Source organism: Eudoraea sp. (genome assembly GCF_039969275.1).
Lineage (GTDB): Bacteria > Bacteroidota > Bacteroidia > Flavobacteriales > Flavobacteriaceae > Eudoraea.
The window spans coordinates 518383-576053 of sequence record NZ_JBDVOC010000003.1 but is presented as its reverse complement, the minus strand read 5'-3'; the positions used below and the strand labels follow the sequence as shown (position 1 = coordinate 576053).

General features: G+C 38.2%; 38 protein-coding genes (1 of these 38 running past the window's edge). 14 read left to right on the top strand and 24 right to left on the bottom strand.

Going from position 1 to position 57671, the window contains the following annotated elements:
- Positions 1-495: 495 nt before the first annotated feature.
- Together ABJH90_RS03460 and ABJH90_RS03455 are read left to right on the top strand one after the other, a co-directional pair.
- Entirely contained in the window at positions 496-1848 is a 1353-nt protein-coding gene (locus ABJH90_RS03460) for a hypothetical protein (protein ID WP_348142507.1), read from the top strand.
- Positions 1826-2185, top strand: a complete 360-nt coding sequence (locus ABJH90_RS03455; RefSeq protein WP_348142504.1) for a cyclic nucleotide-binding domain-containing protein — start codon at positions 1826-1828, stop codon at positions 2183-2185. Before ABJH90_RS03460 ends, ABJH90_RS03455 begins: the two co-directional genes overlap by 23 nt.
- Positions 2186-2462: 277 nt before the next feature.
- Here ABJH90_RS03455 and ABJH90_RS03450 read toward each other — a convergent pair whose 3' ends face one another.
- The 4 genes from ABJH90_RS03450 to ABJH90_RS03435 all read right to left on the bottom strand — a co-directional run bounded on the left by ABJH90_RS03450 (position 2463) and on the right by ABJH90_RS03435 (position 8948).
- Positions 2463-3230, bottom strand: a complete 768-nt coding sequence (locus tag ABJH90_RS03450) for a DUF6090 family protein (RefSeq protein WP_348142501.1) — start codon at positions 3228-3230, stop codon at positions 2463-2465.
- Between the two features lie 182 nt (positions 3231-3412).
- Positions 3413-5443 (bottom strand): adenylate/guanylate cyclase domain-containing protein, encoded by a 2031-nt coding sequence (locus ABJH90_RS03445; protein WP_348142498.1) that lies wholly within the window; start codon positions 5441-5443, stop codon positions 3413-3415.
- Positions 5444-5832: 389 nt separating this feature from the next.
- Positions 5833-7893, bottom strand: a complete 2061-nt coding sequence (locus tag ABJH90_RS03440; protein ID WP_348142496.1) for an adenylate/guanylate cyclase domain-containing protein — start codon at positions 7891-7893, stop codon at positions 5833-5835.
- 164 nt (positions 7894-8057) lie between these two features.
- Complete coding sequence (locus ABJH90_RS03435; protein WP_348142493.1) at positions 8058-8948, bottom strand: alpha/beta hydrolase; 891 nt, start codon at positions 8946-8948, stop codon at positions 8058-8060.
- Positions 8949-9282: 334 nt separating this feature from the next.
- Here ABJH90_RS03435 and ABJH90_RS03430 point away from each other — a divergent pair, with 334 nt between their 5' ends.
- The 4 genes from ABJH90_RS03430 (at position 9283) to ABJH90_RS03415 (ending at position 15823) form a co-directional block, all read left to right on the top strand.
- On the top strand, positions 9283-10413 hold the full coding sequence (locus ABJH90_RS03430; RefSeq protein WP_348142490.1) for a helix-turn-helix domain-containing protein: 1131 nt from the start codon (positions 9283-9285) through the stop codon (positions 10411-10413).
- Positions 10414-10526: 113 nt separating this feature from the next.
- Entirely contained in the window at positions 10527-11258 is a 732-nt protein-coding gene (locus ABJH90_RS03425; RefSeq protein WP_348142487.1) for a CPBP family intramembrane glutamic endopeptidase, read from the top strand.
- Between the two features lie 528 nt (positions 11259-11786).
- Entirely contained in the window at positions 11787-14024 is a 2238-nt protein-coding gene (locus ABJH90_RS03420; protein WP_348142484.1) for an amino acid permease, read from the top strand.
- A 311-nt stretch (positions 14025-14335) separates the two neighbouring features.
- On the top strand, positions 14336-15823 hold the full coding sequence (locus ABJH90_RS03415) for an alpha/beta fold hydrolase (RefSeq protein WP_348142481.1): 1488 nt from the start codon (positions 14336-14338) through the stop codon (positions 15821-15823).
- Positions 15824-16439: 616 nt separating this feature from the next.
- On the opposite strand, the gene ABJH90_RS03410 is transcribed toward ABJH90_RS03415, so the two are convergent.
- Complete coding sequence (locus ABJH90_RS03410; RefSeq protein WP_348142478.1) at positions 16440-17144, bottom strand: DUF6090 family protein; 705 nt, start codon at positions 17142-17144, stop codon at positions 16440-16442.
- Between the two features lie 397 nt (positions 17145-17541).
- Positions 17542-18294 (bottom strand): type 1 glutamine amidotransferase domain-containing protein, encoded by a 753-nt coding sequence (locus ABJH90_RS03405; protein ID WP_348142475.1) that lies wholly within the window; start codon positions 18292-18294, stop codon positions 17542-17544.
- A gap of 388 nt (positions 18295-18682) precedes the next feature.
- Here ABJH90_RS03405 and ABJH90_RS03400 point away from each other — a divergent pair, with 388 nt between their 5' ends.
- Complete coding sequence (locus ABJH90_RS03400; protein WP_348142472.1) at positions 18683-20413, top strand: hypothetical protein; 1731 nt, start codon at positions 18683-18685, stop codon at positions 20411-20413.
- A 13-nt stretch (positions 20414-20426) separates the two neighbouring features.
- The gene (locus ABJH90_RS03395; RefSeq protein WP_348142469.1) at positions 20427-21800 is read left to right on the top strand and encodes a D-arabinono-1,4-lactone oxidase; all 1374 of its coding nucleotides are present in this window, start codon (positions 20427-20429) and stop codon (positions 21798-21800) included.
- On the opposite strand, the gene ABJH90_RS03390 is transcribed toward ABJH90_RS03395, so the two are convergent.
- The 11 genes from ABJH90_RS03390 to ABJH90_RS03340 form a co-directional block, all read right to left on the bottom strand.
- Entirely contained in the window at positions 21797-21994 is a 198-nt protein-coding gene (locus tag ABJH90_RS03390; protein WP_348142466.1) for a hypothetical protein, read from the bottom strand. The two genes, ABJH90_RS03395 and ABJH90_RS03390, sit on opposite strands and share 4 nt — an antisense overlap.
- A gap of 260 nt (positions 21995-22254) precedes the next feature.
- Positions 22255-23604: a saccharopine dehydrogenase C-terminal domain-containing protein gene (locus tag ABJH90_RS03385; protein WP_348142463.1), complete on the bottom strand. Its 1350-nt coding sequence runs from the start codon at positions 23602-23604 to the stop codon at positions 22255-22257.
- A 352-nt stretch (positions 23605-23956) separates the two neighbouring features.
- Positions 23957-26293 carry a DPP IV N-terminal domain-containing protein gene (locus ABJH90_RS03380; RefSeq protein WP_348142460.1) on the bottom strand — a complete coding sequence of 779 codons (2337 nt, stop codon included), beginning with the start codon at positions 26291-26293 and terminating at the stop codon, positions 23957-23959.
- 263 nt (positions 26294-26556) lie between these two features.
- The gene (locus tag ABJH90_RS03375) at positions 26557-27246 is read right to left on the bottom strand and encodes a DUF2490 domain-containing protein (RefSeq protein ID WP_348142457.1); all 690 of its coding nucleotides are present in this window, start codon (positions 27244-27246) and stop codon (positions 26557-26559) included.
- 400 nt (positions 27247-27646) lie between these two features.
- Positions 27647-29221: a tetratricopeptide repeat protein gene (locus ABJH90_RS03370; protein ID WP_348142454.1), complete on the bottom strand. Its 1575-nt coding sequence runs from the start codon at positions 29219-29221 to the stop codon at positions 27647-27649.
- Between the two features lie 337 nt (positions 29222-29558).
- The gene (locus ABJH90_RS03365) at positions 29559-31814 is read right to left on the bottom strand and encodes a tetratricopeptide repeat protein (RefSeq protein ID WP_348142451.1); all 2256 of its coding nucleotides are present in this window, start codon (positions 31812-31814) and stop codon (positions 29559-29561) included.
- Positions 31815-32187: 373 nt separating this feature from the next.
- On the bottom strand, positions 32188-32907 hold the full coding sequence (locus tag ABJH90_RS03360; RefSeq protein WP_348142448.1) for a DUF6090 family protein: 720 nt from the start codon (positions 32905-32907) through the stop codon (positions 32188-32190).
- Between the two features lie 460 nt (positions 32908-33367).
- A complete protein-coding gene (locus ABJH90_RS03355; protein ID WP_348142445.1) occupies positions 33368-33568 on the bottom strand; it encodes a hypothetical protein in 201 nt (66 codons plus the stop codon).
- Positions 33558-33968, bottom strand: a complete 411-nt coding sequence (locus ABJH90_RS03350; protein WP_348142443.1) for a carboxymuconolactone decarboxylase family protein — start codon at positions 33966-33968, stop codon at positions 33558-33560. The genes ABJH90_RS03355 and ABJH90_RS03350 overlap by 11 nt, the downstream gene beginning before the upstream one ends.
- Before the next feature lie 559 nt (positions 33969-34527).
- On the bottom strand, positions 34528-35340 hold the full coding sequence (locus tag ABJH90_RS03345) for a DUF6090 family protein (RefSeq protein WP_348142440.1): 813 nt from the start codon (positions 35338-35340) through the stop codon (positions 34528-34530).
- 15 nt (positions 35341-35355) lie between these two features.
- Positions 35356-37083, bottom strand: coding sequence for an amidohydrolase (locus tag ABJH90_RS03340; RefSeq protein WP_348142437.1), 1728 nt, complete (start codon positions 37081-37083; stop codon positions 35356-35358).
- A gap of 431 nt (positions 37084-37514) precedes the next feature.
- On the opposite strand from ABJH90_RS03340, the gene ABJH90_RS03335 reads away from it, so the two are divergent.
- On the top strand, positions 37515-38150 hold the full coding sequence (locus tag ABJH90_RS03335; RefSeq protein WP_348142434.1) for a hypothetical protein: 636 nt from the start codon (positions 37515-37517) through the stop codon (positions 38148-38150).
- Positions 38151-38181: 31 nt separating this feature from the next.
- Here ABJH90_RS03335 and ABJH90_RS03330 read toward each other — a convergent pair whose 3' ends face one another.
- Positions 38182-39447: an MFS transporter gene (locus ABJH90_RS03330; protein ID WP_348142431.1), complete on the bottom strand. Its 1266-nt coding sequence runs from the start codon at positions 39445-39447 to the stop codon at positions 38182-38184.
- 184 nt (positions 39448-39631) lie between these two features.
- Between ABJH90_RS03330 and ABJH90_RS03325 the strand changes: the two genes are divergently transcribed.
- Positions 39632-42034 carry a hypothetical protein gene (locus ABJH90_RS03325; RefSeq protein WP_348142429.1) on the top strand — a complete coding sequence of 801 codons (2403 nt, stop codon included), beginning with the start codon at positions 39632-39634 and terminating at the stop codon, positions 42032-42034.
- 383 nt (positions 42035-42417) lie between these two features.
- Entirely contained in the window at positions 42418-43725 is a 1308-nt protein-coding gene (locus tag ABJH90_RS03320; protein ID WP_348142426.1) for a serine hydrolase domain-containing protein, read from the top strand.
- Between the two features lie 370 nt (positions 43726-44095).
- On the opposite strand, the gene ABJH90_RS03315 is transcribed toward ABJH90_RS03320, so the two are convergent.
- A complete protein-coding gene (locus ABJH90_RS03315) occupies positions 44096-44584 on the bottom strand; it encodes a nuclear transport factor 2 family protein (protein ID WP_348142423.1) in 489 nt (162 codons plus the stop codon).
- Between the two features lie 296 nt (positions 44585-44880).
- Between ABJH90_RS03315 and ABJH90_RS03310 the strand changes: the two genes are divergently transcribed.
- The 3 genes from ABJH90_RS03310 to ABJH90_RS03300 all read left to right on the top strand — a co-directional run bounded on the left by ABJH90_RS03310 (position 44881) and on the right by ABJH90_RS03300 (position 49661).
- A complete protein-coding gene (locus ABJH90_RS03310) occupies positions 44881-47115 on the top strand; it encodes a CehA/McbA family metallohydrolase (RefSeq protein ID WP_348142420.1) in 2235 nt (744 codons plus the stop codon).
- Between the two features lie 234 nt (positions 47116-47349).
- On the top strand, positions 47350-48225 hold the full coding sequence (locus ABJH90_RS03305; RefSeq protein ID WP_348142417.1) for an AraC family transcriptional regulator: 876 nt from the start codon (positions 47350-47352) through the stop codon (positions 48223-48225).
- 104 nt (positions 48226-48329) lie between these two features.
- Positions 48330-49661 carry a phosphatase PAP2 family protein gene (locus ABJH90_RS03300; RefSeq protein ID WP_348142414.1) on the top strand — a complete coding sequence of 444 codons (1332 nt, stop codon included), beginning with the start codon at positions 48330-48332 and terminating at the stop codon, positions 49659-49661.
- A 100-nt stretch (positions 49662-49761) separates the two neighbouring features.
- Here ABJH90_RS03300 and ABJH90_RS03295 read toward each other — a convergent pair whose 3' ends face one another.
- From ABJH90_RS03295 to ABJH90_RS03275, 5 genes are all read right to left on the bottom strand, one after another.
- Positions 49762-51189 (bottom strand): M20 family peptidase, encoded by a 1428-nt coding sequence (locus ABJH90_RS03295; protein WP_348142412.1) that lies wholly within the window; start codon positions 51187-51189, stop codon positions 49762-49764.
- A 454-nt stretch (positions 51190-51643) separates the two neighbouring features.
- Positions 51644-54022, bottom strand: a complete 2379-nt coding sequence (locus ABJH90_RS03290) for an arylsulfatase (protein ID WP_348142409.1) — start codon at positions 54020-54022, stop codon at positions 51644-51646.
- Between the two features lie 304 nt (positions 54023-54326).
- A complete protein-coding gene (locus ABJH90_RS03285; RefSeq protein WP_348338037.1) occupies positions 54327-55961 on the bottom strand; it encodes an aryl-sulfate sulfotransferase in 1635 nt (544 codons plus the stop codon).
- Between the two features lie 231 nt (positions 55962-56192).
- Entirely contained in the window at positions 56193-56834 is a 642-nt protein-coding gene (locus ABJH90_RS03280; RefSeq protein ID WP_348142403.1) for a DUF308 domain-containing protein, read from the bottom strand.
- Positions 56835-57099: 265 nt separating this feature from the next.
- Positions 57100-57671, bottom strand: the end of a protein-coding gene (locus ABJH90_RS03275) for an aminotransferase class V-fold PLP-dependent enzyme (RefSeq protein WP_348142400.1). The gene runs 661 nt beyond the window's last position; only the last 572 of its 1233 coding nucleotides appear in the window; its start codon lies off the right edge, out of view; it ends in the stop codon at positions 57100-57102.

Below are 57671 nucleotides of genomic sequence, written 5' to 3'. Positions count from 1 at the left end.
CTTTTACTTCCTACTTCATACCTCTAACCTTTCACTTCGTACTTCAAACTTCAAACCTTTCACTTCGTACTTCAAACTTCAAACCTCTCACTTCGTACTTCAAACTTCAAACCTCTCACTTCCTACTTCATACCTCTCACCTCGTACTTAAAACCTCACTTCACTTTACTCCGTGACGCTCATGCTAGCTGGGGGAAAATTCAATATCACCGTTACTTGCAGTTTATGTTGGTGGCCAGTATTATTTCGTTTGATACCATTCTTCAAGTATTTTCATGCCTGCATCATCGTGATTGTCTAAAGAAGCAGGCTGTAGCAATGGACACCTTTGGATGATAAATATCATTTAATGTAGAAATTTAAGAGCCTACTTTTAACTTATGGGGTTGAATGGATTTGGGCTACTGGCGCATACCATATTTAATATGCTTCATCTTCGACTCGTTCAAGTCATTTCTAATAGCAACTAATATGCCTTTATTAACTACACAGGGGATGGAATTGACAGACGGCTCTCGCATTGCAGTTATAGGGGGCGGTCCTGCCGGAAGCTTTTTTAGTTATTATGTCCTGGAATACGCCAGAAGATTCGACCTTGAACTTGAACTCGATATTTTTGAAGCCAAGGATTTTACGAAGATAGGTTCTTCAGGGTGCAATCACTGCGGGGGAATTATATCAGAATCATTGGTTCAGGAATTGGCTACAGACGGTCTGGTGATCCCTTCAGATATTATACAACGTGGGATCAATACCTATACCATGCATACCGAGCAGGGGACGAGGAGGATCCACGCCCCGACTGATGAACAGCGCATCGCATCAGTGTTTAGGGGATGTGGGCCGAGAGGTTGCTTAGACAAGAGTCTGAAAGGGTTTGACAATTATTTGTTGGGTCTTTGCCAGGAGAACGGTGCCAGGCTTATTCCTGAAAAAGTAACCCGCCTGGAAAGAACGGAGGAAGGAGTGATGGTGGGGTGTTCTAAATCGGCTTTACGGAAGTATGATCTGGTAGTTGGAGCTGTCGGACTCAATCCTAAAGCATTAGAACTTTTTAAAGGTATTTGTCCTTCCTATTCGTTACCAGAAGTTACTCGCGCTTACATCAGCGAATTTTTAATGAAGCCCGGCGATATTGAGAAAAGTCTGGGAAGTTCCATGCATGTATTCCTGTTGGATCTTCCGCAAATTACCTTCGGAGCACTTATTCCCAAATACAATTATATAACCCTCGTTTTGTTAGGCAAGGACATAGACAAAGATATCGTGCAGAATTTTATCAGTTCCAATGAGGTAAGGTCATGTTTCCCCGAAGATTTTCCGGTAAAAAGGGCGGTGCCATGCCAGTGCTATCCCTATATCAACATAGCACAAGGCAATCATGCTTATGCTGATCGGGTGGTGCTGATCGGTGACTCGGCCTCTTCCAAATTATACAAGAATGGAATCGGTGCCGCTTTCATTACGGCAAAAGCCGCAGCGAGTACTGTTGTTTTTGAGGGGATCAGCGAAAGGCACTTTGAAAAATATTATAAACCTATATGCAGAGACCTTGACAAGGATAACTGGGTTGGAAAATGGATCTTCTGGGTCACCAGAATCATTCAAAAATCTACTGTTTTAAAAAGAGGGTTGCTGGACCTGGTTGGAAAAGAACAAGCACAAGAGCATTTGGCTCTCAGGATGAGCTCTGCTCTTTGGGATACTTTCACAGGCAGCGCTGGTTACAGAAATATCCTCAAGCGCTTCCTTCATCCCAGTCTTCTTTTTGGACTCGTCAAAAGTACGTTAGCATCGAATATATCAATAATTAATCGCCACAGTCATGAAAAGCAAGAAGCTCGGTAAACTTTATAAGGACAGAGAAATCATTGTTAAACAGGGAGACAAGGGAAAATGCCTTTATGTGATCCAGGAAGGCAGGGTAGATGTGATACATGAAACACCTGAAGGAGACAAAAAGGTAGCGGAACTGGGCGAGTCGGACTTCTTCGGAGAAATGGGCCTTTTTGAGCACGATGTGCGCTCGTGCACCGTCCGGGCTGCCGGGGAGGTCAGGATACTCACAATTGACAAGCGAAATTTCTTCAAGTCCATAAACCGGGACTCTTCTCTGGCCTACAGGTTGCTGGAAAAAATGTCGAACCGATTACGGGAAGCAAATGAAAAGATTAATAATCCCTGATCTTTGGCTCCAGGGGTTTTAGCCTAAGCCATACGCAAAATTGATAATAAAGGAATGTACCTGGGGGTGATGGAACTATGAAAGACTAGATTACAGCTAACAGCTTCAAGGGAACGAACGTGACCCTCGTGCCAGCTCATGATTTACAGTAAACAGTAGGCAATGGGAAGGGACAATTATCAATAAAAAATTATCAAATTCCACTTTTTATCTTCGATTCTTCAAATCTTAAATTTCCCGTTCATCAGAATCAATAATTATTATTCGTATAATTTCTCTAAAGCAAGTCCTTAAAATACCTTTCCATGTACCCTTCAACCACCTTAGCCTGCTTTATTAAATTGTCGCATAATTCAATATTGACTATTGCAGACATGGTTATAGCACTACTAATTCTGGGTACATCTTTGTTAGATAAAATGCATCTGCGGAATTTGGGAGAAGAATGCCCATAAAAATCAATACCTTTTTCATAGATCATCTGAGACCCTTCGGAATCATTGCAATACGCGGTAAGTATGCGCATTTCTTCGCGTACTTTTTTAGGTAGTTGATTAAATCTATCAATATTATAGTCGTAATTTCCATAGAAGTTGTTGAGCAATTGAGTTAATGAATCCTTTATCACATAAGTTTCAATACCCTTTACTTTTAGGTCATCCCAGGTATTATCTTTGCGTTTCATAGGGATAATCAGAGAGAGCTCCCAACCCGCTTTATAGGTAATGTCCGACGAATCCATAGCGATGTTTTCTTTCTGTTCAAATGCCCTGAGGACTTCCATACCATATTTGTACTGTTTATTCAGCATTTCTTTGCTGATTTTTATTCTATTAAGATCTTCTTGCAGGTCTTGATAAATTGATCGAATGTATCTTTTTTCTTTGTTTATGGTTTTGCGTTGCTCGTTCCAATTATTTATTTGCAAGGCGATCAATATCCCAATCACAACCAGTAAAATCTCACCAATAGCATATCTGCTGTATTTGAAAAACTGGTTATCATCAGCAAGTTGTTTGCGGATTTTTCTAAAGAAGTTGATCATTTGAAGTATTGCTTGGCGGTTTCCTTATCAAGGTACGCAAATATTTGTAAGGTGTTAACGTCACTATGGTGGACGTACTTCAGAGTTACACATTCGGGTGAATCATTGAAGCCATTTAGTACCGGAGTTTGGATAGAGAAGGGTGGTTGGGGTAAAGGTTCTCATTAGTGCATGAAATTCCTTTACCTAAGATTAATTCTCTCCATAATTTCAATATACCTAGGTTCCTCCTGATAGGCTTTTGTAAGGGGTCCTATAACAGCATAATAGGGTAGATTCGGATCTCTTCTGATGTACATTTTTTCCATCCAATACAGTGATTTCTCTCTATTGTCCGTTAAGAGATATAGCGGCAAGACTATACCAGTCCACAAGTGCGTAGCGTCACTGATTTTTGCCAAGGCATCGGCAGTATCGTTCAAAGCTGTGTTAAAACCACCACTTTCATAGGCTTTCTCAAGTATTTTAAGAATGTCATCCTGACCACCTAACTGGATAATCCTTTTCAAATGCGCAATTGCCTTATCATGTTGTTTTGTTTGTGTGAAGGAGATCAAAAGAAGGATATTGGCAAAGGCTGGGTTATCCAAAGTCTCATATAAGCTCATATATTCTTCATATTTTCCATGATGTACCAACATAACACCCCGGAACCCGTGAATCAAAGGACTAAGAGGATCTGTCTCCGTGGCTCTGTTCATTTGTTCCCATGCTTCATCCCATCTGTTTTGAATCATAAGAATATGCGCATAAAATGCCCTGGCTTCAGAAAAATTAGGGTTTAATTCAAGACATTTATCCAATGCATTATTACAGGCTTCCCATTCAAAATCCGTATTTCCCAATTTGGCGGCCTGCCAGCGCCAAACCTCAGCATCTGTGCTGTCGAGTTCAAAGGCCTTAGCAAGGTATTCTTCCATTTTTGGATCAGCTATTTCTGGGGATATGAGAGTCAATTGTTTTCTAGCGATCCAAATTCCCGATAATCCCCCATAAGCAGGAGCAAATAAAGGGTCTATCTCTATTGACTTCAAAAAATACTGTTCCGCGTCCTGGATTCCTTTAGGTGTTAGTAAAGCGAGGCTGATTCTCCCTTTAATATATAATTCATATGCTTCCGGATTTACAGAATATGTTTTCTTAAGCAGGTCTTTTGCCTGAGGGGTAAGTTTAATATTAATTTCATTCGCAACAGTTTTGGCCACCTCACTGTATAGGTTAACAATATTTTCATTTGCTATCTCATAAGTTTTTGACCAAATTTGACGCTCTTCAGGATATGCATTTACTAAATTAAATTGAATATTGATCTGATCATCAGCTCTTAGCAGTGAAGCTTCAACTATTGCGTCAACATTCAATTCTGATGCTATTTCTTTAATAGTTTTTTCTGTTTTGGCATAGGATAAGGTGGAGGTCCTTGAAATCACCTGTATTGACCCTAATTGGCCTATCTCACCAATTAGTCCAAAGTGCATCCCTGAGGCAAGGTACGCCTGAGTTGAATCTCCGGTGTGATTTGAAAAAGGAAGTACTGCCAATGATTGGATATCGTTAATGTTGTTCTTAAAAAACCTATTCCAAAGTAGCAAACTTCCTATAATCAGAACACTTATTAATATGCTATAAAAGGAAACAGATTTAAATATCGATCTGGGTTTTGTTACTGAATTGAAAAGATTTTTAACTTTAGTTTTAGATGGTAGTGGCAATCCTTCTCCTATTATGGCGTGTGTTCTAATCCCTTCACTTACATTTTTAAGTTGTGCTTCACCAAGGTATATTGATATTATATCACTATTACCCCTAATCGAGGTATGAACGGAATCAGATATATATATGCCTCCCGGATCAGCTATAGATTCCAACCTTGAAGCAATATTTACACCATCTCCAAAAACATCACCTCCCTCGGTAGTAACATCCCCAAGGTGAATACCAATACGAATTTTACTTTTTAAATCTTTATTAGCGTTTTGCTGAATAGCAATAGCACATTTAACGGCATCATAAGCACTGGTAAAACTGGCTAGTACCCCATCTCCCATTTCTTTCAACCATTTTCCACCATGCTGTTCTATGAGTGGTTTTTGGAGGGCTCTATTGTCACTAACAAGGTTCAGGGCTTTTTTTGAATCGCTGCCCATCATTTTTGTGAAGCCAATTATGTCCGTGAACATTATGGCCTGGAGTTGACGTTTTTGTTCAGTCATGGATTAATAAGATAGCAATTTTAAACGATAATGGCAACATAACAGCAACCAAAACCTGGGAAGCAGAAAGCAGATAATAATTGTACAAGAGCGATCCTTAACTACCCTCATAGTTAAACACAATATAGATTTTATGACCAATTAGACCCCACATTGTATAGAACAATAGATGTTGTTCATTTAGGAGGTTAAATGGATAACGACCTTGATAAAATGTATTTAATGCACTTTATCTTTTTGTTGTACCACTTATTTAGGGGCTAAGAAGACACTGCACTCATATAGTACGACTATCCAGGAAACAAGTCCAGTAATCTTGACAATGTGAATTTTTGAATGACTGCTAAGAGCAATAGCGGCTTTTCGTATCTCTTTGTAAAATATGGCATTTAGCTTGCTGGCAACCATTCGTTCAATCCCATTTTCTTAAGCAGTTCAAGATATCTTGGTTCGGACCTAAGAATCTCGTAATCCGCACTTTTTATGATCTCTGGCAGATCCGAGGACCTAGACTCATATGATTTTTCAAGCCAATCCAATGCTAACTGCTTTTCTCCAAGCAGGGTGTATAATATTGCCACCCATGGGGGCCAAATATTTGGCCATTTAACATCAAACTCTACCATCCAACTAATAAGACCTTTCATTCCCTGTCTTTTGTATATATCCTCCGCCAAATGCACTCGCCCTTCCATATAGTTATGTGCTGCCCAATGCTTCTTTAAGCTATTAAAAGCCTCTTCCTCTTTTCCTTGTTTTAGGTAAATCTTGAACATATCAATGTGAGACTCTCTAATGTCAAATGGATCTAACTCTTGTAGCGTCTTTAATTCTTCAAGCGCCATATCTAATTCACCCTCATCATAATAGTACCATGCAAGTTGTGACTGCATTAGAAAGGAAAAAGGGTCAAGCCTAAGTCCAGTGTTTATCTGTTCAAGTAGTTTATCAGAGGGCCCAAAAATGAATAAATATTCTGCATACCAGTGACGGGCCATTATGTAATTTGGGTCTAACTCAATGGATCGTTTAAGTTTTGACTCAGCTTCATTCCATTGCCATTCTCTCTTGGCAATTGTTCCGAGAGTGGCATACGCCTGGGCAAGATTAGGGCTAATTTCAAGAGCTTTAAGTGCATATTCTTTCGCTTTGGAGAAGCCGATATCCATGGGTAAATGGTCATAAGGCACCCTCATAAGATAGCCATCGGCCAGTCCTGAATAAGCCAAAGCGTATTCCGGGTCTATAGCCAAGGACTGCTCAAAATAATCAATGCTCTTTCTTAGCGCATCTCCTGTGCGTTTGTACCAGAAATAACGACCCATCATGTACAAATTATAGGCCTCTGGATTACTTGTACTACGCACCTGTATTTCATTTATTTCACTTGGGGACAATACTGTATTGAGTTCAGAAGCAATTTTTTGAGCTATATCACTTTGTAATTCAAAAATGTTGATCAGCTCCCTGTCATAATTATCCGACCACACATGTGCATCTTGTGTAGCATTAATCAACTGGGCATTGATCCTCACTTTCCCACCAGATCTTTGAACACCACCCTCCAGTAAATAAGTTACTCCAAGTTCCTCTGCAATCTGTGGAATGGTCTTTTTAGTATTTCGGTATTGCATTACCGATGTACGAGATATAACCTTGAGTTCCCTGATTTTAGAGAGATCATTGAGAATGGCTTCCATGATACCATCGCTAAAGTACTGTTGCTCAGGATCATTACTCATATTTACAAACGGCAATACCGCAATAGATTTGTTAATCTCGGCCTCCGCAGTCGTTGGAGGATAGGTTTGTGGTTCATTTAGGCTGTACTGATAGCCAATATATACCAACAGCAGCAAGGTAATTATCACTGCACCAATTATCATTACTTTCCTGCCCGCCAACTTGGGTGGGTGTTTTAATCGAATTGGATCCTTTTCTGGTGATTCATCTTTCTCTACATTTACCTTATAAATCTTAACAGGTTCATCCACGTTCTTGAATGTCTTTTCTTCAACAAAACTTGTAGTAATGCCTGCTTTGTTCTTAACATTTTTGTGCACGGATGAAGAAATATGGATGTCACCTTTTTTGGAATCTTCCTGCAATCTGGAGGCAATGTTCACAGCATCACCCAATACATCAGCTTCAACAAAAACCATTTCGCCTTCATGGATCCCTATCTTCAGAGGGATACCTTGTTCATTGCATGCTTTCTGGATTTTGATAGCACACCGCACAGCATCCGATGCTAAATGATAACTGATTAGCATCCCATCACCCATTTCTTTAATGAGGGTGCCATTGAACTGATTTATCAACTTGGTATGTATCTTCTGATTTTTCTTGAGGATCTCTAGCGCCTTGTCTTCGTCAGAACCCATCAGTGCCGTGTACCCGACAATGTCGGTGAACATAATAGCTGCATATCTGTGATCCTGATCTGACATATATAGAATAATTGTACATATAAAAATAATGATATTATCTCACTTTAAATATAATGCTTGATTATCTTATTTAGGATAGAATGACACCAGGGATTCTAACAAACGCCTGTTTTATTGGCGTTTAATTTTTTTTTAGCTATTTTTCATCAAAGGTTCAACTCCTATCAATGTTTTAAATGCAGGTCCATCCATTGTACCATCTTTTCCCTTACCCCGGGTGAATTTATTACCCCAGGTCCATGGGCACCACCTTCAACAGTAATTAGATTCGACTTAACCTTCATCTCTAAAAGTTTATTATACATATTTTCCGACAAAACATAGGGCACTACTGGATCTTTATCACCATGAATTAATAAAAATGGTGGATCATCAGTAGATACATGGTTGATCGGCGATGCCTGGTATGCTCGTTTGTATTCAATGGTTGAAGGTTTATCTCTTACCCGAGCGCCTAAAAATGATTCTCCAATATCTTCACCCAAAAAGTTTGTAGGCGCTGCCCTGGCTATAACACATTGAACCTTTGCGCTTATTCTATTAACGGGGGTGTCATCTTCAAGAATTTCATTTCCATCGAGTACACCTAGCATACAAACAAGGTGTCCGCCGGAAGAACCTCCGATAGCACCAATTTTAGCCGGGTTGATTCCATATCTGTCTGCGTGATACCGAATAAAACGAACTGCTCTTTGTACGTCTTCAACCGCAGCTGGATAAACAAAGCGGGGTACTGCTCTATGATTTACGGAAAATAAGGTATAACCAGCCTCAACAAACACTTCCCCTTCAAGTTTCACATGTCTCATGTGGTTGAGCATACGGGCATCTAAGCTTAAACCCCTTGTCCAACTGCTTCCGGAGATATGAATGATACCATAACCGTTAGGGTTTTCCGGATAGTATACATCCATAAGTAACGCCAGGCCAGAGTACATACCAAATACTACATTCCTGTCAACTTTGGCAGCATTTAATTCGGGTTGGGCTGATAATCTTAAAAGAGATAGAAAGCTAATAAGCAAAAGCGAATTCAAGATTAAAAGTTTCTGCATGATCTTTTGAGATTATAGCTAACAATGGGATATAGTTATTGATGAACTCCCACTTATGTAATCTAAGATAGTTTATTTTGGTTATACCCAAAGTGCGTACTTCTTAGGAGCTATATAGTACATTACGTTATATATGTACACATTAGATAGAGTAACAGGTGTGGCCCTTGCAAGTGTCAGGTTTGTTAGATTCATAAATATAAAAAAGCAGATTCATTTTCGTACGACAAGAGCGTGACGCTTTAGCTAGGGGGGGAGTAAATTACAATAAATACGTATGGATGACCTATTGATATCCTCTTCCTTTATAGAGATTTGCTTATATTTAATTGTTATGAAATACAACCTGGGCGCATTGCTTTCTATCCTGGTAGCTTTCCAATTTTTGTTCTTGGCGCTCTACCTGTTTATGCACAAAAAAGGAATTAAAAGAAACAATAGACTGTTGGCTTTATTGTTTTTTTTGTTCGCTATTAATCTGATAGATTTTGCAGCCCGAGTTAGCGGGTTCATATTTCCCAACCCAATGGTTCATCTGTTAGATGATGCCTTTTTTTTCTTGTATGGCCCTATTCTGTATTTCTATTGCCGGGCTGTGGTATTCCACGACTTTGCTTTTAAAAAGCGCGATGCGTGGAATTTAATGCCTTATGCCATATATACATGCTTTGTGCTATTTCTAATTGTTTCCCTGGACAAGGAGTCCGGGCCTGAAATTGCGTTAAAAATTACCACCGCAGATTTTCCTGCCTGGGTATATGGCATTGGTCTGTTTATATATTTACATATATTATACTATTTGTGGTTATCCTGGCGCACAATCAAAATGTATCATGCAGTAATAAAAGATAAGTATTCCAGTATAGACGGGATTAAACTAGACTGGCTCAATTTTATGCTACGGGCATTTACTATCATCACTGTTGTTGCAATGATTCATAACCTGACACCAATTTTAAGCAATAGGATATTCCTGTATGTTTCGGTCACAGTATTGCTTCTTGTAACTTTCTACTTCATTAATCTGATATTGGTAAAAGCACTAAATCAACCTGCTATATTTTCCGGGATTGCTAAAAAAGAAACTGAAAAGTATGCGATGTCTAATCTTAGTCCGGTTGATATTAGTAATTACAAAAATCAGCTTACCAATTTGATGCTGACAGATCAACTCTACCTGAATCCGGATCTGAATAGTAAAGATTTAGCCGAGGAATTAGGCGTAAGTGGAAAAGCGCTCTCTCAGGTAATAAATCAGGGATTTGATCAAAACTTCTATGATTTCATAAATACCTTTCGCTGTGAAGAGGTAAAAACAATTCTACAAGGCCCTGATAAGAAAATAACCATAATTGAAGCCATGTTTCAGGCCGGATTTAATTCTAAATCTTCCTTCAATAAGGAATTCAAAAAACTGACCGGTCAAACTCCATCCGAATTTAAAAAAAGTCTATCCCAAACCTAGTTAGACATAAATTTTGCGATAATAGTCGTATTTATTTCGTCCGTTTTCCTGAAGACGGTCGATTTCCATTTTTCTGTACAATAGTTTTGAGTCTTACTTAAAAATTAAATAAGATGGAAACTAAAATGAAAAGTGTACAATCCGACCAGCAGGATTGGTTATACTGCTTTGGCGAAATGTTGTTGGTATTTCTTCCGGCCCTCTTGTTCATTAAATTTACCAGTTCATGGGTTGGTGAAGATCTAATTCGCAGCTATGGTGTTGTCTGGGTTGCTAATCTCCTTATGTTAGCAATGATTTGGACGAGTTTGAAACTACGCGGACAGTCCTGGAAAGAATTAGGATTGACCTTCAATCCGGTTAGCCTAAAGCAAGGCCTCCGCGTCTTTGGACAATCTTTGGTGGTATTTCTGTTTGGTGTCAGTTTCTTTGTTTTGGGCTCCATTATTATGGCCAATATTACCGGGATTCCCGAAGGTGCGGATTTCAGCAGATATGATTTTTTAAAAGACAATCTGGGGGGGCTCCTTCTGTCACTTTTGGGAGTATACTTCATTTCTTCTTTTGCTGAGGAGGTAATTTACCGCGCATTTTTAATCAATCGCATTGTTGAAATAACACAATCCTTCAAATATAGTAAGCTAATAGCGGTACTTCTTAGTTCGGTTTTCTTCGGGTTAGTTCATTATGAATGGGGTGCTATGGGGATGGTCCAAACCGGATTTATGGGTTTGGCTATGGGAATTAGCTATTTTGTGCTAAAGAAAAGGCTATGGACGCTGATTATTGCCCATATCTACATGGATACGCTGCTTTTTGTTCAGATTTATCTTGCCAGTAACTAATTACATCTGTTCGAACTTTTAGAACAGGTTTATGCTATAATTGAAATTATTACTATATATGGTAACGGTCAATCAGAGGAGCGTACTGAAGTCAATGGGTATCGACCACTTGATAAGGTAAGCAGGTTAGGGTAGTGGAATAACGAGGTACGAAGTAAGATATACGAAATATGAAGTAAGAGGCGGGAAGGAGGCGATAAGAAGGTGGGAATTGGGAAGTTGGAAATTGTAATTTTGATTAGGGCGTGTTCTCTTATTGGTTAAATGGCGATCTTCCTACTTCGCACCTCTAACCTTTTTCCTCTACTTTAAACTTCATACCTCTAACCTCAAACTTCACACCTCACACTTCTTACTTAAAACTTCACTTCATTCAGCTCCGTGACGCTCGCGCCAATTGGGGTTTTGTTTAGAGATGATAAGGAAATTATTCAAAAAAGTCAGATATTAACGATTATGTTATCCAGTAAACACCATAATTAAATACCAAAAAGTTCCTATATTAGTTTAGGTAAACTCACTAAGGCTATGCAAGAACAACTCGGAAGTAACCGAGTAGAAACCGAACTAAGCAGGGATTTAGGAATCACTTCTGCCCTGGCTATTGGCATAGGAACCATGATAGCCGCCGGGATTTTCACATTATCTGGATTAGCTATTCGCAATGTGGGCTCTTCCGCGATTATTTCATTTTTTCTTGCCGCTATTGTTGCACTTTTTACAGCCCTGACCTATTGCGAATTTGTATCTATATATCCGCGAACAGGTGAAGGATATTTGTACGCCCGCAAAACCTATTCCTCACCGCTGGCCTATTTTGTAGGATGGGCACTCTTTTTGGGGTATGCCTCGAGTTGTGCTTTTTATATTGCCAGTCTATCCAGTTATTTTAACGAGTTTATCTGGCACAGCCCATTAGAGTCCTTGTCAGGCCTTGTCCTTTTAATCGGTTTAACCCTGCTTAATGTGAAGGGAACCAAAGAGAGCGGTAAGTTCCAGATTATTATCACGGGGGTAAAAGTACTTTTATTGATATGGTTCATTTTTGGCGGATTGTCTTATGTAGAAATTGACGAGGTATTGAATCGAATGAGTACGGATTTTGTTAAAATTGGTTCTACTGCGGCAATGGTGTTTATTACTTTTTTCGGATTTTCGGCTATAGCTGCATCTGCAGGAGAGGTAAGAAACCCGGTAAAAAATATACCCCGTGCAATTTTTATTTCTATGGCCGTGGTGACCGTTCTTTATACGATGGTCGTATTGGTAGTTCTATTCGCAGGACTGCATGAATATACAGAAGCATCAATGGGGGAGGCGGCACAGAAATTTTTGGGGTATGTTGGGGGCTACGTCATTATTGCCGGAGCCATATTTTCTATGATCTCAGCATCCAATGCCTCCATTATGGCAGGGTCCAGGGTAATCCTTTCAATGAGTCGTCTGCAACATATGCCTAAAGAAATAGGGATTATTAACTCACGAACCCGTACCCCGATTATGGCAGTTTTAGCTGTCGGAGGGGCCATTATGGTTTTTGCACTTTTTCTTCCCCTCGAGGATTTGTCCTATTTTGCAAATACGGTGTTATTATTGGCCTTGATATTTGTGAATGCTGCACTGATTATTCATCGAAAAAAATACCCTGATATTGAGCGTCCTTTTAAGGTACCTTTAGTACCCTTACTACCCATTCTGGGTATCCTGGCCAATATCTATCTTATCATCCAAATATTCCAGCATCCCATTCCTTTTATTTTGGCGATTAGTGCTTTGGTAATGGGTATGTTTGCTTTTATTGCCTGGAAAGGAACCCAGACTGAGGAAGCTGCCATTCCGGGTCGTACCTCGCATATTGCCCACAGCCTTGGCCGTGGCACACAGGTTAAAGAACGGTTTAGGGTGCTTGTACCTATTGCGAATCCTGATACGGCAGCAAGCCTCATTAAGCTTGCAGTTGCGGTAGCCAAAGCTAAAAATGGTGAGATCTTATTGCTGCGTGTAATCCGTATACCCGAACAATTACCACCCACAGCCTTCTCGGAGCAGGATGTGGAAAAAGATGAAGTATGGCTAAAATCTATACGGAAAATTGCCGAAAATCAAGGTATACCCACACATGCTCTAATCCGGGTGGGTCATAATGTTGCACGAGCCATACTCGAGACGTCTCGTGAGCGCTATTGCGATCTCATTATTTTTGGATGGAAGGGGTATTCCACCAGCAAGGAGCGACTTTTGGGTCATATCACAGAGAACATCATTACCCATGCCCGTTCAGATATCATGCTTGTTAAGATGGTAGGCAATACTCTGCCTCACAACATTTTACTCCCTTCGGCCGGTGGTGAGCACGCCCGATGTGCCGAGCAGTATGCTGCTGCAATTGCCCGGAATTTGGATGGTTCTATTACGGTTTGCCAGGTATCTCCTGAAGAAACTGATAATCCGGTAATGGAAGTAATCCATGAGCGCCTTGAATCTGCTAAAGAGCGGATTTTGAAAGTCAATGGCGATCCTGAAATGCCTCCATTAACGAATGTTAAAAGCACCGTTATCGAAAGCGATTCTGTAGTAGATGGTATTGTTAAAGGGGCCAAAAATTATGACGCAGTTATGGTGGGTGCCGCCGGCAGGAGTATCTATCCTAAAATATTATTTGGTGGCATCCCGGTAGAAATCGCAAAAGGGGTAAATAAAACCGTTATTGTTGTCAAGCATTTTGATCCGTTGAAAGCCTTAGTTGGAAGGGTAGTGAGGGAGTAAGCATCCACATCATACTATAACAGATGTGGCATTGTCTAATGTGTACTACTAAATTAATCAGAGATGAATAGCTTTTTACTCATTAGGGTTCGGAAATTCTTATTAATAGCCCATTTTACCGCAACAATTAGAGAATAGTATCCCCAATTTTGATATAAATTGTCACTTATGACTTTTATCATACTTATCAAACCTTTTTCATTCTAATTTAAACGTTTCTAATCGCTTTAATTACCTATTACCAAATACAATTGTTAGAAACAATTTTGAATTCACCTCAGATTTCCAAAATTTCTGATAAAATTTTAAACATGAACAAAATAGTAGTTATAAGTTTATTAGTTCTTGCAAATTTAATTGTAGGGTGTAATAAGAAAAGTGATACCGGTAGATTTATTCCGGCAACTTGCCCGATAGATGTACCAGAAGGTCTTGAAGAGAGTGGCAAATTTACCTATGGTTATATGGAAGTGCCAGAACTCCATGAAAACCCCACTGGTAAAACAATTGAACTTGCCATAGCAATTCACAAGTGTCAAGGCGATTCTGCAACCCACGAGCCGCTTGTCTTGGTTACAGGCGGACCTGGAATGTCTGATATTGACAATTTTGTTCCGGATTTATTTGGTGATTTGGGCGCCCTTTTTCTCGACAACCGTGATATTGTAATTATTGAATTAAGAGGGCTAAAATATTCGAAACCAAATTTAATGCTCCCTGAAATCGACAGCCTGCAACTATACCTCGCTGATAAACACCTGTCTGCAGAGAAAACCATTGAATTATACATGGCTACATTGCAATCTGCATATGACCGTTTGGGGAAAGAGGGCGTCAACCTCTCTGCATACAATGACTATGAGATTGCCAACGACATTGTATTTGTGATGGAGCAACTCAGTTATGGAAAGTTCTCCATATTTGGTTCGTCATTTGGAACACTGGTCACCGAGCACCTTCTTATGAATCATTCAGAGCATCTGGTAAGTGTCACCATGAATGCAGTTGTGGATATCAACAAAGCCATGCCGGGGATGCACACCAACAGCATCCAGGCACTGGAAGACATATTTGAAAAATGTGAGAACGATCCTGAATTGAGCCAGGCCTATCCCGATTTGAAAAACAGATTTCTATCAACACTGAAAAGACTTAATGAAAGCCCGGATATTTTATACATAGAATATGGGGAAAATGGAGAAATGTATAAAATTCCACTCAGCGGAAATAAGCTTTCCGTATGGCTATTCGGCATGATGTACTGGGACGCTCAAATTCCTGCAACCTTAGATAAAATTCTTTCTGGCGAATACAGCAAGATCATTCAGAATCCTGGAATGATTTTCCCATTAAATGAATTCAGCTATGGTTTATCATTAAGCATACTTCTATCTGAGTATTCAAACTTTGAAGAGGGAGATATTCCTTTGAATAATGAATATGCTGATTATGTAAAAGGTTGTGGAATGATGCTTTTTACACCCTATTTTTTGAGTCATGCCAAGGAAGTATGGAAGGTCAATGATTTACAAAAAAATAATATTACCCTAATTTCAGACGTGCCAACCTTAATACTTAGTGGCGAAATGGACCATGTCTGTCCTCCAAATTACGCCAGGGATTTATCTAAGAATCTGGAAAATTCATATTTATATGTTTTTCCAGGAATCGCCCATTCACCCATCGATTTTGGTCCATGTGGCATCATGATGATGAAGGAATTCATTGATAATCCATCAAAAGCTCCCAATAGTTCATGTGTGGACCAGTTTCAAAGCGGATTCAAGTTGCCGGAATAAATATTGGTGAATAGAAAAACTGTTTCTAACAATAAATAATAGTCATAGGGTGTATTGCAGAACATTTTAAACATGGTGCATTTACTCAATCATGTAACGGTTGGATACTTTGGAGCGAAGAACTTGCCCTACGCCTTTTATTCGAACCGTTACATGCAATTTATTTTGAGAACCTGAATTTTATCGATCCAATGTTTGGTAAAAGCAATATTCCTTAGTAATTGTCTAATTCTATAATTTTGAATTATGGTTCTTTATGCTCTTTCAAATGTTAGTAACAAAGTTGAATTTTGGGTGAAAATGTTCGAGTATAATACCCGATTACAGGTTCTATAAAACGGCCATTATATTGGACTATAATGGAAATTAGTGAATGTCCCAAGAAACATTCGTTTTATAGGACTTTTCGAAACGATGATTTAATAATAATCTTTTCAAATGGCGTTTTTCCCGGTACCATTGTCCGCACCATACAATTACCGATGTAGTAGTGGTTGGTTTATATGAGCAAGCAGCAAAGATTTTGATCGAACAACTAGGTTTTTATCCACCTACCTGAGGTACGGCACCGATATGCCAACGAACGTAAAAAAGTTAATGCATGCCTATGGCGGGACTATTCTAACTCTTTTTCCAACAAAACAATTAAGTTGTCTAAATTCTTTTTTGCTTGCTCATATAGACGATCCTTTTCTTCTCCTATATGAATAAAAGCCTCAATAGTGTTATGAAACTGATAACTATATAGTTCTTCAGGTTTAATTACCTTAAATGGATTCATTCTTATATAATCAAATAATTTTGGTATAGTCATATACATTACCTGCTCATTATTTTTTTCCAATCGATTAATATAATTGTAGTGATTTCCCAACTGTTGCAATTGTCTAAGGATATTCTTGTTAGTGATCAATTCAAGTTTACCACTTTCGGCAAGAGCATCATATGTAGTTTTATTCTTATTGAAATCCGAAAATTGAGTAAGTTCCATGGCTATCAGGCCTAAGGTATCTGCCAATTTCATTTGAGAATCATTTAAGATTATTTCACTCCCATAATGAAATCTTGACAAATGATTTTGATTATCTCGGTGTTTATCTTGAATTTCAGCTAAATCGGTGCGTAATTCCTGTAGAACATCGTTATACACCTGTCGCTCTATTGTTTTTAATTCTAAGGATTCCTTCCAATTATTAATAGATATGGCAATCAAAATCCCGATAACCACAAGGATGATTTCGCCAACGGCATAAATAAGGTATTTGCCGAATTTGTTTTCAGTTAAGAGGGATTGTCTAATTTTCCTGAAGAAGTTGATCATATGAAGTAGTAGCTGGTTGTACTTCCTAAGGTAATGAATTAATATAAGAGACTTAAAACCAGTCTAATAATATTTAAATAGAAGACCACCTCATTATATACCATAACCGATGTTACTTTACTTGGTGGTTACCATTTAAGTTAAGCCCTTCAATATGGATACCTTAATGGGGAAGGCTGGTAGGGAAAAGGCACGAGCTTGACATTCGCGCCAGCGGGGGTTGTTCTTTTAGGAGGCTAAATAGATAACGGTTTGTATGAAGTAAGTTGTGTTTCTTAAACATTAAATTTAGCAAATACAAACTCAACTAGTAAATCCAGAACTGCCTTGCTTTTGGGCGTAAGAGGGTTTTCGTAAGCAGGCTTGCATTAGCAATTAATTTTATACTGTGATAGCATTAGTTTTCTATTTGTTTAATCATTTCTTTTGCAACTATTGCCGAAGAGGGTAGAAACATGGTCGACACGATTCTCTGGTCAATTACTACATCGTGTTTATCATTCAAATCAGTTTTGGATTGAAATATTCCGCCATTTGCCCTCAATTGATTTTCCAACATTACTGGTAATAAAGTTCCTTCTTTAGCCCAGGTTTTAGTAATCTCGGTTGAATTTGGAAAACCAGTCACTTTCTTCCCTTTTACCATGTACTCACCACTACTAAGTTTGACATTTGCAAAAGCACCAGGTCCGTGTCCACAACCTCCAACTATTCCTCCATTTTCGTAAATATTAGCTATAACTGATAATAAATTTTTGTTATTGGCCACATCGAATAATGAGCCATATCCACCACCAATAAAAACGGCTTTATAGCTTTTATAATCTACCATGTCTGGTGTAAGTGAATTTTCAACATTATCGCTAAAATTCTCATATTTTATGGTATAACTGCTAATTCCAAGAGGATCCATTGAGAAAGGAACCTTTCCGCCAGTTGGCGAAACAAAATCAACTTTATATCCGTGAGAAACAAAAATATGGTATGGAGGTGCTACTTCCCAGAGATTGTTGCCGGCAAAGTGTTTTTCCGGGTCGCCCATGTCCTCTGTGTTTGATACGATAATTAATATCCTACCCTTTTCAGTATTATTATTTACACAAGAGTTAAGATTTAGAAATAAGAGAGATAATAACAGTAAATTTTTCATTTGCTTTTTGCTTGAAGTTTCTGTTATGGATAGATAATTAATAAATAAAAATGTTACAGTTTAAATGTTGGTTTAAGAGATGGTTTATAAATTAATGCAACAATGGGATATAGTACTTCATGAACTCCCTCTTATGTAAACTAAGATAATATATCTTAATGACACCTAAAGATTTTTGTGAATCCAAATTATGTGGCATATTTTGTTTTAAAAGCGCACATTATAAAGGGTTACAGATGTCGCGTTTGTCGGCGGGGGTAAGTTACCCTTAAACGGGGGAGATCCCTTTGGCACATTAGGGCCTTGTTCAAAGATGATAAGGGAATTATTCAAAAAAAGCCTGATACTAAGGACTATGCTTTCCAACATATAAGCCAAATCAATTTAAATGGGAAAGAGTTTTATAGGAGAAACAGGAATTTATATATTTAGAAATTACAAATACAAAACCAATATGAAATATTTCACTTTAATGGCTCTCATCTCATTCCTGTTTGTAAGCTGTTCACCAAAAAAGGAAGAGTCACCCTCACAAACAGAATACACCAGTAATAAATATGAGGCTTTGGCAAGTCTGTTTAGTAAATGGAGGTCATTTGAAAACCCACCTGAATTGAATGGCGTACCAGATTATACACTGTCTGCTTTTGAGAAAAGACAACCCCAGTTTAATACGTTAAGAGCTGAACTGCTGGCTATAGATACTACTTCATGGTCTGTCCAACAACAAGTTGATTGGATGATAGTATGGGCCGAAATGAATGGCTATGATTTCAATTATCGAGTTCTTAAGCCCTGGGAACGAGATCCGGCTTTTTATAAGTCTGTTTGGACCTATAAAAGTGATGTTCCGGCCCATGAAGGCCCCACCCACCATGGAACTACAGAATTATGGACCTACAGTTATCCTTTATCCGAAAGTGAGCGAACACGCCTTATAAAAGATCTTAAGGTAATCCCCGGTTTAAATGAACAGGCTAGAAAGAATTTGACCGGTAATGCCAAAGATTTGTGGATTACGGGTATTAGAGAACTCCAGGAACAAAGTAAGGTCCTAAAAAAGTTTAAGGAAAAAGAAGAAATAAAAGCTGATAAAGAAATAGTATCGGTCATAGACCAGGCCATTGCTTCTACAGATAATTTCGTATTGTGGTTAAAGGAACAATCGGGTTTTAAAACCGGACCTTCAGGTATTGGAAAGGAAAATTACACATGGTACCTTCAAAATGTACACCTTGTTCCTTTGACGTGGGAGGATGAGGTCATGATTTTGAAAAGAGAGCTGGCAAGGGCCTGGACTTCCTTAAAATTGGAAGAACATAAGAATAGAGATTTACCGGCATTAGAAGATGCTAACTCACCGGAAGCTTACCAGAAGTTGGCAGATGATGCAGCGAATAGCCTAATCAGCTTTTTAAGTGAGCAGGAAATAGTAACTGTAAAGCCATATTTTGAGCCTGCCTTACGCGAACATCTTGGTGAATATGTTCCCAGGGAGAAACGAAACTTTTTCCTAATAGGAGAACATTATGACCCCAGGCCTTTGTATTCACATTTTTATCATTGGTTTGAATTAGCCAGGATGGAGTTTGAACCTCATAAAAGTGAAATACGTCGCGGTCCATTGTTATATAATATTTTTGATTCCAGAAATGAGGGTACAGCTACCGCCGTTGAAGAAATCTTTATGCAAGCCGGCCTTTATGATGATAGTCCCAGGGCCAGGGAAATCGTGTATATTATGATCGCGCAGAGGGCTGCAAGAGGTTTGGGGTCATTGTACGCGCACGCCAATGAAATGACGATGGAAGAGGCCGGGGGAATACACTCGGAGTATACGCCCAGGGGATGGATGAAAACGGAAAAGGAGTTACTTATTTTTGAACAGCATCTGTACCTTCGGCAACCAGGATACGGCAGCAGTTATATTACAGGAAAGTATCTTTTGGAAAACGCCATGGCGGCCTATGCCAAACACTTGGAAGAGGAGGAAAAACCATTTATACTTAAAGACTTTTTTGATAAGTTAAATAGTATTGGAAATATACCTATCTCCTTAGGACATTGGGAAATGACAGGCTCTAATGAGAATTTAGAATTAATTATTGAACTGAAATAATTACGGCATAATCATGAAAAGAAAAGACTTCATAAGAACAACTGCCACTTTTGCCACCGCAACAGCCTTAGTACCTTTATCCTCTTGCAAATCGGACAAGGAAAAAGTGATAAAAGAAACAAAACCTTTAGTATTGCGCAAGAACTGGGCTGGGAATTATGTTTATAAGGCTAAAAACCTCTATGAGCCCAATTCGGTACAAGAACTACAAGGGCTCATTAAAAGGCTTCAGGCACAGAAGGCCTTAGGTTCTTGTCATTGCTTTAACAATATTGCTGATAGTCCCTTAAACCAGATTTCTACGAAGAACCTGAAGGGAGTGATAGGAATTGATAAGGAATCAATGACGGTCACGGTTGGGGCAGGAACAAAATATGGAGATTTTGCACCTGAACTCTATGAAAGGGGTTATGCGGTTCATAATTTAGCATCCCTGCCGCACATCTCGGTAGCCGGGGCCTGTGCTACGGCAACCCATGGTTCGGGCGTAGGTAATGGAAACCTGGCAACCGCCGTTAGTGGACTTGAATTGGTGTCCGGAAATGGAGATATTATTAGGTTAAGCAGGGAAGAGGACGAAAACATGCTGCATGCAGCCGTTGTTAATCTTGGGGCTCTTGGCATCATAACAAAAGTTACTTTGGATATGGAGAAGACTTTTGAGGTGCGTCAGGATGTTTTTCAAAATCTACCTCTTGAATCCTTAAAAGAGAATTTTGATGCCATACTCTCCGGGGGTTATTCTGTAAGCCTGTTTACAGATTGGCAAGACAACTTAATAAGTCAGGTTTGGGTGAAAAGGAAGGTTGATGACCGGATAGAAGAATTAGGGAATGATTATTTTGGAGCCAAAGCTGCAGAGCGTAATTTACATCCTATTACCAAACTTTCTTCAGAGAATTGCACGGAACAGATGGGTGTTCCAGGTCCATGGTATGACAGGTTACCACATTTTAAAATGGGATTTACCCCTAGTAGTGGGGAAGAGTTGCAATCTGAATTTTTTGTACCAAAAGAAAAAGCATTAGCGGCCATTTTGGCTTTGGAAAAAAGACGAGAGGAAATTTATCCTCAATTGATGATTACAGAAATCAGGACCATAGCAGCTGACAATTTATGGATGAGTCCGTGTTACCAACAGGATTGTGTTGCCATACATTTCACCTGGAAGCAAAACCCGAAAGAAGTTGGGGAATTGATTACTATGATTGAAAAGGAACTGGAACCCTTTCAATACCGCCCGCATTGGGGGAAACTTTTTTCAATATCCCCATCCATATTGGCTTCGAGATATGAAAAACTACCTGAATTCATTGCGCTGTGTAAAAAATTGGACCCTGAAGGTAAATTTAAAAACGATTATTTGAATTTGAATATCTATTCTTAATCAGTAATTCTAATCTTGCCCACTTTCTTGGTTCCTCCTACAAACAAGGCCTCCTCGCCATTTCCATTAGGACGGTGTACAGTCCCAATTGCTGTAACCCATGGTAGCCAAATCACATTCTTGTCCTCAATTGTAATGTCTTTGTTCCGGGAAGGTAAATTAATTGGGTCGCTCTGTGCTCCATAAAAATGCACACAATGATAGACGCTTGCCCTGGCGGGGGGATAACAAATTCCTATAAATTATTGGCGTACCCACTCTTTTGGAATTTGGTCCCGATAGCTATCGGGATGTATTTTGGAATTTAATTAAAAAGTAGTTGTAGGGATAGATGAAAATCACAAATAACAAATCGCAATAGTAATTAATTGTCCTAATCTATAATCAGGATTTTCCATTTAAAAAACTTCCTGGAAGCTTTTAATAGCAGATGATAAGCAGCTACACATCCCCATTATTTATAATGCGAATGCTCAATCTTATTATCTTGCGAGGTGTAAGCAATGCCTAGTTCCGTCAGCTCATCCAGGATAGGATCATAAACTTCTTTGGTCCATGGAAACAACACACCACGGCTTTTAATTTCTCCGTTAAGGATTAACTTTGCACCAATTGCCGCAGGCAATCCTACAGTACGAGAGATGGCGGTATGCCTATAGTCCATGCCTCTTGTTACCAAATAAGATATATGTTCAAATAATTCACCTTTGAGTTTGTATTCTATCCTCTCGTAAAAAACCAGCATATCCGTGTCGCCATGTTTAAATTTCAGCTTATCCATCAGTAAATCCAATAATATTTCGGCAGGCGTTCCATTTATCCGCTTAATTGGTCTGTCAGACAGAAGTTCTGTCCAAAGCAATTGTTCATGCAGTTCTCCACCTCTTTCTATATGCAAGATGTCTGCAAGTCTATTTTCAAGACTTGTATCATCATCTGGTAAATACGATGCAACCCACTGGCGGTACGTCATGTTTTCACTGCCTTCAATATGATAGTTGTTGGCCGTTAACCCTAATTGTATAAAAAACTTCCATCCTTCGCAAAAACCAGGATAACGCAATGTTGCCCTAATAAATGTTGGAATGTCATCAAGCTTGTATTTTTTTCTATAGACTACGGAATCGCGATTTTCGTACGCTTCAAACTCTCTGAAACCAGGGATACTTATAACTTTTGGATTTGTAAATAAACGATGATAGGGAATACAACGAAAATTACCTTTTTTGTAATAACAAGCTCCAGCACTACCTGCCGTGATTACGTTAATTGGGCTCCAGGTAAACTTATAGCCCCATGGGTTATCATTACTTTCAGGGGCAACCAAACTTCCGCAATATGATGTAAATGCCAATAGCTTCCCTCCCTTTTTCCTGATTTTATCTATAGAACGCATTCCGTTCATATGATCAATACCCGGATCAGCTCCTAATTCATTTAGAAATATGAGGCCTTTTTCTTTTGCTTCTTCATGCATATCTATCATTTCCTGACTGGCATATGAAGCCGTTACCACATGTGCATTATATTGAAGTGCAATTTTTGCCGCAGCAGCATGCATTCCAGGAGGCAACAACGAGATTACGATGTCTGCATCCCTAATATAACGCTCCATAATTGTATCATCATAGCAATCAAAGTATACCGCTTTCCCCCTTGGATGACCACCAATTTTCATTTTTGCGGTTTCTACTAAAATATCACCTACCGTTACATGCCAGTTGTATTCTTCGGCATGCTCAAGCATGTACGAAATCAGATCGGTAGCCGACATTCCTGCACCACAGATTAACACATTTTTCATAGAGTTATCAATAAAACATACTATTAGAATTAGGCTAATAAGATAAGAACAAGCGTGTGTTTAACAACTAGATATAATTATTATCTATAATTTTTTATATAGACTAAGATACTATAACTAATAGCATACCTACAATGCGTTTAAAAATAAGACCACCAGATTAGATTGATTCACGGATGTAATCGTGGTTGGACATAGTGAACATTAGCGTCCATGGCTATGAGCAGTACGAAGCAATAGAGTAGTATTACTTCATAGTTTTTGCTGGGGGTTGTAATTTTCACTAAGATCTGCTTTTATTTACAAAGTTTTAGGTCTATAATTGGGCAATGAACTTATTTTTTTGGCCCGATCAGAATTTACGACCAGTTATTTGATAAATATTGGCGAAATCCTCATCTCTCACATAAATCATTGTGTTTCCATCAGGAGACCAGGCACAATTGTGCGCATGCCATTTCCCTTCCCCATTGGTCAGTTGAATAGGTTTCCCTATAGGAGTTGGAAATTCTGTTTCTTGTGATGGACGTTTTAGAGGAAGCAAATAAACGTCCATATTCCAATGGCCGGGACCATGGATAAAACCAACTCCAGTGCCATCTGCCTTGACAAATATTTCCGTCAAACGTTCTTTATACAATACTGTATCCTTAGCTGTCTTCAAATTGCGTATCCTTAATTCTGATTTTTCTGACCTGGATTTAGCAATTTTGTTGTATACCACCATATCACTTCCCTGGTACCAGTCAAAACTATGAATGTTTTCAATCACAACTTTTTGGTTTTCTCCATCTTTATCAACAGTCCATAGAGAACGGCCTTTATCACTATGGGCCAGGTAGCCAATAGATTTCCCATCTGGTGACCAACGGACATTCATAGCATAATCATAAATAAAATTGGGCAACCCGATGGGTTCTTTGGTTAACCGCACTGTTTTCCTGTTTTCCAGGTTAAGCTTCATAAGTATCCATTCACCATTCCGCTGGGAAAGAAACACAATTTCCTTACCGTCTGGTGACCAGTCTGGCTTGATGTCTAATCCCTTGTGATCTGTTAATTTAATTTCTTGGTTAGAAGATAAATCGAACATCCATATTTCATAATTGCCTGTTCGAGCCGATTGATAAACCAATTTTTCTCCATCAGGAGAAATTCTCGGATGAAAATTATACCCATTATAAAAAGTCATTTGGGTTGCTTCAATTTCATTCATATTCAATAAAAACAAATCGGTAGTGTGGGTAAAATTATGATAGGAAAGGACGCTTTTTCTGTTCACTACCGGACCTAATTTGGAAATTTCACCAAAGGTCAGCTGTTCTAACTTACCTGAAGAAATCGACATTTGCCATATTTGTGGAGCCCCATTCCTGTTGGATGAAAAGATAACGATATCGGGATTTGTAGCCCAGGTTGGCTGACTATTGGGGAATTCATCTTCCAGCAATGGCATCTCCTTCCCTCCCTTAGAAACGAGCCAAAGATTACCATTTCTCATAAATACAATTTGCTGGTCATCGAAAGATCGTGATCCCGATAGGTCAATTCCACCTGGTTCAGGAAAAGTCAGCTGCTTTTCATCGCCAGACAAAAGATCAGCTTCCCAAAGACTAATTTCACCTGATTTACTCAATTTGGGAAAAATGATTCTGTTTCCATCAGATGACCAGGGCATAGCACCCATTGCTAAAAGGGATTCCCCAAAATTTTCTATGGAGTGCAAATTAGTTTCAGCTATTTTTCTTTCTGGACCTCCAGTGGAGGGTCGCCAAAAGAGATCGAATCCAGAACCTCGATCTGATAAATAACTAATTTTTGATCCGTCCGGTGACCATCGCGGTAAAGTTTCGTCAGTAGGTTCATTCGTGAGGGATATACTATTCCCTCCTTCTTTTGATTCAAATTGGATATTAACATTTTCACCATTATGCATGGCATAAGCGAACATGTTTCCGCCTGGCGACCATGTAACATCCATTTTTAATACATTCCGGGTAGTAGTAAGGGGTTTTTCGCTGCCTATTGAAGTCTTTGTTAAATCAGATTTTCTTGAGGATGTAAAATACCAGGTGACAAGGATAATAATAAGAAGCAAGGAAATAATACCAATTGCATTGCGCAATTTTGCACGCTTTAGCATAACATCTATGGGATGCGTACCACCAAATCCAGCATATTCAATCGAGTACATTGCAATTGGGGTATCTATATTCTTTAACTTCCTGGTTCCAATGTATTTACTTTCAATTTCCGGTTTGTTTCTTATGTCAGCATGTACTCGCTCTGAAACGCATATACAATTGGGATTTGCAACATTTTGTATTCTAGCGGCGATATTTACGCCATCCCCAAATACATCTTCATCCTGGAATACTACATCACCAACATGAATCCCGATCCGCAACCTTAGGTTGGATATGTCCTTAACTGATTGTTGAAGTTCGACAGCACAGGTAACTGCATCATAGGCACTTTGGAAACTGCCTAAAATGGCGTCGCCTATATCTTTTAATAAAACACCTTTGTTTTTTAGAATAAGCTCCCTGTGTATTTTCTTATTTTTTTCGCGAAGTTCCAATCCCTTTTGCTCATCCTTTCCGATCAACGAGGAATATCCTACAATATCGCTGAACATGATAGCTGAAAGCTTGCGCTGCTTGCTCTGATGTTTAGTGGGTTTGTTCATTTGAATCTAATATCATTCTTTAGAATTCTGCCATAAGTTAATTTAATCTTTCCTTTTAGTAAAATATGTCAAGGTTTTATATGTAACCTTTTATTGACCACCAACGACCTTAATAAAATGCGTTTTATCTTTTGTTCGCAGCTTCCCTTTTAAAGTTGAAACTAAAACCACTTCAACATTACATAAAAAACTTAATAGACTTCCAAAAAAGAAATATGTACATTACACAATATTTTATGCCTTTTTTTACTTCTTATGAAAAGTTATCCTCGATCAAAAAAATAAAGTTTTTGAGTTACAAAGAACTGCAGTCGATGCAAATTATCTTTATCTGGTTGAGAAATATACATGTAGCCAAATTGAAAATTAGTGCTTTTAGAAAATTGATAACCCAGCATGCAATAAGCTCTATTCTGGGACATATCGAACTTAGGCTTCGTGTTAATCATTAATTCATTACCAACAGTTGCAAACCAAACACCTTTCGTGATCACATCTTTTGTTATGGGAATCCCTAGCTGTAAGCGATACCTGGTCCGTTGCTTACCGCTTTCGTCCAAAAAGCGGAATTCATATCTGTACCTATGTTGAAACGAAACACGATCTATTTTGTGAGATAGTATCCCTTGAAGCGTGGTTCTATATTCTTCAGTTCTTATTTTATTTTCTGATATTGTTTCATAAGACCAAGAGGTATGGTATTCTTGACTAATCCCTAATTGTAAGCTCTTATTGAGATTAAAATTAAAAAAAGGTCTGATAAAAAAAGACTGTATGTTGTTCGCAGGTTCCCAAGTTCTAATTTGAGTCTCTGCAAACAATTCAAATTTAGGAGAGAAATTAAAAAAACCATTATAGACATACCAGGAACCTAATTTTTCACCTTCCTGAGACATCCCTTTTGTTAAACAACTCAATAATAAAAAGATAACAAGGTATAAACGTTTATGCATACAACGAGTTTTTCAAAAAATTCAAACTGTTTAATCTAATTTATCAGCACAACCTACCACTATTGGAAATATTAAAAAAAGGGATGATAGATTTTTTATATCGTTTTTTTATTTTTTTCAGTTATTGAATTGCGAAAATATTTTTTTTCTCAATAATATCGTAGCGTATTCGTCTAAAAAATTTTTAAGCATAAATGCGGCGTACAATCTCAAAATAATTTCTCTAGCGTTAAACCAAATATCAAGGTCTTGCTGTAATTAAGGCTGATTTAATTAATAATTAAATGGGTCCCCACACTAATGAATGAGCCCTAGATTGAACTTCTTGTTGGTTAACTTCATTTCCCCTTCATAAAATTGACTAAGACTAAAAACCCTATACGAACTTATTTTAAACTAGTTATTTGCCTTGTATTAGTTCAATGAAATCTGGCTCCTTTTTTAAGCTATATAAATCTGGGTCATGTTTAATATATTCAAAATTTTCAAACCCATTATCTATTGCTTTCTTTAGATTTTCAATTGATGATTTTTTATCACCTGTTAATGCATAAAAACATGCAGCATTATAAATAATAATCAGGTCATTTGGGTTTATCTCAATCCCTTTACGCATTTCTACTTTAGCTTCTTTTCTTCGACCCAATCTTTCTAAGGTGAAAGCATAAAATTGGTGCGCACGGGCGTCCTCAGGGTTATGCAACAAATAGTCGGGGTAAAATAATGCCGCCCGTTGAATAGTTTTCTGTAGATTTTCTTTGTCTTCTAATTTTTCATAGGACATCTGCAGATCACCATAAGCCGAATGGAAATTACCATTAAGTTCTAACACTTTATTAAAATCAATGACCGCTTCAGAATCTCTGTCCTTCATTCTATAAAGTCGACCTCTAATCCAATAGGCAAAAAAATTGTCAGGGTCAAATGAAATTGCCTTTTGAACAGCTATCAATGCTTCGTCGAGTGAATTTTTATTGTAATAAACCAGACCAAGAGCGCTATAGGCTTCAGATGATCCAGAATCATAGATGAGTGCTTTTAAAGCTGTTTCCTCGGCCTTTTCAAGCCATATTAATTTTTTATCATGAGTTTCATATAACAAAGCATAGGCCTCACTCATACCGGCATATGCAGTAGCATATTTTGAGTCAATATCAACTGCTTTTTGAAATAGATCTATAGACAAGAGTATATAGCTCTCTGTATATCGAAACAAAAACTCGCGAGCTCTTAAGTTAGCATCAAATGCGTCGCTATTCGTCGTTGCTCTTTTACTAAGTGCCACTTTTTCTTTAGGACTCAACCTTAGTTGCAATGACTTTACGATCCGCTTAGATACCTTTTCCTGAATTTCAAATACATCAGTCATTTTTCCACTGTAGATCTCAGCCCAAAGTTCAGAATCCTTTTCCACATCAATTAACTCTGTTGATATTCTTAAATCACTATTGCGTTTGCGGACTGTACCTTGCAAAAGGTATCTTGCTTTTAATTCGCGGCCCAATAAGCCAATTTCCAAATCTGAATTTTTATAACGCATGGAAGTACTTCGCGAAGCAATCTCAAGTTTCTTGATTTTGGACAAACGAATAATGATTTCTTCTGTTAGTCCATCACTAAAATAATCACTGCCATTTTCCGAACTGACGTTGCGAAAAGGTAACACTGCCAGTTTTTTACTGTTTTTATTGAACTCATGGTTTGATTTTGGTGATACCGATGTCACCTCTTCAACATTTTTAGTTTTCTTGATTCCTTTTGGGGACAAATCATATACCCAAGCAAAAATTAGACTGATCGGAAAGCCTATTATCAAGACAAAAATCAAGGTTTTCATGATATATGGTGGTGCATCAAAATTTGAAAGAACAAGATCTGCCACCTGAGCAATTACCCATCCCACTACTAAATAGGCTATTGCAGGTTTAAATACATTACGTCTTTTGAGTTCTGATATGTATTTTTTTAGATTCATGGATCACTCTAAGATAATCATTTATACCGTAGATAATAGGAGATGAAATGAATTGCTTTAAATGCAATTTTTTTTACCCGCATTGTGGAAAGCAACAGAAGTAGTGGTGGTTGGGATAGCTTAAGCAATAAATCACAAATAACAGATCACAAATTCCAATTTTTTTTTGGGTTTTGGTCCCGATAGCTCCTTCTCCATAGTATTACGAAGGTGAAACTATCTGGATATCGTTTGGAATTTATTTAGGGAGGGGGTGGTCGTGTTAACTTAATTGTTAGACTCCTACATTATAGAGCGTGACATAAGTTTAGGAATTATGTTTTGATGAAAAAGGCTATTATGGGTTTCCAAAATAGGTATGTATTAATTCTTTGTAGCGAACCTCCTCATGTAATAATTGTATATCAGGATGGAGTTTTATCCATACCAGGTTTTTATAGCCATTCTCAAGTGCTTTTTCCAAATAGTCAAGGGCTTCACTTTTTCGGTCCAGAACTGCCAATAATTGAGCAAATTCAAAGTAAATCGGCACATTCAGTTCTAATGCTTTTTTTCCTATTTCCCAACCAGCAGCTTTATCTCCAAGTCGCGTACGTACTATGCCATTATAAATAAATGATTTTGGATCATCCGAATTTTCATCCAGCCAGGTTTCTGCTATTTTTCTATATTCAAGAAAATGATTCCTGGCGGATTCACTCTGACCGATTAAATTTAAATTAACACCCAGGTCATAGTGGGAAGAAGATTCTTGAGGATTTTTCCGTAGGATTGTCTCCAAAACGTCAATAGCTTTATCAAACTTTCCCTGAAGCCGATAGACATGTGCCAATCTGTATTGATTCATCAAAAAGTTTGGATCTAGACTACCCGCTTTAAGATAAGCCTCCTCTGCTTTTACAAAATCATTTTTACCGACATAAGCGGAGCCGAGATAAAAATGACCCCAGGGATTATCCGGGGCAAATTTAATCATGCGATTAGACCATGTTAGGGCAGAATCTATTTGAGCTAAATACTCCAGATATATCCAGCTTATACCACTATTGGTAAGCATCATATATGGATTAATCTGAAGTGTAGTTTTATATTCATCCAAAGCCTTATCATACTGACCCTGTTTTTGAAAATACCATCCCAGGTTATTGTGAGCGGCAGGATCATCGGGATATAGTCCAAGACGTTTTTCCGTATATTCGATACCCTTGTCCAGGTCGTTTTCAACATTTACGGCGTAAAAAGCAAGAATGCCAAATTTTTCCCTATCGGTAAGATTATTTATTGATACAATAGCTTTATCCAACCATTTGCGCCCCTCGTTTCGATCAAATTTTTCAAAGAGCAAATTTCCCAAGGAAGCTTTCGCCGAGGTAAAATTACTATCAAGACGAATTGCATTCTCATAATGCATTTTTGCCTTTTTAAAGTCCAGGCGCAGATGACTTTCAATTCCCAGTGAATACTGTTTAAGTGCTCCTAATGAAGAAGTAGTAACTTTCTTAAGAGGTTTACTCTGGTTTAAGATCCTAAAACTTGATTCTCCAAGGCTACGCCGGATCTTTCTACTTAACTGATCTAATTTTTCAATAATCTCATCCTGGTTTTCGGCATAAAGGACTTCAGACTTTAGGTTATTCGCTGTTTGGGCTTCGAGGATTTTAGCTGTAAGAATATACTGGGTGCCCACCCTGCTTATAGTGGGAACGACATAAATCTCAATTCCTTCACGAATTGCAATTTCCCTACCGGTCTCTTCGTCAATATTCGTACTATTTTCCTTTTCCATTCGCTTTAAAGTCTCAATCATTCGCTGCCTGGTTATTACATTTAAATATCGAGATTGATTGATACTAAGAATAAATGCTGTATTCAGGGAGTGGTCTAAAATTGTTTCATCGGTAAGATTTTCAAAATCCGATATCACAATCCAATCCCGCTCGGTAAAGGGAATAGTTGTGCTGCCATAAATAATAAAAATAGTGATGACGACCGTGATGGCTATTATGATTATGGGTATTGTCTTAAGTAGCCTGACAATGATAGGCTTCCGTTGATTATTTTTATTTACTGAATACTTGGCTGATCCCCAAGTAGCAGGAACTTCTTCGCAATTGACATTATATATTTTAATTGGTTCATCTACGTTTTTAAAGAACTTCTCTTCAATAAATTGTGTTTTTATATCGGTTTTATTTTTGACATCCCGGTAAACAGATCCCGTAATTGAAATACTCCCTACTTCAGCAGTTGACTGTAAACGGGAGGCAATATTTACGCCATCGCCAAATACATCTGATCCTTCAAATATTACTTCACCTTCATGGATGCCAATTCTTAAAGGAATATTCTTTTCTCTACATGCAACCTGAATTTCAATGGCACAGCGTACTGCATCAGAGCCAAGATCAAAACTGATCAACATCCCATCGCCCATTTCCTTGATAAGCGCACCATTATATTTCTCTAGTAAGTGGGTATGTATATCACGGTTGTTCTGGAGCATCTCAAATGCACGTTCCTCATCTGATCCCATCAAGGCAGTATAGCCTACAATGTCAGTAAACATGATTGCTACCAGGCGATGTTGTTGCATGTGTTGATATCGTTGTATTTACGAATCATTTTCATGACCGTAGAATTAGAATTCTAATCCAATCTAAAACTTAGGCAACCCTATTGACTTGGGCAATGATTTTAATCAGGTATTTGGGTAAGTTCTCGAGACCTTTATTAGACCACCACATTAGACAGAGTAACAGAAGTGGTGTGGTTGGGATAAAATAAGCACCAAATTACAAGTACCAAATTCCAAATATCAAATTCCAAATAGTTATAGATAGATCCTATTTTTTTGGATTTTGAGTTTTGAAGTTTGAAATTTTCACTAAAAGATAGTTGGTCTTTCTTAGCCCAGGCCGGAGCAGGGAAATTGGTGTTTATTAGTTATAAGAGTTTTGAGCCTATTGTTATTTTCTTTCTAATTCTTCATCAATTTTAACTATTAAAGAAGTTGCTTTCTTTTTTGTCATTTCAGCAAATTGAATCGAATTTTTTCTAGTTACCATTTTCAAACCCATCAAGTTTTTAAATTCATTATTGTTTTTTAGGCCTTTGAAGTTAATTGGTTTGGCAATTTCAGTGTTGATATATTGAATATTCTTTACAACAAAGGGTAAAACTAAAGTTTGATATAATTCCCATTCTGCGTTAAATTCATCAACGACAAATGGAAAAGTTTGCTCATAAATTTCAGTAATAGATTTCTTTATTGTATCATTTTGAATGATGTCTAATCCTTTTGATTTAAGAGTTTCATAAGCTGTATAGGTAAAATTAGGTTCTGACCAATAACTTATATAACTAAATGCAGAATCTAATGAATTAGTATAAGGTAGGTCTTCTTTAATGTGACTTAGGATTTTCTCGTAATTGGTTACTGTTTTTTTGTTATACGAGATGTTAATTTCTAAATTTTCGACGGAGGCAACCAAATTTTCTCGGATATCATGTAAAAGTTCATTTTCTAAATTTCTCAAATTCCTGTTTGTATTCCAATTATTTATACTTAATGCTATTAAAATTCCAATTACAACTAATAAAATTTCTCCAATAGCATAGAGTAGGTATTTACTGAACTTGTTTTCGGATAAAAGTCGTTGTCTAATATGTCTGAAAAACTTAATCATAGTTTTTTTGCTTTAAGGCCAGCGCACCACCTGGCTTCTCGTTAGCAAAGGTCTACCAGACCTTTGCTTTCCGCTCGGCCCTCTAAAGAAGTTGATCAAGTGAAGTATTGGTTGGCGGTTACTTCACCAAGTTACTGAATTATCTTTTATAGCTTTATACTAAATAAGCAAGGACTAAATTATAGAACCTCACATTAGATAGATTAACAAATGTGGTAGTAGTTGTCTCTAATGAAGGCTAACGGAAAGTATGTAAGGCGTTTTAATGCATTAGTTACATTGTAAACCCTAATAATGTAAAAATTTGTAAGCAAGGTAATTAGAATACCACTAAAAAAACAGATGTCAGATTTTTTCTGACATCTGTCTACAAATTTTCACAATGAAACATCTCTTTCTTCTTTTGAGCTATGGAATACAGGGTTAAAAGAAACCTTTTCAACTTTCGAATGGGTCTTAATCAGGAAGGTGATTGGCTATGCAGCATTTTTGTTGCGTTGTCATAGTTATTCAATAATTGTTTAAGATTATTGGTAGCTTCAGAAGTTAATTCGCCTTTTGCTCCTTCAGCAATCCATCTGGCCGATGATATTAAGGTTGCTAATTCATATCCCGTCAATGTAATCTGAAAAATGTTTCTTTGCTCTTTTTTAATTTGCATGGGTTAATTGTTTAGTTTCCAGAAAATTACCAATTTGAGTAAACTCATTGGCAAACTCGTCATAATCTGTTCTCATGCCGTTTAGATAAACACTCCAACCAACACTCATCTTAGCAAAATGAACAGCTTCCTGTATTTCTTCTTCGGTAGCACCAAATAGTTTTGCTGCTTCCGTGTGAAATAAGGTACAATAAGCACACTTAGTCTCCGCATGAATTGCGACGCCCATAAGCTCTTTGTACTTATTTGGGATTAAGGTTTCCCCCAATTCAAGTGATTTGAACAATTGCCATTCGTAATCAAGATATTGGTCGGGAATACTTTTAAAGAAACCAGGCACCAGTCCTAATGTTTCTTTTATTTCCACCTCTACCTCGTTACGATTTCTTGTTGTAATCATAGTTAATGGTATTTAATTAATCCTGCTTTTAACTATTAACTTAAGTAAGAGAGGATGATACCTTACAAAAGTAAATTATCTTTCAGTGGTCTATTTGGTAAGTATATTCTGGTTATTTAATTTCAGAATAGCGGGTTGGCTGGCGGTTAAAATTTAATTTACTAATAACAACTAAAGGTACTTCGTGTTATTATAAAATCGTGTATTGTTTGTAGGTGAAAAGACTAAAAAATTCTGTTTTTAAAAGAGAAAACGCAGCCTAAAAGACACCGGTTCCTGAACAAGGTTTTTTATAAATTTCTGTTTCACTTTAAAGTGAGACAGAAGTTACGTATTTGCCATTTGAATTACAATATTTTAACATTTTAGTTATTAACAATTATGGCGGTGTTGATAGCTTAAGTTTCAAATTACATCCTGATAGCTCCTTCTCCATAGTATTACGAAGGTGAAACTATAGGGATTACCGGGATGAACGCTGAAGGACAGCGTTTTAAATAAAAGGGTATGACTTGTATTCGTTTCAGCCTTTACTTTTAGGCCGATTAGCAACTGTTTTTCAATTCAAATATGTTGCTTTTAACAGCTTAATTATTTCTTTGGCATTTTTGGTTAATCTAGGTAACTCTACATCTATTCTTATTCTTAAGTACATCAGTAAAATGTTATAGTTATTACCCATTTCTTGAATTACTGCTATATCTCTGGTTATTATTCCTAAATTAATTGCTTGCGCTTCTAAATATACTCTTGATTTAAATAAACTAGGGTCCCTTTCCTTATTATTAGGGACAAAATTTTCACTTATTTCATAAAAATTGGGATAGTTATGATTTACAACGGATAACGATAAAGCTGTGGCTTTTTCAAATTGAGTTCTGTCATTAATAAAATCATCATCCAAATGGAATGTGAAGGCATCATATTCAGAAATCATTTTGGAAAGAGAGTCGTTTTGTATCAACCCTAAACTCCCTGAGTTTTTAAGTTCTGTAATGGTTGTTCTACTCCATACGTATGGTCTGTGAGGTTTATTGAGCGTATAAAATAACATCACTAGATTATCGAAATCTGCTATTTTGCGATTTTGAATATATATGTTTAAGCTGTCTATTCTGTCTACAATTTCTTCATTTTGCCCTATGATTTGATTTGCCATCGCTATATCGCGTTCCAGGTCTTGGATAAGTGAAATGGTATATTCCTTAATCTTGGATTGTTCATTTTCTTTTTGATTCCAATTATTGATCTGAAGTGCAATCAAAATTCCGATGACAACCAAAACAATCTCTCCAATGGCGTACATTAGATATTTGGGCACCTTATTTTCAGAAAGAAGTTGCTGACGGATTTTACGAAAGAATTTTATCATTTATACCTAATTAATTTAGTCACCTTTGGCATACACCACTTTTCCATCAAAAATAGTCATGGCTATCACAGTACTTAAGAATTCCTCTTCCGCTACCGTCATTAAATCCTGGCTATAAATCGTAAAATCGGCTAGTTTACCTGCCGAAATAGAACCTTTGATGTCTTCCTCAAATGCACCGTAAGCGGCATCCAAAGTATAGGACTTAAGCGCTTGCTCCCTGGTCATTTTCTGTTCAGGTTCATAGCCGCCTTCAGGAGTGCCTTTCAAAGTCTTTCTACTTACACTGGCATACAAACTGGCAATTGGATTCAAAGGTTCTACAGGGACATCGGTACCGTTAACAATCGGGATCCCGCTTTGTAATAAGGCCTGCCACATATATGCACCTTCTTTGATTCGCTGTTCACCCAAGCGGTCAATGGCCCAGGGCCTGTCTGAGGACAAGTGTACTGCCTGCATGGCTGGGATAACTTTTAATCCGGCAAAGCGAGGAATATCATCCGGGTGTATATGCTGTGCATGCTCTATTCTAAATCTGTGATCGGTTGCCAGGTCAGGTAATTCATCAAAAGCAACTTCATAACGGTCTAGTATTTCCCTGTTAGCCCTATCGCCGATAGCATGTGAGCAAACCTGAAAACCATGTTGCAGTCCGTTCAAAGCTGTTTCTTTAACAAAATCCATGGGCAGCGTTTCGAGACCAAAGTGTCCTGGTCTGTCCGTATAGGGTTCTAACAACCAGGCCCCACGCGATCCTAAGGCGCCATCGCAGTTCAATTTCACAGAGCGGATGGTTAATAAATTATCAGGATCTACCAATGGACCTTTTGTATACCATTCATTGAGCAACTCTTTATCCCTGCCGGTAAGCATCGCATACAGGCGGATGTTCATTTTAGCCGCGTTCTTCATTTCTTCAAAAAGTGCGATGGTTCCCCTGCCTATACCGGCATCATGAAAACCGGTTATACCATTTCTTTGGCAAGCGGCAACAGCAAGCTCAAAAGCTTTGACATCTTTTTCAGGGGTGCTTGCCGGGATGTGTTTAGTTATCAGACTTTGGGCGCGCTCGTTGAAAATGCCTGTTGGCCTTCCCAGCGCGTCGCGCATTACCTCGCCACCTTCTACCTCAAATTGGTTAATTCCTTCCTTAGACACTATTTGTATGCCTGCGATTTCCATGGCCTTGGCATTGGCAAATCCTGCATGGCCACTTGCATGACTCAAGTAAACAGGGTTGTCCGGGGATACTGCACTGAGCATATCATGCGTTTGGAAGCCATTTACCGTTTCGGCGGGCATTTCTTCCCATTTACTTTGATGCCATCCTCTACCTGTAATCCATTCTCCGGGCGCTGCAGTTTCAACTTTTTCGGCTACGGCATCTACTATTTCTTGATAGCTGGTAGTGTTAATCAGGTCAAGGTTCAATTCATTGTAACCCAATCCCATAAAATGGCCGTGACCTTCTATTAAGCCTGGGGTCATGGTTCTGCCATCCAAATTGATCAGCTGTGTTTGATCGTTTTTGTATTGCTCGGCTTCATCAAGACTGCCGGCAAAAAGAATGACATTGTCTTTCGTTGCTACGGCCTCGACCATTGCCTGGGTTGAATCTACGGTATAAATAGGTCCGCCATATATCAGCAGGGTTGCAGATTCTTTTTTAGGACCCGAACAGGCCATTAGTACAAAGAAGGCTAATGCAAAGCCAGAATAAATAGAATTTCGAAATCGCATAAATGTTAGTTTTTAGAAATGCTTAATTTACAATTATAAAAAGTAATTTATTGCAGTATTTTCATAAATCCCTTTTAGAAAAAAAAATAGGTGAGAAAATTTAAAGGATTAGGATATTCTAATTTTCATTAGCAGCGATTTTTGGGATATGGCGGAATAATTTCTCACTAGAGCTGAATAACCTTTTGATGTTTTCGAGGATATGTAATTAATTATTGATGAAAAATGAATTATAATTGACCACCATTAAACCTGGCATTTGTCATATCTCAAATTGTTTTTTAAAGCATACTTATCGACTATATAGTCCCTTTGAGGACATTTTTTTTTTAAACTCCCATCTTTTCTTTTATTGTGGTAAAATTATTTCTCTTTAGAGCAGGAGGGTAAAAGACGATTATAATTCCAGGATTATAATACTATTGGTGAGAATGAAAGAAAATAACTATCTGCGTATTTTTTCAGGGGTATTATTGATAATGTTTGTCATCTCATTGACGGCTTGCAACACATCACATAATTACTTCAAAAAGGATTATAGAAAAGTTTGGAAAGAAACTATTCAATCAGCAAGCTGGATCAATTCCTTTAACAGCACTTCAACTTTGAGTGATAAATTAATTGAGGACGTTTATAACTCTAACAATCAGTTTATTATTTCAGAAATGACCCCAAAGGCAAGAGAAAGAGCCAGCTTATTTGTTGAATTATATGACTCTTATATTTCAAGGGCATATTATAATCTAATAAGCGAGGCAATCAAAGCCGATCAGCACTTGCTAGAGGAATATAATACCTTACTCAAAACTTCTAAAAATAGACCAGATAGATCCGAGTATAATAAACAGCTAGCCATGGCAAAATTAAAGTATGAAGCACACTGGAAAATGCTGGAAGGACTGAAATCATGGAATGCATTTAGTGAATACGGTTCAGACGATCTGGATTTCTTTAAACAGGAACAATTAAAAAAAGCCTATTTAATGTTTAGCAAAGGTTCTTCTGATACAGAAATCATTAACTTTTTGGTTTATAAATTGGCCGATCTCTACCATTTTGAAGAATAGCGGCTTTATCTTCTGTTCATCTCATCATGAATCAGTGCTGTTTCTTCTTTCCATATAATTGAAAATAATACCAGGCAGCGATACCGCCTATGAAGGAAAACAAAGCCAACATCCAAAACACATGCTGATGACCCACTGCACCCGGTGAATTCTCTAATAGAACTCCCATCGCAGGCCCTGCAAATATATCTGGTGTATAGCCTATGAGTGAAATAAGGCCAACAGCAGTCCCTGTAAGCAGCAAAGGGATCTGCCCCCTCTCCATCACCGCAAAGTATAGGGCACGTGCAGCGTATACGCCGGTTGCCACGACCAAAATAGATATAAAAAACAATGCGGTCGACGAATCAGAAATTATGCCCGTAGCGAACAATAAAGCTCCAAAGAATGTAACTACAAAACTAACTACCAGCCAGTAGGTCGTTTCTGTACGGTCTGCCAATACCCCAATTAGTACCCCAATTACTGGGCGGACAAATAACAAAAAAGTACCAACCTGGGCCGATTGTACCTGGTCATACAGCATTACATCCCGGGCATAAAGTGAAAACACATCAGTGATTTTATAACCAACATAGCCACATAGAATAATGATCATAAGTAGCCATACCGAAGGTAAACGCAGGACTTCTTTTATTTGTGAAATCGTTATTTTATCGAGGATGATCTTTTTTTCTACATTGCGATCCATCTTCATAAAGAACCAAACCAATAAGCCGACAAAAACTACTATTCCTGAGGTTACCAGAATTACATATTTAAAGGCCATACGACTTTCAGTAACGGTGGCCTCTGAAACCTCAGTATTAATAAATAATGAAAAAATAAACACACCCAGAGCTCCGAACAGCGCACCTACTAATCCACGTCCCCCGTCCAAAAATCCAAACGCCTTGCCCTGGGATGACGACCCACCCCAGAGACGAGCCGCCTTGATCATAGGAGCCCAGAACAAAAAAATGGTTGTAAAACCCCAATAGCCATAAAGTATTTTTAATACTGTATAACTGGGAAAAGTAGCGTAGACCAACCCTCCTAAGGCAGTCATCCACAGTGCCACTGCAATCAATTTTCTAGGAGGGTATTTATCCGCCAGAGGACCTCCAAAGAGATAGGATAGCAAGGCTATTATGCCATATACAGAGAAACAAATACCCAACTGCACATTGTCCAGGCCAAACGCTTCAAGCACTGTGGGCCTGAAGACCCGTGAAAGAACAAATGGAAGAATAAATACAGACTCCCCGGCTAAAATGAGTAGTAAGAGGAAGTGCCATGGGGCTTTTTTTTGATTCATGCAGTTTGGTAGATTTTACGGAAGAATTTGATCATGGCAGGGATGGTTGGCGGTTAGCTCACCAAGGTACTGAATTATCTGTACTTGTATTACAGTACTATATTTAAAAGGTAGGCTGGACTTCATCCCCTCAAAAACATTGGCTATCTTTAAATGAATCTTCTGAAGGCATAATAATTTGGTAATGAAAAAATTACAAATAGCGGTATGCGTTAAACTTTTTATATATCTGCTTTTTTTCTTTACGCATTTTAATAGCTCATTGACAGCTCAAAATACCGAATCCTCCCGGATTGTTGAAAAGAATATGGCCTTTTACCATCCCTTGAGGGAAAATGTGCATTTACATTTAAATAAGACCACTTTTTTCAACGGGGAGCAACTTTGGTTCACTGCCTATGTTTACGACCAAAATACTCAACTCCCATCTAGTGAAAGCACAAATCTATATGTAGGTATTTTTGATGAGCAGGGACAAGCTATAGAGAAGAAAATTATTTATATAGAAGATGGGGTTGGATCTGGTAATATAATGATAGACTCCAGTTATACTGATACAGAGTACTACATAAAATCATATACCAATTGGATGAAGAACTTTTCTGAAATAAAGCCCTTTATCCAAAAAATAAGCGTGCTTAGAAATATAGTGAGGCCTCCGGAAAATGAATTAATTAAAGATGTAACTATTGCAATATATCCTGAAGGAGGAAAATTGATCAAGGATATAGAAAATTCTTTTGGTTTTCAGATTACAGATGTCTTAGGTAATGGTATTGAAGTGAAAAAAATCATTCTGGAAAATGATTTGGGCGAGGTCATTAAGAACAATCTGGTTACTAATATGCATGGAATGGGAAAAGTCACTTTTTTTTACGAACGGGAAAGAACTTACTCCTTAAGAACGAATTTAAATAATGGCCCTATTATCAAAAAAAAGTTGCCTCCGGCGAAGGCTGAAGGAATAGTATTAAAGTTGAGTTCATTTGATCGGGAAAAAATTTATGGAAAGCTCGAAATCAGCTCCGAAACCTTGAATAAAATATATGAGAATACATTTTATATGGCAGTGCATCAAAATGAACAGATATTTATAGAAGAACTTTTTATAAATTCAGAAACGACGACCTTTAGTTTAGATAAGGCTAAGCTGCCTTTTGGGGTAAATGCGATCACTATTTTTGATCATCGGAATAATCCAATTATAAGACGATTATTCTTCAATGAGTTTGGGTCTGATAAGATAAATGAGGATATAAGTTTAGCATATGAATGGAATGCTACAGAGGATTCACTCCTGGTTGATTTGAGTTTAAAAAATGCTTATGATGGAAGCATGTCATTGAGCATTTCTGTGCTACCCTATGAAACGGTCTCCTACGCTCCCAATAATTCATTGCTTTCATCATTTTTATTAATGCCTTATATTAATTTTTCGGTGGAACATCCCGGGGTTTATTTCGAAGACAGGGATCGCACCAGCATGTTTAACTTAGATATATTATTGCTTAATCAAGGATGGGGTACCTATAATTGGGACCGTATTTTTGGGGAGCAACAAAATTTGAAGTATGTTTTTGAATCCGGAGTGAATATTCATGGAAAAATACTGGATGCAGATTTGGGTCGGGAAAATCAAGTTTGGGGTTATAGTAAGGATGTAACAACTGCGTTTTTATTGGACATAAAAAGAGACAAAACCTTTAATGCCAATACGATTTTATTTAAAGGGGATTCCTTGATGATTTCTGTTTTGAACACTAAGGGGAAATTAAGAAAACCTAAGGCCGAGATTGAATTTACACCCCTATCAGCTATGGGTCCCCAAGAGAATATAGACATTGTGGCATTTAACAGTAACAATCGTTTTGTTACAACATTTAGCACTGATATAGATATACCCATTAGCCCAGGAAGTGAATTACCTGTTACTAAAAGAACCATTGCTCTGGATGAAGTAGTAGTAAAAGGTCCAAAAGAGGTATCAAATTATATTCCTATTAATTCTGCCGAAGTTACTGGAAAGAGAATAACGGATGAAGACATTAAGAGAAGGGGAACACTTCTCCATTACCTCAGTAGTTTAGGGTATGGGATTAGTATACTTGAGGGAAGGGTGACAGTTATGTCCAGAATAATAGGTTCAGGGCCGGCTACTGGCAAAGTTCCGGTACCTGTATTTATTGGAGGTTTATTAAGTGATGGCACAGATTTATTAACGATGTCATTGGACGGCTTTCAGTCTATATTCTTTGATAGTTGGCAAAGAGAATTCATTTCTTTAGAGCTAAGGTATGGTCATTATAACCTGGATAAAAAGAAACATTATATTTCATACCTTATTAATAGTGGTTTTGCCAGACCCAAAGAGTATTATGATCCTGGATATATCCGTTATCTAAACTTTGAATTTAAGATGTACGGGGTCTTAAACTGGTTGCCTAAGGTGATTTTGAATAAAAATAATCACACTACTATAAAAATTCCTATAATGGATCAAGCAGGAATGATATTATATATTGAAGGGCTGGGATCGGATGGGAAATTGATATCAACATCTAAGAGTATAAAGCTTGAAGATGATTGAATAGGTTGGTTCTTTATTACAATTTACGGAATTATCTATAGGAGCATCAAGCACCAAATTCCAAATCACATCCCAATAGCTCCTTCTCCATAGTATTACGAAGGAGAAACTATCGGGACTAAAGAATTATGAGTTATAACTAGGCTCTGGGAATTTGATTTTTGGAATTTGAAATTTATGAGAGAGTGAATCATTAGGATGGATTAATTCAGACCTCCACACCGTAAAAAGCAACAGAAGTACATGCTATGGAGCCATAAATTTAGCATTTAAATCAGTATAAAAAGTAATGCAATACATAATAATCACGTCTTTAATCGGTTAATAAGTTAAATAATCCTATATTCATCCTGTCACACTTTATACCATACAATAATTTACCTATGCAGAGATTAAAAATCTTGGTAGGCACTACAATTATAATACTTGCGCTTTTTGCCCTAACCAAAAGTGTCGATAATCCTGTATCCACTTCTGAGTCCAAAGATGTTATTTCAGCCGATAAGTCAAAGAAAACTTTAGTCGATCAAAGAGAGGCACAGCTGTATAAATTGCAACAACAAGAATTAAAAGTTGCTGTGCAAGCATATTTTGATAAGGCCATTACATCAGGCGTCATAGTAGGTGCCGGGGTGAGCATCGTAAGAGGGGATTCGATTGTAATTTCAGATGGATTCGGTAAAAGAAGTATTGATGTAAACGATGGCGTTGACGGCCAAACAATATTTAGACTCGGATCACTATCAAAAGGATTTGCCGGAGTATTGGCTGCCAATTTAAAGGATGAAGGGAAATTAAATTGGGAAGATAAGGTTAGCGATTGTATTCCGGAATTTCAGCTGGGAGACAGAAGTAATACAGCTAAAATTACGCTGGCCAATATTTTATCGCACACTTCGGGCGCGCCTTACCATAGTTATACCAATCTGGTGGAGGCCGGATTGCCATTGACAGATATTGCAAAACGCTTCAAAGACGTAACACCAATAAGTAATCCCGGTAAGCTGTATAGTTATCAGAATGCCTTATTTGCGCTATCTGGAGAGATGATATATAAGGTTACTGGACAGGATATTAGCACATCTTTAGAGGATAGATTCTTTAAGCCACTGGAAATGTGCTCCACTACCATGGATTATGAAACCCTGGCACATGAAAAAAATGTTGCTATGCCGCATTCAAAGAGGCGAAATGGGTGGAGGCCCAAAAAACTTAATGACCATTATTACAATGCCATAGCGGCTGGAGGTATCAATGCCAGTGCCCTTGATATGGGCAAATGGATTCGATTTTTACTCGGGCATAATCCGGAGATAATGAGCAAGTCGGCCTTAGAAGAAGCTTTTAACCCGTTTATAGAAATTAAAGGCCATAGCAAATATTACCAGCGCTGGCCCGGACACTTAGCTTCGTATTACGGCTTTGGATGGAGGATCCATAAATTTGCAGAAGACGATACAGGTCTGGAAAAAACCATTTGGCACCACGGTGGAAGTGTAAACAATTTCAGAAATGAAATTGCGGTCTATCCTGAAGCCGATTTGGGGATTTGTGTTTTATTAAACAATAATTCCAAACTTGCCAAAACAGTGGTCCCGGACTTGTACAAGATAGTTAAAGAGGTATATGAGCAGACTACTACTAAACTTGCCTTTAACGGCGTTTCCAACACATTCCTCAATTATAAGTAGTGCTTTAATTTTATCAATTATTTAAATCTCAAAAGTATTTCCGAACAAGAACCATTACAAATCCGATGAGGAAGATTGTGGTGAAAATTATTTTATTATATCGTGCCAACCAATTTGGCAGATAAATATCAAAATTGTCTTTTTGTGAATTCGAATATTTTCTTGCCAAAAGCGTCAATGGGCAGAATGTTTTAAAAATTAATAGAATTAGCCCTTCTACGATTATTAATCCTATGCCTATCCAGGTATAAGCATTTATCTTACCGCTGACCCCAGAATAAAGAATAAAGAAAATTACTAACACGAAAAACAGCCAGATTAAAGTATGAATTACTTTTATGGCTAGAAGTTTGGTCCTATCATTCATTATTCAATGGAGGCTTATAACTTTTGAAATTTTCCAGGTGTCATCAACTTGCATCCAAAGAATTATGAATTTACTGGGTTTGGAAGGTGCATTAGGTTCTTGACTATTAAAAAATTTGTGATAGCCTATTTCTACTGCTCCAAAATCTTTTATGGGATATACTTCAATACTACCTTCAATTAAGGTTCTTTTAATCTTGCCACAAATGTTTTTTTCGATTCCTTCCAGGACCTCTTGTTTGGAGGTAGTAAGTCCACCTTTATCATGATAGAACTCTAATTCTTCTGCATATAGGTAGGCTTGTATGTCCATATCACAGTTATTATAAGCATCGAAATATTCTTTGTCCATAGACACTATCGCATCATGAAGTTCTTTATCAATGGGTTCATAATTTATTTCGTTGGTCCCGGTTGATTCTTGGGCAACCCCATGAAGTTGATAAAAAATAAGGATCAGAAGCGTGAAAAGTCTTAAAGTTTGAAAATTCATAAAAACAGTAACTTTTTCATTATTGACACTTACATTTGGATATAGTTATTAACTATATATCTTTTATATTAACTAAGATAATGAATCCAATTTACGAGTTCCTCAAAATATCATTTAATCATCCTGAAACGTGGGTAAATACGACCACAGCTATAGAAAAGACAGCTGGTGTCTTTTGTTTAGGCTATTGACGGTGTCAAGGCTATGATTACGCAATTGGATTTTAATAATTCAAGATCAATCTTTTAAATAGGATTTTTTAATTTTATGATCACAATACCTTAATTAGAGGAACTATGAAAGCACTAATACCAATAATTTTATCGATAATTTCAATTGTTTTTGGACCTTCCTCTTATGCTCATGAAGGGCATAAAGACCCGGTTCTTCAGGAACTAAATGATTATATCATGGCTATACAGCTTATGAGGATAAATGATCCGGCTGCGGCTACCATATTTGAAACCTGGCAGGAACTTAGGAATGAATCCTGGGAGATACGCAAACTGACAGATGAGCAGAATTTACTGATTAACGCCGAAGAAGTTATGAAACAAATCAGCAAGGCCAGGGCTAAACAAAAACAGTTATTGGATGAATGTCGTGCCTACTTTGCTAAAATAATTCAACAGGAACCTGCCGTGCATTTCCAAATTGACCAATCTATTAGCAGTAATTGGCAATCTCCGTCCTTAGAAGTTCAGGTTCAGCACTTTAAAGTTTTGTTGATTGAAGTAAAAAATCAAAGAAATTCAAAAGTAGATATCACAATGAAAAGCAATCCCAGTGATGAGATATTATTTTGGAACAAGAAATTTTCATTAGAAGCGCGAAGCTCTCGTTATACCTTTGTCGTATTTGCTCCACTACAGGAAATCCAAATCACAAATACAATAAACATTAGTGATGAACTTGGTAATAAGGCAAGTGTAGCACTTGGTGTGAAAGGTATACCAATGCGTGAAGCTCCATTTGTACTGTTGCCCGACAGTATCCCTACGCATGTTGTAGTACCAGGTTATAAGAGCATTCCGATTAAAAAAGATTCCATTTTTTCTGAAGCGATTAATTTTTCCATTACCGACAAAGAAAGCGGAACACCAATTGCTGCAAGGGTAGAAGTAAATGATGTGGAGGGTAATAATTTCTGGACTCCAATAAGGGGATCATCTTATGCAGTTAATAGAAATACGGATTGGGGCTGGCGAACAACCTTATGGGATTATCAACCCGGGCCCTATTTTTATGTTCAGGGTGAAGCCCAACTAGGGGTAAACCCGGTTGGAAAGCGGGCTAAGGTCTATCATGGATTTGAATATAAGCCAGTGGAGGTGGAAGTGCCTGAAGAGGGTAATATAAATATCGCCCTGGAACGATGGATCAATATGCCCAAACTTGGTTGGTACTCAGGACAAACACATATACACACCACAGATATAGGTATTCCTGTTCAATTCAATAAATTCTGGCCTTTGATTTCCCAGGGAGAAGATCTTCATGTCTCATCTATTTTAACCCTAAAGGGAGAGTGGGAAACACATGCTATTTATGCTAATGAATTTCCTATGGGGCAGAGGCGGGCATTTAGTACTTCGGATCATATTATAACCTATGGGGAAGAGTTTCGCAGTAATCCCTATGGTCATCTTGCTTTTATTGGACTTAAATCTTTAATACAACCAATTAGCACTGGCGCTCTCGGTGAATTGGCAGGTCCGGATTATCCTCCTAATTCATACATTTTGGAGGAAGCGTTGGCTCAGGGGGCTACCACTATTGCCGCACATTTTGGTAATTTCACGGAAGGTGTAGATCAAATCCAAACGGCTTGGCCCTCTACAGGGTTTGAAATGCCAGTTGATATTGCTTTGGGGAAAATACAAATGGCCGAAATTGCAGGTAATGGCGGAAAATTGGATGTCTGGTATGACATCCTGAATTGTGGGTTTAAAATTCCAGCAACCGCCGGACCGGACTGGAACATAAAGGATACACCACGGGTATATGTTAATCTGGGAAATGAGGATTTTAACCTGGATAATTGGATTAAGGGCCTACAAAAAGGCAATAGTTTTATAACTACTGGTCCTATGTTATTTTTTAAGGTGAATGATGAGCAAGCCGGAAGTTCAATTAATGTTGAAAGCGGTCCTGTTCAATTTCAGATAGATGCGGAAGCTTTAACCCCAGATGGGCAAATACCGATTGAAATAGTTTATAATGGAGAGGTAATTTACACGGGTACGGACTTGTCTACGAAGATTGGTTTAAAGGATTCCGGATGGATTGCGGCACGCTGCAAAGGAGCACATTCCAATCCGGTATACATCAATTTTGAAGGAAGACCAGCAGGGTACGCCAAGCCGGCCGAAAAATTCATAAAGATTACGGATCGACTTACCGAATGGGTTGAAACCAAAGCCCTTTTTTATGAAGAAAATCAAAAAACAGCCATACTTGAAGTCATTGATCTGGGGAGAGATGTTTATGAAAAAATAATTGAACGAGCAGAGGAATTAGGGAGGAGATAATAACAAAGGTGATCCCTGACCTGGTTACGAAAAGACATGATTTTTATCTGGTTTTGGATGTTAAATTTTCTCTACGGTATGCAATCTTTTTTAAAGATTTTCCCGCAGCCTTTAATCAGAGCGGTCTATCCTGAAGCCGATCTGGGGATAATACTCATAAAAAATAACTATCTTAGAGATATTCCTCAAGCCCATTAGATTACCCTGAGTCATTATTAAAATGGTATTTCGGATATGGAGATTATTGACTTTTATAAATTTGTAGAACATAACCCTCTTTTTAGGCAGATGGCAGTGGACGATGTTTTGTTCACTGCGTATGACTGCCCTTTAGAGGGCTCTCCAGTTGATTACTCTACCGAAAAGAACTATTTCTGTTATATTTTTGTAGGTGGGGGTAGATGGAAAACTCCGACAGAGGAATACACCTTGAAAGCAGGAGATGCTGCTTTTTTGAAAAAGGGAGTACATAGGGTATTTAAAATTCTCAACGGGGATTTTTGTGCACTACTGATTTTCATGCCCGATGAGTTCATAAGTTCGGTTCTTAAAAACGAAACGAACCTAATTCTTGATAAATATCTTGAAGAAGAAACAGATTCTGTTATTCCTTTAACCTTAAACGAAAGCCTGCTTGCTTATTTTAGTTCTTTGATGGGTTATTTTTCACAAACCTCAAAACCCTCTAAAAGTTTGCTCAAACTTAAGTTCAAGGAACTTATAGTCAATATAGCAACAAGCGGAGACAATCCATTAGCGACAAAATGCTTCAAAGAAATTGCAATTACAGGCAAAAAATCCTTGAAGTTAGTTATGGAAGAAAATTTTATTTTCAATTTAAAATTGAAGGATTTTGCCCATTTATCTAACCGAAGTTTGGCGAGTTTTAACCGGGACTTTGTAAAATTGTATGGAACCACCCCAGGAAAGTGGCTGAAAAGTAAAAGACTCAATTACGCCAAATATCTACTGGAAACTACAGACTTGAATATTAATGAAATTACCGTTGAATCGGGTTTCGAAAACACCTCGCATTTTATTCGTGCGTTCAAAGAGCATTTCAGTTTTGCACCCCTAAGATTTAAAAAAGAGCAACTAAGCAAGGTCTAACTAAATATTGCACTGAGTTTTTTTGCATATCATTTGATACGATGAGTACATTTTGACTTTAGGCTATTTCCTAATATTGTATTCTCATCTTAAAAGGAATCAATATGGAAATCACACACAAACCACAAAGGTTTCTCCTTTATGTCATTTTGTTAATTCTGCCGCTTTTAAATAGTTGTCTGGCCCAAAAGGAAGATATTTCTAATTACACGGGGGAGATTGTAAATACCTGGAACAAGAAAGTAATAGATTTAGCTATTGCCGAAGACAATTTATTTACTTTAAAAGGAGTACGAACCACATCAATGATGCATGTGGCTATGCACGATGCCCTTAATGCCATACAACCAAAATATACTACTTATGCTTATAAGGGAGATATGCCAAAGGCTAATCCGATTGCCGCGGTTGCACAGGCGGCCTACGAAGTGGCCGTTGATCAATTTCCTGATAAAGAAAATGAACTATACCTGGAGCTTAATAATTGGCTGAGTTCGGTACCAAATGGAGATTCAAAGAACGAGGGAATAAATCTTGGAAAGGCCTCAGCCGTAGCGATTTTAAAAATGCGTAATGACGATACGTGGAATGAGCAGTCGGAATACACTTGGCATCCTATGGCTCCCGGAGTTTATGCTGAATTTAATGAACATAGTGGCACTCCTGAAGGATTTATCTTTGGGGCAGGCTGGTCTAAGGCAAAGACTTTTTTATTGCCGAGCTCGGATTATTTCAGGTCTCCACCACCACCTGAGATTAAGAGTGATAGTTATACTAAAGCCTATAACGAAGTGAAAGAAGTGGGCGCGACAGTAAGTGCTACAAGAACTAAAGATCAAGCTCATTATGCCATGTGGTGGAAGGAATTTATTGAAATATCTTTAAATAGATTAGCGAGTGATCTTGTTTTGAAAGAAAAGATTGATCTATGGACTACAACAAGAACGTTTGCTTTATTGAACATGACGATCTACGATGCATATGTATGTGTCTTTGATAACAAGTTTTTCTATAACCACTGGAGACCTTATACGGCTATTCGATGGGCAGCTAATGATGGAAATCCGGATACTGAACCGGATACCACATGGAATACCTTACATAATCATACGTATCCTTTTCCGTCATATCCATCCGCACATGGCTCAGGTAGTGGTGCTGGCATGACGGTGATTGCGAATACCTTAGGCTTGGGTAATGAATATGCCTTTACGATGACCGTTCCTGAAGTGGACAGTGCCGGCCCGATGTCAGAAAAAATGAAAATGGATCCTCCGGAACGTTCCTTCAATAGTCTCTCTGAAGCTGCCCTTGAAGGAGCTATGTCTAGACTTTATCTGGGAATCCATTTTAGATATGATTCTGTAGAAGGAAATAAACTGGGAGTCCAAATTGGTGAATACGCCAGTGAAAACTTCCTTAAACCTTTAAAATAATTGTAAATAAAGGTTTTAGTTGTTGTTCCCAATCTTTGGGGTCCAGGGTTTCAAAATTATCAAAGAGTTCTTCCATAAAATAAGCTAAACCTATTTTATTTCAATTGAATTCCCTGATCAAATGGTAGGTGAATTCAATGATTTCCTTGTAGTTCTCCTTGCTGATCTTTTCGTCTATGCCATGGAACATTGACATGCTCTCAGGGCCAAGTCTGATCGGGTAAAATCGGTACACATCGTCTGAAACCTCATAAAAATAGCGGGCATCTGTACCGCCGCCTATGAGACCCGGAACCACTACCGCTTCGGGAAATACAGACCGTATAGTTTTTTCCAGAATCCTAAAGGCCTCAGAATCAATCCCTGAAACAGGGGAGGGGTTCGTTAGAAAACCGGCTGCTTCCACCCTGATCTTATCGCTTACCGTATTTTCTACATGCTGTTTTACAGACTCAATGGTTTCCCCCGGTAAAATCCTGAAGTTGATGGTAGCCTCCGCCACAGTAGGTATCACATTGTTTTTCACCCCGCCTTCAATAATTGTTGGGGCAGTGGTAGTGTGTGCATTAAGCCCTTTTAGTATGGAGCCCTTAAACAACCAGGGATTGGCAAAAGCCAACTTCTTCATAAAGGGGAGTTCGGCTCCCATATACTCAAATTGGTAATTGATGGGTTCTACAAGTTTATAAGGTAACTGACTATTTTCCAGGTCAACGATGGCCTGGGCCAACATTCCAATGGTGTTTTCCCGGGGAGGAGCAGAACTATGTCCCCCTCTTGTTTCTACAATAAGCCTGAAGGAGGCAAAACCCTTTTCCGCCAGGTTCACCATGGCAACGTCCTTTTCAATACCGGGGATCATGTTTTCTGACAAAAATCCACCTTCATCCAGGGTCATAGCCGCGTGGATGCCTTTTTCTTTCAAATGAGCTGCAATCTTAGCAGCCCCATTGGGACCACCCACTTCTTCGTCATGGCCAAAGGCAAGATAGATGGTCCTGGAAGGAGTAAACGATTCGCTAAGCAACTTTTCCACAGATTCCATTAGTGCTATTAGGGAACATTTGTCGTCCAGGGTACCTCTTCCAATAATATGAGTGTCCGTAATTTTTCCCTCGAAAGGACCCGCCTCCCAGTCGCTGAGGGTAGGCTGGTCTACAGGCACTACATCCTGATGCGACATTAGAATGATTGGTTTTTTGGAAGCATCTGAACCTTCCCACTTGTATAGCAAGCTATATTCATTGATCTTTTCCAGGGAAAGGTTTTCATGGACGAGTGGAAATGTATCTGCCAGAAATTGGTGGAACCCATGAAAGGCTGTGGAATCAGGAATAGCATCTTCGCTAAAGGAAATAGTGGGGTATTGCACCGCCCGGGAAAGGTTTTGGAATACGGCGTCCGGAATATTGAGTTTTTCTAATGATTTTGGCTCTACCTGCCTGGAGGTTAAAGATAATGTATTGAATAGGAGAATACCGACAATAACAATGAGTATTGTCAAGAGGGAAATGCTGATTTTCTTCATTATGGTTTTTTAAAGGATAGAACTGGTTAGTATTCGTTGAGAAACCTGAAACTTTCCAATAATGGGGCTACAGTATTTCTTTTGCAACAAGATATATAAAATCTCAAAGAATTCTGTGTTTAGACTTTTCATAGTTATTGATTTTTTTATTCCCAAAGACTAATAGTGAAATCAAAGCTCTTGATTGTACTCTCTTGTAGTGGACTTTAAAGATTTTCTGTTTTATTTTCAGCCAAAATTGCCATGAACCGCATTGCTAACACTTTTGCACCCTTATGAGTGTTCCCTTAATTTAAAAATTTGACAACTTACTGAAATGCGAGAACCATTTGCTTTGGCAATGCTTCGCATTAATAATACAGATCGAATTACGATTAATTCTTGTTTTATTTATTAATTAATGGGTAAGAAAAAAGGGCGTATAAACGCCCTCTTTAAAATGCTTCTAATGTTTTTAATTTGGAATGCTAATAGTAACTTTATTTACATATCCTGTAAATTCAGAATCCTCTACATCGTTGAAGACTTTATCTGCAACTTGCGTGGCATCATCCTTCCCAACATCTGCGGTTTCATCTGCTGAGAATACGGCAGGAATTGATTTATCAACTCGTCCCTCTGCTACCATCTTACCGTCAATAAAAATTTTAGCAGTTCCCCCTTTTCCTATACCATCGCCATCGTACTCATACTCTAACTTAATCTCGGCATCACTCGCAGTTATTGCTTTAGGAGCCATAATTGTATAACTTTCCAAACCAAAATAATTGTAGGTGTATGCTGGCTTGCCATCATTCATATATAATGCCCATCCGCCAAATTTACCACCCTGGCACAGAATGATTCCATGATCTTTTCCTTTTAATGAAACATCGGCAACGATTGTTTTGGAAGTATTTTTTACGTTTAAAAAAGTGTTTTCAAGAATTCCATCCATGCCTTGTGCCAGGGTCAGGGATTTTCTATCACCCATTAAATCTGGACGGCCTGCAATAGCTGCATTAAATCGCTCATAAAGCCTATCATCAAGGGGATACACATTGTTGGCAATTGCTTCTTGTTCAAACAAATCAACCAATTCTTTCAGTTTTTCAGGATTATCTTCTGCAAGGTTGTTAACAAGGCTGAAATCTTCTTCAGTATTATAAAGTTCCCACTTTTCTTCAGCAAAAGCAGCCCGGGGCTTACCTACCCATGGAACCATATGAACTACCCTTGCTAACCACCCATTGCTATAAATTGCACGGTTACCAAACATCTCGAAATATTGCACAGTGTGTTGGTCTTCAGCATTTGCGTCTTTCGCTGCATAGAGCATACTTACACCATCCATAGGTATTTGCTTAACACCGTTAATTGATTTGGCTTCTGGTAAATTAGCAGCTTCTAGTACAGTAGAGGCTACATCATTTACGTGGTGCCATTGTTCTCTAATTTCTCCTTTAGCTTCAATTCCTTTGGGCCAATGCATCACCATTCCATTTCTCGTACCCCCAAAGTCTGCTGCCATTTGTTTCGTCCATTTAAATGGTGCATCTGTGGCCACAGCCCAGGCTGCCGACATATGTGGGAATGAATTTGGACCACCCCAATCATTAGCATGTTCCAACATACTTTCCACTGTTTCTTCATCAAAGATTCCATTTAGGTGGACGAGCTCGTTGTAGGTACCCTCCAGTCCACCTTCAGCACTTGAACCGTTATCTCCCATGATGTAGATAAATAAGGTATTGTCAAGTGCTCCAACTTCATCAATGGCGTTCACCAAACGTCCTACTTCATTATCAGTATGCTCAGCAAAACCGGCAAATGTTTCCATTTGAAGCGAAAACAATTTTTTCTCATCATCACTCAAAGCTTCCCACTCTTTTATATCAGAGGGCATAGGCGCCAATTGTGCATTTTCCGGAATTACACCCATAGCCTTTTGTCGTGCAACTGTTTCCTCCCGAAGTTTTAACCATCCTGTATCAAATTTGCCTTTGTATTTTTCAATCCATTCTTTAGGTGCATGATGAGGTGCATGCGTTGCTCCTGTTGCGTAGTAAACCATAAAAGGTTTATCTGGTGTCATGGCTTGTTGAAATTTGACCCATTCAATAGCCTCATTTGTCATGTCTGTGGTGAAGTGATAATCAGGGTCATCATTTTTATAAACCTTTGTTACCCCATCAAAAATTACAGGATCCCATTGGTTGGTTTCCCCGCCAATAAAGCCATAGAATTTGTCAAAACCAGAATTTGTTGGCCATCGTGTAAAGGGGCCAGATACAGAAACTTCCCAGGTAGCAGTTTCATGCCATTTGCCAAAAGCTGCTGTGCTATACCCGTTTTGCTTTAAGGTTTCAGCGAAATACTTTGCATTGTCTGGTCGAATTCCCTGATTTCCATAAAATCCGGTTGCAACTTCCATAACGGAACCTACATTTACGTTGTGGTGATTTCTTCCTGATAAAAGCGATGCCCGTGTTGGCGAACAAAGTGCCGTAGTATGGAAATGATTAAATCGCAATCCATTATCGGCCAGCCTATCAAAAGTTGGCGTGTTGATAGCTCCACCAAACGTACTTGTTGCACCGAAACCAATATCATCAATAAGTACAACTACAATATTTGGAGCACCTTCCGGCGCTTCTATGTTAAAAGGTTCCGGTTTCTCCGCATCTCTTGCATCCATTATGGTAACAGGATTATGCGCCGGAGGTTGAATAGGTAGAATAGTACGGTCTATTTCCTGATCACCAGAGGATGTACTTTTAGTTTGGTCGTTAGATGTATCGCAACTCACCAGAATTCCAAAGGTGAGAAGTAAACTTAAAAAACTACTTTTCATATCATTATATTTTTGTTCAAGATTCTTTTTTAGACAAGTTTCCACCGTAAATATATCAATAACTCGACAATTAATTGGAGTTATAAAAGTAGGATATTAAGACGTTTATTTTTTTATAACCCAGGCAGGCAATATCCGTGTAATTCTCTAAATTGGAAATGATAATTATCATTGCACAAAAGCCCACAGAGAATTCGTACCGGCTATTTTATTGGAAGAAAGGACGTGGTAGTTAGTTATACTATTTAAATTACAAAAACACATCGCACTATTTATCCATGTAATGGGTGGCCTGTTGAACCTCTTATCCTGTTGGGCGGTCCAAATTAGGGTACAGACTGTAAAATCGTTGTGCCCTGTATACCGAATAGCGTATTTCAGGATCATAAATATGTAACTCCCAGATTTTTTCTGTAGTCGGTTCTTTTGACACTTCCAGGATCCGGGCCCACTGATGGCCCCCGAATGTTGGCATCAGGTTTCCTTCCTTATCCTTAAAACGCCCACCATCGGTTATCAAAACATTGTCTGTGTTTGTAAGGTAGTCGGCATCACTAATAAATGGCGAAACAAATCGTTCCTGTTCGGGGCCGTAGGTCCATACCTCTTCTACGGTCCCGGCAATTTCATCTACACGTAATTCCAGTGCTCGACTAAAACGGTCTTTTTCCGGCATAGGCGGATTCGGCGGTATAAAGCGTGCTCCACCATTGTCAAACATCAGGAGAGTACCCTGTGGGGTCATTTCAACTCCATGCTGGTGGCAGGGCCATGTTAATTCGCCTATGGGTTTTAAGAGCTTATCGGACCATGGCTTATTCCAGCCAGTCGGATCACCTAGAATCCATAATAAGGTGCCCGTTTTCATATCAATTTTGTATATCGCACATTGGAAATTCGAAGAGACAAGAACAGCATCTTCTTCTTCAATGTAAAAAATAGCATTGCTGTGGGTAATATCATGAGGCAGCGGATCATAAATATCTTTATAAATATCATAATAATGACCTCCGTCTAAGGAACCTTCGCCAAGGCGCCTGGGGTCCAGAATATCAACTAAAGACCATTTTCGTACTGTACTGCCGTCCGGAGTAAACTCAATGATGACATCGCCTGCTACATCAGCAGTTTCTTTCTTCTCAGAAGGAGGATACGCAGCCGGGAAATCTTCCAGCGAACGCACCTCCAGTCCCAGTCCCAGGAAATTACCGGAGGCAAGTTCTATCACATCGTGATGAAACATATCCGTATCTACAGCAATACTTCCTTCTGCTATGGGTTTGGTTACTGCACCGGAAGAATACCATTCCTGAACAATATTACCCAGCATATCTAACTCGAAAAAACGCCCGTCGTCCACGCCTCCGAATATCAGGTTTCCATTATGTTTTCTGCGGACTTCATCAATCCAATGATCGGCTTTCAGGTACCAAACTACTTCCCCGGCTTCATTTACCGCAATGGCATATCCCCAGTCCGAATCATCATCAAATGGTTCTTTCCACCGAAACACAGTGAACATCGTTATACCCGGCTCCATCTCACCGGTTTTCTCCTGTACCAATTCCAGCGAAGGAAAATCGTCTGGCAATGGTGGGGTTTCAATAGAAAGCGAATCCAGCACAAGTTCCCTGCCATTTTCATCTTTGAGTGTTGCGGTAATCTGATGCAGTTTCCCTGGTTTCAGTCCCAGGACCAAAACCTGATGATTTGTTTTTAAGGAATCTTCAGGTTGAACAATTTGCCGTGTCACCCCATCATCAATAGTTAGAGTAGCACTTACCGGACGATCTGAGGTAAAGGTCAGAATTCCTGCCAATGGAGCATTCTTATTCGGATTCGGGACAAGTTGCACATTTGTAGCCACCGGAGGACCCGCACAGCTTAGAAGGGTAAGAATACCTAAAGCCGCCATAAGGGCAAATCTATTAAGCTTCAAATTACGGAGTATCGGCAGATAATAATATAGGTCATCCTTGACCTGGTTACTTACATACATGAATTTCATTGAGTTCTGCTAGGTGTAATTAATAAATCCTTTAAAACCTGAAGCTGCCATTGAGCATAGTACAACAGATCTTAAAGGAATACGTAGTGGCCTGGCTCATCTTATTAAAGATTTTCGTGATATAAATACAAATCAAGCGAAGCCCATTGAATATTATAATTATTAAGACTTTTCAATTTCCTTCTTTATTTCATCTTGTATTGCATGAAACTTTTTACTCAGCTCTTCAGAAATATTAGAGGGTATATCATGCAGCTTCTTTAACTTGAAAGAGAGATATATGTTGAAAATCCCCATTATGATTAAGCCACTTCCGGCCCATATCACAATAGAAAGACCTCCAATTACAGGATTTAATAATAATATAAATCCAATTAGTATTCCAATAATACCAATACCCATTAAATTTCCCCAGTCTTTTACCCCATACCTCTTCAAATCTAAGGAGATTCCTATTGCATTCATTGAACGGAATAGAATTACAAATCCAACATAAAGAGGCAATGTTACCATAGAAATCCCCGGATCTTTCATTAAAGCAATACCTACCGCAAGGGTAATTAACCCCAGAACCAATTTCCATCCCCAATTATCTAAGGTATTCCGATTAACAATTGCGAAAATCGTTTCAATTGCTCCGGATACCACAAAAGACAAACTAAAAATATATGCGGCCCATACCCATGAATACTCTAAATCAGATAATACCCATATAGCTCCGGCTATAAATGCTAATCCTGCAATCAAAAACAAATACCAGTGTTTAATTGCGTGTTTAATCGTTTTAAAAAAATGTGCTCCCATGGTTTGGTTAGTTTAATTGTGCCTACTCTATAAAGTTTTCAGCCTCCCTTTTATTTTATTTGGTTTTTGTACAATCGATTTCCAAGCAAGTATTCTCTCCCACAATAAATTTTATATTGGATTTTTTCAAAAGCCCTTCTAACTACATTTCATACACACTGAAAAATTATTGAATTTTTCTTTCCAGATCAGCATGATTAAATTTATTGAACATAAAGAGGGGATACAATATAATAATTTTTAGGTGAATAATTCAGCTATAGATCTATATTTCCAAAGCAATTTTTAGGCCTTCTATCAACTGATCAATTTCCTCCATACTGGTATAATGCAGAAAAGACATTCTCAGCACGCCCGGTTCTAAAGGGATTCTCATGTCCATAAGCGGCCGCACGGCGTAAAAATCGCCCGTACCTAACATCAATTTATGATCAGTCAGGCTGGCATACACTTTTTCGAGATCTTTACGAAGAGGAAGTATCGAAATAGTTGGCATTCTACCTTCCGCCTCATGCGGACCTAATAGTCTTATATCTTCACGAGATTTTATAAACTCCAGTAATGGCCGCATCAAAGATTTTTCATGTTCGCGAAATAATTTATTCAATTGGATGTTTCTTTCAGAAGGCGTGGACTCATCCTTATAATGATGTTCGTAAAGAGTATCAAAATAATCCAATATCCCATTGACTGATGCAATCTGCGCATGATCCGGTCCGGCTGGGGTCAACATACTCCGGGTTACACCTTCCTTGAAAAAATGAGATTGGTTTTCCATTTTTCCGATCAGATCTTTATTAACATACATTAAGCCTAAATGAGGCCCATATGTCTTGT

Excerpts from the sequence above, each read along its gene's own strand:
- ABJH90_RS03290 (WP_348142409.1), bottom strand. The coding sequence starts at position 54,022 with ATGAAAAGTAGTTTTTTAAGTTTACTTCTCACCTTTGGAATTCTGGTG.
- ABJH90_RS03340 (WP_348142437.1), bottom strand. The coding sequence starts at position 37,083 with ATGCGATTTCGAAATTCTATTTATTCTGGCTTTGCATTAGCCTTCTTT.
- ABJH90_RS03380 (WP_348142460.1), bottom strand. The coding sequence starts at position 26,293 with ATGAACAAACCCACTAAACATCAGAGCAAGCAGCGCAAGCTTTCAGCT.
- ABJH90_RS03370 (WP_348142454.1), bottom strand. The coding sequence starts at position 29,221 with ATGAATCTAAAAAAATACATATCAGAACTCAAAAGACGTAATGTATTT.
- ABJH90_RS03420 (WP_348142484.1), top strand. The coding sequence starts at position 11,787 with ATGCAAGAACAACTCGGAAGTAACCGAGTAGAAACCGAACTAAGCAGG.
- ABJH90_RS03320 (WP_348142426.1), top strand. The coding sequence starts at position 42,418 with ATGCAGAGATTAAAAATCTTGGTAGGCACTACAATTATAATACTTGCG.
- ABJH90_RS03395 (WP_348142469.1), top strand. The coding sequence starts at position 20,427 with ATGAAAAGAAAAGACTTCATAAGAACAACTGCCACTTTTGCCACCGCA.
- ABJH90_RS03460 (WP_348142507.1), top strand. The coding sequence starts at position 496 with ATGGAATTGACAGACGGCTCTCGCATTGCAGTTATAGGGGGCGGTCCT.
- ABJH90_RS03400 (WP_348142472.1), top strand. The coding sequence starts at position 18,683 with ATGGGAAAGAGTTTTATAGGAGAAACAGGAATTTATATATTTAGAAAT.
- ABJH90_RS03455 (WP_348142504.1), top strand. The coding sequence starts at position 1,826 with ATGAAAAGCAAGAAGCTCGGTAAACTTTATAAGGACAGAGAAATCATT.
- ABJH90_RS03295 (WP_348142412.1), bottom strand. The coding sequence starts at position 51,189 with ATGAAGAAAATCAGCATTTCCCTCTTGACAATACTCATTGTTATTGTC.
- ABJH90_RS03305 (WP_348142417.1), top strand. The coding sequence starts at position 47,350 with ATGGAGATTATTGACTTTTATAAATTTGTAGAACATAACCCTCTTTTT.
- ABJH90_RS03345 (WP_348142440.1), bottom strand. The coding sequence starts at position 35,340 with ATGATAAAATTCTTTCGTAAAATCCGTCAGCAACTTCTTTCTGAAAAT.
- ABJH90_RS03365 (WP_348142451.1), bottom strand. The coding sequence starts at position 31,814 with ATGCAACAACATCGCCTGGTAGCAATCATGTTTACTGACATTGTAGGC.
- ABJH90_RS03445 (WP_348142498.1), bottom strand. The coding sequence starts at position 5,443 with ATGACTGAACAAAAACGTCAACTCCAGGCCATAATGTTCACGGACATA.
- ABJH90_RS03415 (WP_348142481.1), top strand. The coding sequence starts at position 14,336 with ATGAACAAAATAGTAGTTATAAGTTTATTAGTTCTTGCAAATTTAATT.
- ABJH90_RS03300 (WP_348142414.1), top strand. The coding sequence starts at position 48,330 with ATGGAAATCACACACAAACCACAAAGGTTTCTCCTTTATGTCATTTTG.
- ABJH90_RS03425 (WP_348142487.1), top strand. The coding sequence starts at position 10,527 with ATGGAAACTAAAATGAAAAGTGTACAATCCGACCAGCAGGATTGGTTA.
- ABJH90_RS03360 (WP_348142448.1), bottom strand. The coding sequence starts at position 32,907 with ATGATTAAGTTTTTCAGACATATTAGACAACGACTTTTATCCGAAAAC.
- ABJH90_RS03335 (WP_348142434.1), top strand. The coding sequence starts at position 37,515 with ATGAAAGAAAATAACTATCTGCGTATTTTTTCAGGGGTATTATTGATA.
- ABJH90_RS03440 (WP_348142496.1), bottom strand. The coding sequence starts at position 7,893 with ATGTCAGATCAGGATCACAGATATGCAGCTATTATGTTCACCGACATT.
- ABJH90_RS03385 (WP_348142463.1), bottom strand. The coding sequence starts at position 23,604 with ATGAAAAATGTGTTAATCTGTGGTGCAGGAATGTCGGCTACCGATCTG.
- ABJH90_RS03410 (WP_348142478.1), bottom strand. The coding sequence starts at position 17,144 with ATGATCAACTTCTTCAGGAAAATTAGACAATCCCTCTTAACTGAAAAC.
- ABJH90_RS03280 (WP_348142403.1), bottom strand. The coding sequence starts at position 56,834 with ATGGGAGCACATTTTTTTAAAACGATTAAACACGCAATTAAACACTGG.
- ABJH90_RS03435 (WP_348142493.1), bottom strand. The coding sequence starts at position 8,948 with ATGCAGAAACTTTTAATCTTGAATTCGCTTTTGCTTATTAGCTTTCTA.
- ABJH90_RS03430 (WP_348142490.1), top strand. The coding sequence starts at position 9,283 with ATGAAATACAACCTGGGCGCATTGCTTTCTATCCTGGTAGCTTTCCAA.
- ABJH90_RS03355 (WP_348142445.1), bottom strand. The coding sequence starts at position 33,568 with ATGCAAATTAAAAAAGAGCAAAGAAACATTTTTCAGATTACATTGACG.
- ABJH90_RS03330 (WP_348142431.1), bottom strand. The coding sequence starts at position 39,447 with ATGAATCAAAAAAAAGCCCCATGGCACTTCCTCTTACTACTCATTTTA.
- ABJH90_RS03375 (WP_348142457.1), bottom strand. The coding sequence starts at position 27,246 with ATGCATAAACGTTTATACCTTGTTATCTTTTTATTATTGAGTTGTTTA.
- ABJH90_RS03405 (WP_348142475.1), bottom strand. The coding sequence starts at position 18,294 with ATGAAAAATTTACTGTTATTATCTCTCTTATTTCTAAATCTTAACTCT.
- ABJH90_RS03315 (WP_348142423.1), bottom strand. The coding sequence starts at position 44,584 with ATGAATTTTCAAACTTTAAGACTTTTCACGCTTCTGATCCTTATTTTT.
- ABJH90_RS03350 (WP_348142443.1), bottom strand. The coding sequence starts at position 33,968 with ATGATTACAACAAGAAATCGTAACGAGGTAGAGGTGGAAATAAAAGAA.
- ABJH90_RS03325 (WP_348142429.1), top strand. The coding sequence starts at position 39,632 with ATGAAAAAATTACAAATAGCGGTATGCGTTAAACTTTTTATATATCTG.
- ABJH90_RS03450 (WP_348142501.1), bottom strand. The coding sequence starts at position 3,230 with ATGATCAACTTCTTTAGAAAAATCCGCAAACAACTTGCTGATGATAAC.
- ABJH90_RS03310 (WP_348142420.1), top strand. The coding sequence starts at position 44,881 with ATGAAAGCACTAATACCAATAATTTTATCGATAATTTCAATTGTTTTT.